Annotated in this window: 53 protein-coding genes (2 of these 53 cut by a window edge); 40 read left to right on the top strand and 13 right to left on the bottom strand. The window is 44.2% G+C overall.

Annotated elements, in window-relative coordinates:
* The 3 genes in view from filD to filF are tightly spaced (at most 21 nt apart) and all read left to right on the top strand, a layout consistent with a single transcriptional unit that may run on beyond the window.
* Positions 1–148, top strand: the end of a protein-coding gene (gene filD / locus AC4MBN_RS02670; protein ID WP_491880608.1) for a putative pilus system OmpP1/FadL family transporter FilD. The gene continues 1,517 nt to the left of window position 1, outside the view; only the last 148 of its 1,665 coding nucleotides appear in the window; the start codon falls outside the window, past its left edge; its stop codon occupies positions 146–148.
* Between the two features lie 7 nt (positions 149–155).
* Positions 156–1,277, top strand: coding sequence for a putative pilus assembly protein FilE (gene filE, locus AC4MBN_RS02675; protein ID WP_491880609.1), 1,122 nt, complete (start codon positions 156–158; stop codon positions 1,275–1,277).
* Between the two features lie 21 nt (positions 1,278–1,298).
* The gene (gene filF / locus AC4MBN_RS02680; RefSeq protein WP_491880610.1) at positions 1,299–3,224 is read left to right on the top strand and encodes a putative pilus system protein FilF; all 1,926 of its coding nucleotides are present in this window, start codon (positions 1,299–1,301) and stop codon (positions 3,222–3,224) included.
* 46 nt (positions 3,225–3,270) lie between these two features.
* On the opposite strand, the gene AC4MBN_RS02685 is transcribed toward filF, so the two are convergent.
* Complete coding sequence (locus tag AC4MBN_RS02685) at positions 3,271–3,819, bottom strand: NUDIX hydrolase (protein ID WP_180105221.1); 549 nt, start codon at positions 3,817–3,819, stop codon at positions 3,271–3,273.
* Between the two features lie 123 nt (positions 3,820–3,942).
* Here AC4MBN_RS02685 and AC4MBN_RS02690 point away from each other — a divergent pair, with 123 nt between their 5' ends.
* The 13 genes from AC4MBN_RS02690 (at position 3,943) to AC4MBN_RS02750 (ending at position 15,471) form a co-directional block, all read left to right on the top strand.
* Complete coding sequence (locus AC4MBN_RS02690) at positions 3,943–4,557, top strand: CoA pyrophosphatase (RefSeq protein WP_034705731.1); 615 nt, start codon at positions 3,943–3,945, stop codon at positions 4,555–4,557.
* Between the two features lie 14 nt (positions 4,558–4,571).
* The gene (locus tag AC4MBN_RS02695) at positions 4,572–5,102 is read left to right on the top strand and encodes a gamma carbonic anhydrase family protein (protein ID WP_491880611.1); all 531 of its coding nucleotides are present in this window, start codon (positions 4,572–4,574) and stop codon (positions 5,100–5,102) included.
* A 140-nt stretch (positions 5,103–5,242) separates the two neighbouring features.
* Positions 5,243–5,908 (top strand): tRNA (adenosine(37)-N6)-threonylcarbamoyltransferase complex dimerization subunit type 1 TsaB, encoded by a 666-nt coding sequence (gene tsaB, locus AC4MBN_RS02700; RefSeq protein ID WP_491880612.1) that lies wholly within the window; start codon positions 5,243–5,245, stop codon positions 5,906–5,908.
* A 16-nt stretch (positions 5,909–5,924) separates the two neighbouring features.
* A complete protein-coding gene (locus AC4MBN_RS02705) occupies positions 5,925–6,749 on the top strand; it encodes an undecaprenyl-diphosphate phosphatase (protein ID WP_005234173.1) in 825 nt (274 codons plus the stop codon).
* Complete coding sequence (locus tag AC4MBN_RS02710; protein ID WP_491880613.1) at positions 6,743–7,561, top strand: class I SAM-dependent methyltransferase; 819 nt, start codon at positions 6,743–6,745, stop codon at positions 7,559–7,561. The genes AC4MBN_RS02705 and AC4MBN_RS02710 overlap by 7 nt, the downstream gene beginning before the upstream one ends.
* Positions 7,562–7,685: 124 nt before the next feature.
* Positions 7,686–9,086 (top strand): C13 family peptidase, encoded by a 1,401-nt coding sequence (locus AC4MBN_RS02715; RefSeq protein WP_166136755.1) that lies wholly within the window; start codon positions 7,686–7,688, stop codon positions 9,084–9,086.
* 39 nt (positions 9,087–9,125) lie between these two features.
* Positions 9,126–9,962 (top strand): S-formylglutathione hydrolase, encoded by an 837-nt coding sequence (fghA, locus tag AC4MBN_RS02720; RefSeq protein WP_005234179.1) that lies wholly within the window; start codon positions 9,126–9,128, stop codon positions 9,960–9,962.
* 161 nt (positions 9,963–10,123) lie between these two features.
* A complete protein-coding gene (locus tag AC4MBN_RS02725) occupies positions 10,124–11,170 on the top strand; it encodes a YjgN family protein (protein ID WP_491880614.1) in 1,047 nt (348 codons plus the stop codon).
* A gap of 12 nt (positions 11,171–11,182) precedes the next feature.
* Positions 11,183–12,322, top strand: coding sequence for a M48 family metallopeptidase (locus AC4MBN_RS02730; RefSeq protein WP_491880615.1), 1,140 nt, complete (start codon positions 11,183–11,185; stop codon positions 12,320–12,322).
* Positions 12,323–12,579: 257 nt separating this feature from the next.
* Entirely contained in the window at positions 12,580–13,266 is a 687-nt protein-coding gene (gene rpe / locus AC4MBN_RS02735; protein WP_034170624.1) for a ribulose-phosphate 3-epimerase, read from the top strand.
* A gap of 627 nt (positions 13,267–13,893) precedes the next feature.
* Positions 13,894–14,211 carry a quaternary ammonium compound efflux SMR transporter SugE gene (gene sugE / locus AC4MBN_RS02740; protein WP_034170625.1) on the top strand — a complete coding sequence of 106 codons (318 nt, stop codon included), beginning with the start codon at positions 13,894–13,896 and terminating at the stop codon, positions 14,209–14,211.
* A 69-nt stretch (positions 14,212–14,280) separates the two neighbouring features.
* Positions 14,281–14,763, top strand: a complete 483-nt coding sequence (locus tag AC4MBN_RS02745; RefSeq protein WP_180159281.1) for a methylated-DNA--[protein]-cysteine S-methyltransferase — start codon at positions 14,281–14,283, stop codon at positions 14,761–14,763.
* Positions 14,764–14,796: 33 nt separating this feature from the next.
* A complete protein-coding gene (locus tag AC4MBN_RS02750; RefSeq protein ID WP_491880616.1) occupies positions 14,797–15,471 on the top strand; it encodes a nuclease-related domain-containing protein in 675 nt (224 codons plus the stop codon).
* Positions 15,472–15,490: 19 nt separating this feature from the next.
* On the opposite strand, the gene AC4MBN_RS02755 is transcribed toward AC4MBN_RS02750, so the two are convergent.
* From AC4MBN_RS02755 to paaZ, 3 genes are all read right to left on the bottom strand, one after another.
* Positions 15,491–16,426: a tRNA dihydrouridine synthase gene (locus tag AC4MBN_RS02755; protein ID WP_491880617.1), complete on the bottom strand. Its 936-nt coding sequence runs from the start codon at positions 16,424–16,426 to the stop codon at positions 15,491–15,493.
* Positions 16,427–16,624: 198 nt separating this feature from the next.
* Entirely contained in the window at positions 16,625–18,064 is a 1,440-nt protein-coding gene (locus tag AC4MBN_RS02760) for a spinster family MFS transporter (RefSeq protein ID WP_491880618.1), read from the bottom strand.
* Between the two features lie 205 nt (positions 18,065–18,269).
* Entirely contained in the window at positions 18,270–20,381 is a 2,112-nt protein-coding gene (gene paaZ, locus AC4MBN_RS02765) for a phenylacetic acid degradation bifunctional protein PaaZ (RefSeq protein ID WP_491880619.1), read from the bottom strand.
* A gap of 262 nt (positions 20,382–20,643) precedes the next feature.
* Here paaZ and paaA point away from each other — a divergent pair, with 262 nt between their 5' ends.
* The 11 genes from paaA to AC4MBN_RS02820 all read left to right on the top strand — a co-directional run bounded on the left by paaA (position 20,644) and on the right by AC4MBN_RS02820 (position 30,754).
* Entirely contained in the window at positions 20,644–21,588 is a 945-nt protein-coding gene (gene paaA, locus AC4MBN_RS02770; protein WP_419374974.1) for a 1,2-phenylacetyl-CoA epoxidase subunit PaaA, read from the top strand.
* A 28-nt stretch (positions 21,589–21,616) separates the two neighbouring features.
* A complete protein-coding gene (paaB, locus tag AC4MBN_RS02775; protein WP_004783374.1) occupies positions 21,617–21,904 on the top strand; it encodes a 1,2-phenylacetyl-CoA epoxidase subunit PaaB in 288 nt (95 codons plus the stop codon).
* A 16-nt stretch (positions 21,905–21,920) separates the two neighbouring features.
* Positions 21,921–22,676, top strand: coding sequence for a 1,2-phenylacetyl-CoA epoxidase subunit PaaC (gene paaC, locus AC4MBN_RS02780; RefSeq protein ID WP_419374975.1), 756 nt, complete (start codon positions 21,921–21,923; stop codon positions 22,674–22,676).
* A gap of 28 nt (positions 22,677–22,704) precedes the next feature.
* Positions 22,705–23,205 (top strand): 1,2-phenylacetyl-CoA epoxidase subunit PaaD, encoded by a 501-nt coding sequence (paaD, locus tag AC4MBN_RS02785; RefSeq protein WP_419365658.1) that lies wholly within the window; start codon positions 22,705–22,707, stop codon positions 23,203–23,205.
* Between the two features lie 65 nt (positions 23,206–23,270).
* Positions 23,271–24,329 (top strand): 1,2-phenylacetyl-CoA epoxidase subunit PaaE, encoded by a 1,059-nt coding sequence (gene paaE, locus AC4MBN_RS02790; protein WP_419374976.1) that lies wholly within the window; start codon positions 23,271–23,273, stop codon positions 24,327–24,329.
* A 64-nt stretch (positions 24,330–24,393) separates the two neighbouring features.
* Positions 24,394–25,185: a 2-(1,2-epoxy-1,2-dihydrophenyl)acetyl-CoA isomerase PaaG gene (gene paaG, locus AC4MBN_RS02795; RefSeq protein ID WP_004783368.1), complete on the top strand. Its 792-nt coding sequence runs from the start codon at positions 24,394–24,396 to the stop codon at positions 25,183–25,185.
* A 442-nt stretch (positions 25,186–25,627) separates the two neighbouring features.
* On the top strand, positions 25,628–26,839 hold the full coding sequence (gene pcaF, locus AC4MBN_RS02800; RefSeq protein ID WP_491880620.1) for a 3-oxoadipyl-CoA thiolase: 1,212 nt from the start codon (positions 25,628–25,630) through the stop codon (positions 26,837–26,839).
* A gap of 58 nt (positions 26,840–26,897) precedes the next feature.
* Complete coding sequence (paaK, locus tag AC4MBN_RS02805) at positions 26,898–28,190, top strand: phenylacetate--CoA ligase PaaK (RefSeq protein ID WP_491880621.1); 1,293 nt, start codon at positions 26,898–26,900, stop codon at positions 28,188–28,190.
* A 60-nt stretch (positions 28,191–28,250) separates the two neighbouring features.
* Positions 28,251–29,192: a phenylacetic acid degradation operon negative regulatory protein PaaX gene (paaX, locus tag AC4MBN_RS02810; protein ID WP_159123525.1), complete on the top strand. Its 942-nt coding sequence runs from the start codon at positions 28,251–28,253 to the stop codon at positions 29,190–29,192.
* 41 nt (positions 29,193–29,233) lie between these two features.
* A complete protein-coding gene (locus AC4MBN_RS02815) occupies positions 29,234–29,833 on the top strand; it encodes a gamma carbonic anhydrase family protein (RefSeq protein WP_180047935.1) in 600 nt (199 codons plus the stop codon).
* A gap of 141 nt (positions 29,834–29,974) precedes the next feature.
* The gene (locus AC4MBN_RS02820) at positions 29,975–30,754 is read left to right on the top strand and encodes a class I SAM-dependent methyltransferase (protein WP_491880622.1); all 780 of its coding nucleotides are present in this window, start codon (positions 29,975–29,977) and stop codon (positions 30,752–30,754) included.
* Positions 30,755–30,809: 55 nt separating this feature from the next.
* On the opposite strand, the gene AC4MBN_RS02825 is transcribed toward AC4MBN_RS02820, so the two are convergent.
* Positions 30,810–31,619, bottom strand: coding sequence for a cytochrome C assembly family protein (locus tag AC4MBN_RS02825; protein WP_004783358.1), 810 nt, complete (start codon positions 31,617–31,619; stop codon positions 30,810–30,812).
* A gap of 138 nt (positions 31,620–31,757) precedes the next feature.
* Here AC4MBN_RS02825 and ffh point away from each other — a divergent pair, with 138 nt between their 5' ends.
* The 3 genes from ffh to AC4MBN_RS02840 all read left to right on the top strand — a co-directional run bounded on the left by ffh (position 31,758) and on the right by AC4MBN_RS02840 (position 34,638).
* Positions 31,758–33,164: a signal recognition particle protein gene (gene ffh / locus AC4MBN_RS02830; RefSeq protein WP_419365651.1), complete on the top strand. Its 1,407-nt coding sequence runs from the start codon at positions 31,758–31,760 to the stop codon at positions 33,162–33,164.
* Between the two features lie 159 nt (positions 33,165–33,323).
* Positions 33,324–33,899: an RBBP9/YdeN family alpha/beta hydrolase gene (locus tag AC4MBN_RS02835; protein WP_491880623.1), complete on the top strand. Its 576-nt coding sequence runs from the start codon at positions 33,324–33,326 to the stop codon at positions 33,897–33,899.
* A 133-nt stretch (positions 33,900–34,032) separates the two neighbouring features.
* On the top strand, positions 34,033–34,638 hold the full coding sequence (locus AC4MBN_RS02840) for an RBBP9/YdeN family alpha/beta hydrolase (RefSeq protein WP_491880624.1): 606 nt from the start codon (positions 34,033–34,035) through the stop codon (positions 34,636–34,638).
* Here AC4MBN_RS02840 and AC4MBN_RS02845 read toward each other — a convergent pair.
* Complete coding sequence (locus AC4MBN_RS02845; protein WP_491880625.1) at positions 34,592–35,332, bottom strand: type III pantothenate kinase; 741 nt, start codon at positions 35,330–35,332, stop codon at positions 34,592–34,594. The two genes, AC4MBN_RS02840 and AC4MBN_RS02845, sit on opposite strands and share 47 nt — an antisense overlap.
* A gap of 14 nt (positions 35,333–35,346) precedes the next feature.
* Complete coding sequence (locus tag AC4MBN_RS02850; RefSeq protein WP_419365647.1) at positions 35,347–36,102, bottom strand: biotin--[acetyl-CoA-carboxylase] ligase; 756 nt, start codon at positions 36,100–36,102, stop codon at positions 35,347–35,349.
* Between the two features lie 27 nt (positions 36,103–36,129).
* Between AC4MBN_RS02850 and AC4MBN_RS02855 the strand changes: the two genes are divergently transcribed.
* The 6 genes from AC4MBN_RS02855 (at position 36,130) to rlmF (ending at position 45,631) form a co-directional block, all read left to right on the top strand.
* Positions 36,130–36,933: a sulfite exporter TauE/SafE family protein gene (locus AC4MBN_RS02855; protein WP_004783347.1), complete on the top strand. Its 804-nt coding sequence runs from the start codon at positions 36,130–36,132 to the stop codon at positions 36,931–36,933.
* A gap of 193 nt (positions 36,934–37,126) precedes the next feature.
* Positions 37,127–37,822: a GntR family transcriptional regulator gene (locus AC4MBN_RS02860; RefSeq protein ID WP_005234246.1), complete on the top strand. Its 696-nt coding sequence runs from the start codon at positions 37,127–37,129 to the stop codon at positions 37,820–37,822.
* Positions 37,823–37,833: 11 nt separating this feature from the next.
* Positions 37,834–41,286: a chromosome segregation protein SMC gene (smc, locus tag AC4MBN_RS02865; protein WP_419365676.1), complete on the top strand. Its 3,453-nt coding sequence runs from the start codon at positions 37,834–37,836 to the stop codon at positions 41,284–41,286.
* Position 41,287: 1 nt separating this feature from the next.
* On the top strand, positions 41,288–42,295 hold the full coding sequence (locus tag AC4MBN_RS02870) for a cell division protein ZipA C-terminal FtsZ-binding domain-containing protein (RefSeq protein ID WP_419365645.1): 1,008 nt from the start codon (positions 41,288–41,290) through the stop codon (positions 42,293–42,295).
* Between the two features lie 96 nt (positions 42,296–42,391).
* On the top strand, positions 42,392–44,431 hold the full coding sequence (ligA, locus tag AC4MBN_RS02875) for an NAD-dependent DNA ligase LigA (RefSeq protein ID WP_491880626.1): 2,040 nt from the start codon (positions 42,392–42,394) through the stop codon (positions 44,429–44,431).
* A gap of 225 nt (positions 44,432–44,656) precedes the next feature.
* Positions 44,657–45,631: a 23S rRNA (adenine(1618)-N(6))-methyltransferase RlmF gene (gene rlmF / locus AC4MBN_RS02880; RefSeq protein WP_491880627.1), complete on the top strand. Its 975-nt coding sequence runs from the start codon at positions 44,657–44,659 to the stop codon at positions 45,629–45,631.
* Positions 45,632–45,752: 121 nt separating this feature from the next.
* Here the strand turns inward: rlmF and AC4MBN_RS02885 are convergent, their stop codons facing one another.
* Positions 45,753–46,820 carry an SDR family oxidoreductase gene (locus AC4MBN_RS02885; RefSeq protein WP_491880628.1) on the bottom strand — a complete coding sequence of 356 codons (1,068 nt, stop codon included), beginning with the start codon at positions 46,818–46,820 and terminating at the stop codon, positions 45,753–45,755.
* Between the two features lie 338 nt (positions 46,821–47,158).
* Here AC4MBN_RS02885 and ftn point away from each other — a divergent pair, with 338 nt between their 5' ends.
* Positions 47,159–47,623 (top strand): heteropolymeric bacterioferritin subunit Ftn, encoded by a 465-nt coding sequence (gene ftn, locus AC4MBN_RS02890; protein WP_004783337.1) that lies wholly within the window; start codon positions 47,159–47,161, stop codon positions 47,621–47,623.
* Between the two features lie 53 nt (positions 47,624–47,676).
* Here ftn and AC4MBN_RS02895 read toward each other — a convergent pair whose 3' ends face one another.
* From AC4MBN_RS02895 to AC4MBN_RS02915, 5 genes are all read right to left on the bottom strand, one after another.
* Positions 47,677–48,096: an ExbD/TolR family protein gene (locus AC4MBN_RS02895; RefSeq protein ID WP_004783336.1), complete on the bottom strand. Its 420-nt coding sequence runs from the start codon at positions 48,094–48,096 to the stop codon at positions 47,677–47,679.
* 20 nt (positions 48,097–48,116) lie between these two features.
* Entirely contained in the window at positions 48,117–48,542 is a 426-nt protein-coding gene (locus AC4MBN_RS02900; protein WP_419365641.1) for an ExbD/TolR family protein, read from the bottom strand.
* A 15-nt stretch (positions 48,543–48,557) separates the two neighbouring features.
* Positions 48,558–49,445, bottom strand: coding sequence for a MotA/TolQ/ExbB proton channel family protein (locus AC4MBN_RS02905; RefSeq protein WP_419365640.1), 888 nt, complete (start codon positions 49,443–49,445; stop codon positions 48,558–48,560).
* A gap of 36 nt (positions 49,446–49,481) precedes the next feature.
* On the bottom strand, positions 49,482–50,186 hold the full coding sequence (locus AC4MBN_RS02910) for an energy transducer TonB (RefSeq protein ID WP_419374991.1): 705 nt from the start codon (positions 50,184–50,186) through the stop codon (positions 49,482–49,484).
* 137 nt (positions 50,187–50,323) lie between these two features.
* Positions 50,324–52,981 (bottom strand): TonB-dependent receptor, encoded by a 2,658-nt coding sequence (locus AC4MBN_RS02915; protein WP_419365638.1) that lies wholly within the window; start codon positions 52,979–52,981, stop codon positions 50,324–50,326.
* A gap of 725 nt (positions 52,982–53,706) precedes the next feature.
* On the opposite strand from AC4MBN_RS02915, the gene AC4MBN_RS02920 reads away from it, so the two are divergent.
* The 3 genes in view from AC4MBN_RS02920 to AC4MBN_RS02930 are tightly spaced (at most 22 nt apart) and all read left to right on the top strand, a layout consistent with a single transcriptional unit that may run on beyond the window.
* Positions 53,707–55,464, top strand: a complete 1,758-nt coding sequence (locus AC4MBN_RS02920) for an ABC transporter substrate-binding protein (RefSeq protein ID WP_491880937.1) — start codon at positions 53,707–53,709, stop codon at positions 55,462–55,464.
* 22 nt (positions 55,465–55,486) lie between these two features.
* Positions 55,487–57,289, top strand: coding sequence for an ABC transporter substrate-binding protein (locus AC4MBN_RS02925; RefSeq protein ID WP_491880629.1), 1,803 nt, complete (start codon positions 55,487–55,489; stop codon positions 57,287–57,289).
* A 19-nt stretch (positions 57,290–57,308) separates the two neighbouring features.
* Positions 57,309–57,671, top strand: the beginning of a protein-coding gene (locus tag AC4MBN_RS02930; RefSeq protein WP_004783325.1) for a M3 family metallopeptidase. It continues 1,641 nt past the right edge of the window; 363 of the gene's 2,004 nt are visible here — the first part of the coding sequence; its start codon is at positions 57,309–57,311; its stop codon lies off the right edge, out of view.

Genomic DNA, 57,671 nt, shown 5'->3' on the forward strand with positions numbered 1-57,671 from the left:
TAGTAAAGATAATATTCCAGCAAATACCAGTAGTTTGGCGAACCAGACCGGGGTGAATAACCTTTTACTGAATCCATATGCAGGCTTGAATGTCAAAACAGATACCAAGATCACAATTTTAGGCTTGAACTATCGCACGCGTTGGTAAGGAAGAAATGATCAGAACAGGGAACCTAGGGATAAAAATGGTACTGGCATTAAGTCTGGTACCATGGTCTTTTTATACAGATGCCAGAGAGTTTATTACGATCATTGGACCAGATGGGCGACCATTAGTCGTACCACGTCAAAATAATGAGCAGAAAGATACAACAAAAAACCAAGCGACCCCTACTCCGAAAAAATTAGCTACACCCGTTACATCTACTGCACAGGATCTGAAAAAATCCGAGCCAAAGGTGGTAGAAAAAAGTGTGAAAACAGTTCAGCAAAAAAATAATATGGTTGTACAACCAGTACAACCAGTACAACCAGCTAGGCACATTGAGTCTAGATTACAGCAACAATTACCATCAGTGACACAGCTTCAAACCTCTGAACCTGAAATTCAGGTAGTACCTAAAACTGTTCCAAAGCAGGGTTTTAGCCAGATTGAAGGGGTGGAATATGTGGATAGTGAATATCTGGAAAATAAAGAATTTAATCTGGAAGGTAAAAAACGTTTCTATAGCATGCCTGAAGGGATAGTTGATAAAAATATTGGATCAACACGTGTACAGACAATTGAGCGTGAAAAAGGAGTAGGGCAGTCGATTATAAAGTCCTTGTTTCAACAACCTGTCGTGGATTCTGGTCCAGTCGTACTGGCCCAAACCTACTACCGTATTTCTCAGCCTGAATCTGTAGAAAGCTTAGGTAAGCAGTGTTTCAAAGATAAAAAAGTTAAGAATGCAAAAGAGATTAGTGCAGGTAAATCCATTAATCTGTGGCCTCGGGCACCGCTGAAATCAGATGAGTTTGATTATGAAATTGTGAAGCTAAAATCTGAAATTAAAAATATTCAGATTCAATCTTATGCTTCGCGTCAGAACAATCCTGCCTATTACTGGCCATTTGTTGTATTTCTGGATGAACGAGGCTGTGTTTTAGAAGGGGCAGGCGGTTTCAAAAATCAGGAAGAACAAGCCAATATTATTCAACATGAGAAGATACAGGGAATTATTCAGATTCCTGCGCAAAGCCAATATGTATTAATGACCCCACTCGCTTCAGCCATAGATGTTGAAGACAAGATGCTGACAAATTATGGACAACTAAAACTAGTCGCCATTCGATAAGGACGATTTGAGTAGAATAAGATGAAAAATAAAATATTATATCCATTTGCTTTCACTGCTTTATTTGCTGCCCTCAGTGGATGCGGAGGTGAAAGTGCGAATGTCATACCAGAACAAAATGATGAAGCCACCACGAATGGTTCCTGCTCTGCTACTGCAACGAATTGTCTGGAATGGGGACTTGAATATCCAATTGATGGTCTTAACTTTAATTGTAGTGGTGATAAAGAAAATACCTTTATTACTTTATTTGACCAAAATGATGGGGTGGCGTCAGGTACTTGTCAAAAAGCAGATAGTATTGAATTTTATCTAAAAAGTTTTAGTGATACCAAAATCAAATTGGGTACTGTAAAGCTTTCAGAATATATGAACCTCAGTACATCGAGCCAATTACCCCGACTCAGTGTACTTGATATTGCCAAGGGGATTACTGGTCGTAACATTGCCAGAATCGAACAGACAGATCCAACCGTACAGGTGGCGATGAAACTGGTCAAAATCTGGCAGACCTTGGCACTGGAAAAAGGTCGTATCTATAATCCGACAGATGTACAGCCCTTGTATATCACAGAGGATATGCGAAAGAATCTGGGCAAAATTAATAAAGATATCAGCCTGACAGATGCAAATTTAGCAGAAACCCTTAAACCTTTTATTGATATTAGCCAGATTAGTGATGATCAGGCCTTTGAAGTCGTAAAAAAACTGGCCAATATTGCCAGTGCAGCAGTATATCAACCAGAATTTTCTCTGTTCTCAACCTCAGGCATTATTAGCAGTAACTTGACTGGTTCCGATGGTCTGGCGGGTTGTAATAAATCTGTATGTGACATTAAAGATAAAACGACTAAATATTTATTTGGACATTTTATCCTGATTACAGACCGCCAAGGTTATACCTTCGGTAGTGGACTACAGTGGCGTGATACTCAGCTAAAACTGGGCTTCAATAATCTGGGATCTTTGGGTGGCATTAATGCGGAATTGATCCGTAAGGTCAAACCACAGCAAATTACTGCAGTACCGCAAACCAGCTGGATTAGCCCTGCCACGAGAATGCTTTCATCAAATGCACCATATAAAATGAATGTGGCTAACAACAGCAATCCATTAGAAATTTACCAAGGCCGTTTGCTGAGCGATTATGTGATTGCTGGTAAAGAAGCATTTTATAAGATGGCCACAGGTAAAACTGAACTCAGCGATGCTGATCGTGCCAGTCTTGGCTTATGGCGTTTTAATGCCGATGATGACAACTATAGTGGCTCAATTGATCTTTATAAAATTTTCCCGATTAGCTATCTGGATCGTCAAGTCTTTAGAACAGCTGAAAATGTAGAGCCAGGTGAAGAATATATTTTCCCAATGTATGGCAACATGGAGTTTAAATTTAGCGAAAACTCAATTAGCCCTGTTACAGTGGGTGTTGTGATTGATAGTAATGGTGATGTGCGTACCAATATGCAGTCCGCGAGCAATCTTACAACTGATAGTATTAATGGTTGCCAGGGAGATATCTTACCGGCTGGACTTAAAGACAATAACGGCGTTCAACAATATCGTCTGGGTACATTAGGCCGTGCATTTATAGATGAAAAAACAGTATCTATGCGACTGGTCTTCGCTGATCCTGTATTTGGTTCATTAAATGGTGCCTTGGTAGGTATGAACTCCACTATTCAGGCTTCAACCAATACAGATGATAAGATTGTGATTGGTGGAGCATTACTCAATTTATCTAATGTACTGAATGGAACCAGTCGTGTGGGCTTTACCAACTCAGCTGGAGAAAGCGTAGGTTGGGCGAATACTTATGCCAGCTTCCAGAAAATCTATAACAACAATAATACTGATGAAACGACGGAGGAGACCAATCTGGCCAAGCTAAGTGGCGGAAGTGTTTCGTTTAAATTAGCGGATTGTTATAGCATCAAAACCAAATAATAAAAAAAAGCCCATCAAATGATGGGCTTTTTTATAAAAAGACATTTTAACCTGTGTGATCCAAACGGGTTCCCAAGGTCTCTAGGTGCATCGGGAAGTTATTGGTTTTACGGTCTTCAAAATAATGACGAAGCGTATGCTCTACACTCGGGAAAGCCAGTTCACTCCAGGGAATTTCATCTTCGTTAAATAAACGTGCTTCAATGGTTTCTTCACCTGCACCAAATTTTCCATCAATCAGTTGAGATTTGAACAGGACATAAATCTGGCCAATCCGCGGAATATTGTACAGGCAGTACAGCTGTTCAATATCCACTTCAGCTTCGGCTTCTTCACGGGTTTCACGTGCCGCGCCCTGTTCCATGGTTTCAAACAGTTCCATATAACCGGCAGGTAAAGTCCACAGTCCATAACGTGGTTCAATTGCACGGCGGCAGAGCAGGACTTTATCTTCCCAGAGCACCAATGCACCGCAAATCACTTTTGGATTAATGTAATGAATATATCCGCATGTAGTACAAACCTTGCGAACCTTCTGATCGCCTAAAGGAATTTTCTCTGTTGTTTTATGTCCACAGTTCACACAGAAGTTCATATTCATCATCAATGATAACAGTAAGGTCAGGATAACTGAAAAATCAAAATTTGGCATCATTTCTATCCCGCCAAATCAAAAATCAGCTATGATGAAATTATAGTCGCATAGGGAGCTGAATGAATGGATGAGCTGGGATTAATACAACGCTTGCAGAAACATTTACGATTTTCCAAACGGATTCAAACTGCACAGGCTGCTGTATTAATTGCGATCACAGATGAAGCTGATCCCAAAGTTTTGCTGACACGCCGTTCAGCTTATATGAATAATCATGCAGGAGAAGTCTCTTTTCCAGGTGGTAAACGCGATCCGCAAGATACCAGTAATATTGTAGTGGCTTTGAGAGAGGCGTATGAGGAAACGGCGCTTAATCCATTTGATGTGCATCTGATCGGGGATCTGCCGATGCAAAAGGCACGTAATGGAATGCTGGTCAAACCTGTGGTAGGTATAATTCCGCCTACCATTCAACTCATTCCTCAGCCGACGGAAATTGACCGGATTTTCTTTGCTTCCTTACAGCATTTGTTGGAAGCCCAGCCGATGCCTTATGAAGTACGGTTTGCCCAACAGTCTTTATATTTTCCAAGTATGCGGGTGGAAAATGAGATTGTCTGGGGACTGACCGCACGTATGCTGATCTCACTATTTCAGTACGGGCTTGACTATAAAAAAGACTGGCCATTTTTACTTAATTCACCTGCGTTTAAACGCTCAAAATTTTTTAACCGTTGAACAGGATTTCAGCCATGTTATATCAGTTTCAGGGACATACACCAAAAGCAACGCATCAGCCATGGGATGGGTGGGTGGCACCTACAGCGACGGTCATTGGACAGGTTGAATTAGGCAAGCAGGTGAGTGTCTGGTTTGGCGCCGTCGTTCGTGCAGATAACAGCAAAATCCGTTTAGGTGACTTCACCAATGTTCAGGAGAATTCCGTGCTACATACCGATGCTGGGATTGAAATGAATATCGGGAATTATGTGACTATTGGCCATCAGGCCATGCTGCATGGCTGTACTATTGGCGATAATAGCCTGATTGGGATTCAAGTGGTGATTTTGAATCATGCCGTGATTGGTAAGAATTGTATTATTGGTGCCAATGCCCTGATTCCAGAAGGGAAGGTGATTCCTGATAATTCGGTGGTGATGGGCTCACCAGGCAAAGTCGTGAAAACTTTAGATGAAGCCAGTATTCAAAAACTGAAAATGAGTGCCATGCACTATGCCGAACATTTCCAGAAATTTCAGGACCTGGAAGAAGTACAGCTTTAGGCTGTTATCTGAATAAAGTCCTCAGTTAAGCCTAGAATTTTCTAGGAATTTTTGTATCTGGCTTGGGAAAATCTCGCCTAGAAGATATGAGTGGAGTATTATATTCGACGTTTTTTATATTCTCTGAATTAAGGTTGTGCATGAAAGTGCTGGCATTGGAGACTGCCAATGAGCAGTGTTCCGTTTCTGTGATCGATGATACTCAAGAACTATTTTTTCAGCTTGATGCGCGCGCCAAGGCACAAACGCAAACCATTCTCCCAATGATTGAACAAGGTCTCAATGATCTGGGCTTGGCTGTATCTGATCTGACAGCGATTGCCTTTAGTCGTGGCCCGGGATCGTTTAGTGGTGTTCGTATCAATGCGGCTGTGACTCAAGCTTTGGCTTGGTCAAATGATCTGCCTGTAATCCCGGTATCCACTTTACAGGCTTTGGCGCAAGCGGCATATCGTTTGCATGGTCTAACTGCAGTAACTGCAGTACTGGATGCACGGATGAATGAAGTCTATGTCGCCAGTTATCAGTTAGATGCTCAAGGGATTATGCAGTCTGTTGATGAAGAACAGCTTTTGAGTTATGAACAAGGTGCTGAAGTAGTAAAATTTACTGTGGTGGGTTCAGGTGCCAATCTAGTTCAAGAAACAGCATCTGAATATAAAAATGTCAGTGCAACAGCGCAGGATATTGCCGTGATTGCGCGTGCAGCAGCAAAAACAGAAAATTGGGTCAGTGCAGAATTGGCACTTCCGGTATATTTACGTGATAACGCATGGAAAAAAATTCCAGAACAAGGCAAAGCATAATTAATCAGGATTAAGCATGGATCTTTTACTGCTGCTGAAAGCAGCAATTATGGGTATTGTTGAAGGTATTACCGAGTTTTTGCCTATTTCCAGTACTGGGCATCTGATTTTAGCTTCAGAATTAATGAATTTCTGGACCAAAGAAAAAAGCGATGTTTTCGTCGTCGCAATTCAGATGGGGGCAATTGCCGCGGTTATTTATGAATATTGGGCACGGCTTTGGGGTGCAGCAACCGGGATCGTAAGTGGTGAGCCGCAAGGACGCCGTTTAGGGATTGGCCTGATTCTGGCCTCTATTCCCATTGTGCTGATTGGCCTGACTCTAGGGCAAACCGTAAAGGAGCTGCTATTCAATAATATTGCAATTGCCATTGGCTTGATCGTTGGTGGTTTGATTATTATCTGGATTGAAAAGAATCCACCCAAGGTACGTGCCCAGGAAGTTGAAGATCTAACCGTAAAAGATGCGATCTGGATTGGTCTGATTCAGGTCTTATCCCTAATACCGGGAACTTCACGTTCAGGCGCGACCATTATCGGGGCAATGTTCCTTGGAGTATCACGTAAGGCTGCAACTGAATTTTCATTCTTCTTGGGGATTCCGGTCATTATCGGGGCAGGCCTGCTCGATCTGTATCAGAGTTATGATGTTTACAGTACCACAGAAGACTGGACGGTTCTGGCAGTCGGTATCATCGTATCGTTTATCTCGGCACTCTTATTAATCCGTGCCTTGGTAGCCTATGTGGCAAAACGTGATTTCATGGTTTTTGCCTGGTATCGCATCGCCTCAGGTTTACTGATTTTATTATTTGCCTTTACAGGTTGGAGATTATGGTAAGCACGATTCGCTTATATACCGAATCTGAGTATCAAGAGAAAGCACAGCACTTCGAGGCTGTGCTTTCTTCTCGTGGTGTAGAGGTTAGTATTGAGGTTATTGAAAAGCTGAATGCACGTTTCTTGCGTTTACATCCCGAACTGGCACTGTGTGTTGACGCTGATGGCCTATGGCTCTGTGCCAATGGCATGAAAATGCAACCAGATTGGCAAGCAGAAGTAGGGCGCTTAAAACGTGCCTCTTTAAAATCGGAAATGATTGCTCGTGCTTGTAACCTCGGAGAAAAGCCGACTCTTATCGATGCGACAGCTGGTCTAGGTCATGACAGTCTGTTGATGGCACATTTGGGTGCTCAGGTGACCTTGGTAGAACGACATCCTATTTTATTTACCTTGCTTGAAGACAGTCATCACCGAGCGCAAAAGGATGCTTTTCTAAGTTCGGTGGTTAACCGGATTCACCTGGTTTTTTCCGATTCTGCGGATTATCTAAAATTACAAGCTGAGCAGAATGCAGTCGTCGATGTAGTTTATCTGGACCCGATGTTTCCACAACGCGACCAGAATCAGCAGGCACCGAAAAAGCAGGCACAGGTGAAAAAACAAATGCAATTATTACATCTGCTTTTACCGGAAGATGGTGAAATGGATCTGGGAGATAATCTCTTAGAATTGGCACAAAAAATTGGCAAGCGGGTGGTAGTGAAACGTCCTCGTCTGGCTGTATTTTTAGCTGGAAAAGAACCAAATCATCAATGGTCTGGTGATGCTTGCCGTTTTGATGCCTATTTTCAGCATGAACTGGTTACTTAATATGAGAATTGCTTCAAAATAGATCAAGGATTTGTTATATATTTAAAAATTGGCATTGATAAAACTTATATCAAGCATAAACTTATTGGGCACATTAGCGAGCCACTCATCTCCCTGAAATCATATGATCGACTTTAAACCCTCCATCAATTTTTGGCACGATTTTAAAAGCAACCAAATTGCCGGGATGTGGTTATTTCTGGGATCTCGGCGTTCGCTGCAACTGGTGCGTCCCTCTATTCTGCAACTGGTATTCTGGGGCATTTTGGGCGGCTGTGCTAACAGTCTGTTTAGCTGGCTCAGTTCCGGCCGTATGGGAGATTTCAACTCTCAAGGCCTGATTAGTTATGCGCTTTGGCCCTTTATTGCCTTGATTGTCGGGATTTTCTTGTCCCAGCGGGTGAATAATCCTCGGCTAATGCTGGTGCCAGCACTGCTCTGGCTGGTACTGGATACGCATATCATGCTGTTCCAGAGCCTGATCCAGTATCTGGGTGATCTGGATTATTTACCCTATATTTTCTACGCCTATATTCCGACCCTGTTTGTCATGCTGTTTGTCTGGCAAAGTCTGGCTGTGGTCTGGGTGATTTCACGTGAATTAAAATGGCCGTGGTGGGAACGGGCACTGATTATGCTGGCCACCCTGTTTACCTTAGTGGTGTGGCAGATTTCAGTGAAAGATCAGCCCATCTGGAAAGTTGAAGAAATTCCACCAAGTTTTGCTGAAGATGCATTTTATGCTCAGCCGATCTTGCTGAACAAGGCACTAGATGCAATTGAATATGGTGAATTTGCACAGTCGCACTGGTACTTTATGGGTGTGGCTGGTGCGAGTTATCAGGATGTGTTCTATTCAGAAATCGAACGGATTAAGAAACAGTTTGATACCCGTTTTGGGACTTTTGGCCGTTCGATTATGCTAGTCAATCATCCGGCAACACGGACTGAAATTCCACTAGCTTCTAAAACCAGCATGGAATTGGCCTTGCGCCGTATTGGTCAGCAGATGAACCGGGAAAGTGATGTGCTGTTCCTGTACATGACCTCACATGGCTTGCCAAATGAATTTGAAATGGAAAATGCACCGCTAGACCTGGCATCAGTCGATCCAAAATGGTTACGTGATACTCTGGATGCCTCAGGTGTGCGTTGGCGAGTGATTGTTATTTCCGCCTGTTTTTCAGGAAGCTTTGCTTCGGCTCTGCAGAATGATAATACCTTGATCATTACTGCTTCTGCTGCTGACCGTCAGTCATTCGGTTGTTCGAACGAAGCTGACTATACTTATTTCGGCCGTGCTTTCTTTGATGAGGCCATGCGTGAAAATAACAGCCTGAAAGCCTCTTTTGAGCAGGCCAAGACTACAGTGGCTAAATGGGAAGCAGCTCAAGGATTTGAACCTTCAGAACCACAATGGGTAATTGGCAAAAACATGGAATTGATGTTGCCACAACTGGAACAGCGTCTTTTCCCTCCAGCGACGACCACTTCAGCATCTCCGTCTGTCGCTTTGACTCCATAAACCAATCTACAACTTTAGAAAATAGAAAAAGGAATGATGATGGAACTGGTACAGAATAATCGAAGCTTTGAGGGTGAACAGCGGATTTATAGCTTTGAGTCTAAAATATTAAAAAAGCCAACCAGATTTGGAATCTTCCTGCCACCACAAGCTCTGGAAGGGCAGAATTGTCCAGCTTTGTTCTATTTAGCTGGCCTGACCTGTACGGAAGAGACTTTTGCGATCAAGGCACATGCCCAGCGTCTGGCGGCCCAGCTTGGCCTGATTCTGATTACACCTGACACTTCACCACGTGGAGATGATGTTGCCAAAGGTGATCACTGGGATATCGGGCAAGGTGCCGGATTCTATATCAATGCCACTCAAGCACCGTGGGCTGAACATTATCAGATGGAAAGCTTTATCGTCGATGAGTTGTATGAACTGGTGTGTGAAGAGTTCGTAGTTCAGGCGGATAAGATCGGGATTTTCGGTCATTCCATGGGTGGACATGGCGCTTTAACTTTGGCTTTTAAATATCCGGAAAAGTTCTGTTCAGTTTCGGCATTCGCACCGATTTGTGCACCAAGCCAATGTCCATGGGGTGAAAAGGCATTCTCGAATTATCTGGGTGAAAACCGCGAAGAATGGTTGAAGCATGATGCAACTGCGCTGGTTCAGGAAAAAGGTGCACTGTTTAGCGATATCCTGATTGATCAGGGCTTTTCTGACCAGTTCTATAGCCAGCTGAATCCGGCTTTATTTCAGCAAGCTTGTGATGCCGTGAACCAGAAATTAACCTTACGTGAACATCAGGGTTATGATCATGGTTACTATTTTATTCAAAGCTTTGTAGATGACCACCTACAATTCCATGCCGTGCAATTAAATCCATAAGCCAAGCAGCAAAAGCGAAGCAAATTTAAAAGTATAATGAAACTTCAAAAATAGGTCATATTTTTGGAGTTTTTTTATATGAATATCAAATAAATATAATAAAAATGGCATATAAGTTGCTATTCAGAAATCAGGTAGAACCAGTTGCAGTTAAGAACACGATGCACAATAAGCCTGAACCAGAGATTGACCAGTCATCAACTTCACTAGAAAAACACAGCTTCCGATTTCATGGCAGTGCCACGGAATATTTTGGAATCTGGATGGTGAATCTGATGTTAACTATCATTACGCTTACTTTGTATAGCCCGTGGGCAAAGGCACGCCGTATCCGTTATTTCTACGGTAATACCCAATTGTTAAAACATCGCTTTGACTTCATCGCCATGCCAAGCCGAATTCTGCTAGGTCGTCTATTGGCATTAGAGCTGTATGTGGTGGCAGTGATCTTGAGCAATTATTCCATCTTGGCCACCAGTTCATTATTTCTGATTGCTGCGATCTGTCTACCCTGGTTAATTCGGATGACTCTGAAATTTAAGGCCCGGAATAGTAAATATGGTAATGTCCGGTTTCATTTTAGTGGAAGCAATCGGGAAGCCTATAGAATCTTATGGCTTGCGATATTGGTCAATATTTTTACCCTGTTTCTTTTCAGCCCAGTGGTGATTTGGCTATACAAACGTTACTGCTTTAATCATTTATCGATCGGACAACTTCAGTTCAGGCTGGGGATTCAGTGGCCTAAATTTATGTCGGCAGTCTATATCCCCTTATGTCTGTGTCTGCTGATTGGTATCGCATGGAGCGCAGCAATCGTTTACTGGGTCGATTTGATCGGTACAAACCTGTTTACCTTGGGTATTGTATTGAGCTATCTGTTTTGTCTGGCCTTGGTCTGGCCGATGATATCTGCACGCTTATATATGTATACCTGGAATCATGTAGAGCTTGGTCAAAGCTACTTTAAAACCCGGGTAACGACATGGCGTTATAGCTGGATTGTACTGAGTAACTGGATTGTGCGTGCACTCAGTTTGGGACTCATGACCCCTTGGGCGAGCATTCGTTTATATGAATATCAACTGGCTAACCTGGAGCTTTATCTGGCAGAGGACGAAACTAATCTAAAAAATATCTTGCAGCGTGATCCAAGTGCTATAGCCGATGAAGTACTGGATATCTTTGATTTCGATGCATCGTTATAGGGGGCAAGTAGGATGAAGCGACCTGTTGAAGTCAGATTTTATGACGGGATTTTGGCTGAAGCTCAGCGTGCATGGATTGTCCCTGATCAGCAACGCGGGATTGCCTTGAAACTCAGTGAAGAAACACCCAAGCAAGTGAGCGAGGCTGACTTTTATTTTACTTATCCCGATATGGCATATATTGGCGGGGTCGGGGGACGTAAACCGATTATCGAACTGCCTGAAGATCGCCGGATTGAATTTTTAACCAAAGCGCCGCATTGGCTGAAGATTAAATCCAAAGAAATCTATCATGCCATATGGAAATTTGAACGTTCTCCACTCCTGATTTTCTTCTCGATGATTATCGTGATATGTGCGGTAATTTTTATCCTTAAATGGGGAATTCCTTATACCGCCCAGCAGCTCGCTCAATTACTTCCCGAACAGACCTTGATCGAGGTAGGAAATCAAACTGAGCAGAAATTAATTGAGCAAACTGAGCCATCCAAGCTCTCCGCAAAGCATCAAGCACGTCTAAAAAAATTGTACGAACAAAAAATCGCGATAGGGCAACCTGCAAAGATTATTTTCCGTCAAGGCGGAGAAACCATGGGGCTTAATGCAGCTGCAATTCCGAACAATACCATTATCGTTACCGATGAACTGGTCAAGCTCAGCGGTGTAGATGAAGAAGTCCTTGCAGTACTGGCGCATGAACAAGGACATCTGGTACAAAAACATAGCATGCAAAAAGTGATTTCCAACCTGGGTGCAGCAGGACTATTTGCCTTGGTAACAGGAGATTTAAGTGATGTGGTGGCGGCATCTATAGCGGTACTCGCCGATGCGGGATATTCACAGACGCTTGAACTTGCTGCGGATGATTATGCCATGCAACATTTGCATCAACAGCAGATCTCCAGTATTCATTTGTCGAACTTTTTGCAGCGGGTTGAAAACGCTAGAATCCTGGCAGAGCAGAATAAAACGATAAAAATGAAAAACTTTACCCTGAATATTGATGGAAAAGAACGGCAAATCACAGAGTCTGAGCTGAAATGGTTGCGTTTAATTGGAAAATTCAAAAAATATCTCGAATCACATCCCAAACTGGGCGAAAGAATTAAACGTATTCATGCATTTGAAGAAAAAATGAGTCAACCTGTTTAGCCCTGATATTGAGTGCAACAACTCATATCTCTATATTCTGATGATCGAGGCGTGCTTAGCCTCGATTTTTTGTTGATGGAGATGCGAGTTTTCCTGAGTCCATCAATTATCTTCATTTTTATCCAGGCCAAGAAATATTGGGCACAGAAGCTGTCCAGCGTTACATAGCATTGTATTCACATAACATCCAAGTCACAGTAGCAGGACTGGATTTGATATAATGAGAAAAATCCAATTTCAGTTAGCCAGGTCCTTTCATGTCCAAGCCTTATTTAATTGCACCTTCTATTTTGTCTGCCGACTTTGCCCGTTTAGGTGAAGAAGTTGAAAATGTACTTCAGGCCGGTGCAGACGTTGTGCATTTCGATGTTATGGATAATCACTATGTACCCAATTTAACCTTTGGCGCAGGTGTATGTAAGGCATTGAAAAAATATGGTATTCAGGCACCTATTGATGTACATCTCATGGTGAAACCTGTAGATCGCATGATTGGTGACTTCCTGGAAGCAGGGGCTGACATTATTACGTTCCATCCGGAAGCATCTGATCATATTGACCGTTCTTTACAGTTGATCAAATCGGGTGGTGCTAAAGCCGGTCTGGTATTTAATCCAGCAACACCATTGCATTATCTGGATTATGTACTGGATAAGGTAGATCAGGTACTTCTAATGAGTGTGAACCCTGGCTTTGGCGGACAGAAATTCATTCCAATGACTTTGGATAAATTACGTCAGGCGCGCAAGATCATTGATGCTTCAGGTCGTGATATCCGTTTAGAAGTAGATGGCGGTGTGGGACCAGCAAATATTCGTGAAATTGCAGAAGCTGGTGCAGATATGTTTGTGGCCGGTTCAGCGATTTTTGGCAAGCCGGATTATAAAGCTGTGATTGATGAAATGCGTAGTGAGCTGGCTAAAGTCGGTCAAATCCAGCTTTAATCTCTAAAATGTTTAAGGTGCATAAATCTGTGGATAACTTTATGGATAAGTGTGTAGATATCTATGTTGATAACCATATGGATATGTTGCATATTTTGTAATCGTTTGTAGCCTGATTGATTGCATCTTAGACAAAATTTGTATAAAAAGAACTCAATTGGAGTTCTTTTTATATATGCCAGCCCTTGATTTTAGTGATCGTTTATTCATCAAAGGTTAATAATCAAGCCAAACAAAAAGTGATCAATAGGTCTTAGTTTTATGTTTCATTGTGTAAGATCTCCACGCTTTTTTTAAATTTAATTCATGTGCATAACTTAATAATATGGACTTATTCCTTGTTTGTTTTTCTTACTCAAGTCTCTGTAATGCCATAACACGATGTCCTGTGTTGGCGTTCCTTAAGATAGGCTGAAATCTTCAAGTTGTCCTGAGCATTTGAGTAAGACATGGTTAAGTTAATTCTCATTCAGTCAAATTTTGTAAACGGCAGTTTGGTTTTGTCGTCTGTTTTATAAGATATTTATTTTTTTAGGAGGAACGACCTCCCTTGTTGATTAAATTTATAATATTCAACAAGAAAAATCGTCAGGACGGCCTGACTCTGTTAATTAGGAGGAAGGCAATATGGCCTGGATTATACTTGTATTTGCTGGGCTATTTGAGATTGTCTGGGCCTATTCCATGAAGCTCTCAGAGGGTTTTACCAAACTCACGCCGAGTATTTTTACGATTGTTTTTATGGTGCTCAGTTTTGTATTGTTGGCCTATGCCATGCGTACTTTGCCTTTAGGGACTGCCTATACCATCTGGACGGGCATTGGCGCAGTTGGCTCATTTCTGGTCGGTGTTATAGTTTTAGGTGAACCTGCTTCTGCTATGCGTATGCTGGCTGCGGTGCTGATTATTTCCGGACTTGTTTTGATGAAATTATCCTCCTCCTAAGAGCTGTTGAGCAGTTCTGATTTCGAGTAAAATAAAAACTGGCAAGCTTGATTCTGTAGGAGTAGGGCCATGCAACTCAGTTATATTTATATGGACTCGCCTGTAGGACAGTTGCAATTGGTCGCCAATGAAACGGCACTGGTGGCTGTACTCTGGGATTGTGAGAAACCGAATCGGGTTAGATTGGCAACTCTGGTAGAAGATCCACAGCATCCCGTGTTGATAGAAGCTCAGCGTCAGCTTCAGGAATATTTTGCCGGTCAACGCAGTACTTTTGAGCTCCCTTTAGATTTTGCCGGTACTGATTTTCAGAAAAAAGTCTGGCAGGCCTTGCTGAATATTCCTTATGGAGAGACCCGAAGTTACCGGGAAATCGCTGAACAGGTCGGTAATGTTAAAGCAGTACGCGCCGTGGGTGCTGCTAATGGTAAAAACCCGATCTCGATTATTGCACCTTGTCACCGGGTGATTGGCAGTAGCGGTAAGCTGGTAGGCTTTGCAGGCGGTCTGGATAAAAAAGAAATTCTGTTAAATATTGAGCGAACCCATTAAGATCAAAATCATAAAATTAATGAAAATTAAAATATGGATCAGTTCGCAACACAAATCTTAGGCCAACTCTGGTCGAGTTTATGGTGGGTTCTTCTACTTTTTATTGGTTTGATCGTTTTTAAGTTATTTAAACCATTTTTAAAAGGAAAGCTGGGAGAATTCGCTGTTGCCACGCATGTCAAACTTTATCTGAAAGACCCTGAGTATCGATTATTAAACGATTTGACTCTTCCTGATGGAGAAGGGAGCACCACACAAATTGATCATCTCTTATTAAGTCCTTATGGCCTGTTTGTGATTGAAACCAAAAACTATAAAGGCTGGATCTTTGGTGGCGAGCGACAAAAGACCTGGACGCAAAAACTTTATAAAAATAGCTATAAATTTCAAAATCCGATTCATCAGAATTATAAGCACATCAAAGTTCTGGAGCAGTTACTGGCTGATATTATTGAGCCAGACCAGCTGCATTCTGTGATTGTATTTATGCCAGATGCGGAATTCAAAACCCCAATGCCGAATTATGTATTCCGAGGTGCAGGTTGGACAGATTATGTAAAAAGCTTTAATCAGCGAGTTATTTCTGACACCAAGATTAAACGTATCCAGATTCGCTTGGAGAAGGAAGTACTAGAAAAATCCTGGAAAACCAACCGTGAACATGTCGCAAATTTAAACAGGCGAGAATCCGAACAAAAAAGCCTTTGAATCATTCAAAGGCTTTTTCTTAATTTTTCGAGGCTTTTAGCTTTTCAGTAATTTCAACCAGCTGTTTAATCCGTTTGACCTCATCCCAAAGTGTTTTGGCCTCAGGATAATGCTTGGACATCATACCCAGCCATTGCTTATAACGGCCGACCATATTCATTTCCTTTTTATAGGAACCATTCAGGAAACGGATTTGCAGTTTCAGTAGTTCATTCCAGGTGATGAGCGGCTCATCAGAATTCTGGCGAATACATTGGGTCAGATCAGGTGTAGTGACAGCACCACGGCCAATCATCAGGTCTTCACAGCCCGATTCTAGCTGACATTGCTTGGCATCGGCATTGGTCCAGATTTCACCATTGGCAATGACATTGATCTTTAAGGCTTCACGAATTGGTTGCAGTTGGTCCCAGAAGGCTGGCGGAGTATAGCCATCGGCCTTGGTCCGTGCATGGACAGTGACCCAGGCCGCCCCAGCATCTTCAATGGCATGCGCATTTTCCATCATGAAGTTGCGATCCATATAACCCAGACGCATTTTCGCCGAAACTGGAATATGCGCGGGCACTGCATCACGAACAGCTTTGACCAGTTCATAGACGACTTCAGGTTCATCTAACAGCACTGAACCACCACGATGACGGTTTACGGTTTTGGCTGGACAACCAAAATTCATATCAATCGCAGGGGCGCCCATGTTAGCGACTTTCACTGCATTGGCTGCCAGCATTTCCGGGTTATTTCCCAGAAACTGTACATGCACCGGCGTACCGGCAGCAGTTTTGCCGCCATTTAACAGTTCAGGGCAATAGGTGTGATAGATATGATCCGGCAGCACCGAATCCGTGACACGAATAAACTCGGTTACACACCAGTCGAAGCTCCCGACGGATGTCAGTACATCACGCATAATCGGGTCTGTTAAGCCTTCCATGGGTGCAAGAACAAGTTTCAACGGTCAACACCTGTTAATTCGAAAAACGGTGTTATACGGCTTTTTGGCGGGAAAGTCCAGGCAGTTTAATTTTCATATGAATTGCATAAAAAGATTAATCCTGAATGAGTACTTATTGGTCTTTTGTGATCTAAATAAAAAAACCTTAAATCGGCTGATTTAAGGTTTGGATTTAAATCTTAAAAACCTAATATTGTCTTAATCGATCAGTTTTTCGACTTTCATACTTTCACGATAATACTGACAGCCTTTATACAGTAGGAATACACCGATTACACCAGCTACAGCATTGACGATAGAAATCGAGTTACCCACCATTAAGGTATTTTCATAATAACGGTCAGTAATCAGCGCCACCGCAGTTGTACCCACACCGAGTGCAATCAGGTTGGAAATTAAAAGGAATTTGGCTGATACTTGGGAGCGCAGCTGGTTTGGTGTCAGCATCTGGGTAGCAGCGGCTGATGCCGGAATCGGGAAGGTGGAAAAGAACATCGCGACAAAGATCAATGCGAATGAAAACTGCATATTGTCGACCTGAGTAAATAGCACACTTGGAATGATCAGGGCAGCACAGCCAATTGCACCGGCACGGATCGCTGCATCGCTATAGCCACGTTTAGAAAAGAAGTCGATGAGCCAGCCACAGAATAGGGCGCCTGAAGTATTTGCGACAAGAATAATACTTCCAAGGATATATCCGGTCTGGCTTGCATCCAGGCCAAAGTGACGCATGTAGTAGGCCGGTGCCCAGCCGAGCAGGGAATACAGCATCATGGTGTAGAAAGAGAAGCCAATAAAATGACAGAAGAAAGTTTTTTTATGGGTTTTGATAAAACCAATCGAATTCTTAAAAGATGCTTTCACTGCGACACCATTCGCATCCATTTTGAGACCTTTACGTTCTGGTTCACGTACGGTCAGAATCATCAGCAATGCCAGCAATACACCCGGTAAACCGACAATCATAAAGGTCAGCTGCCAGGTCTTGATCTCACCAATTACCGGTAAAGTAATGAAGCTGACATCCTTGAGCAGACCAATGACATAACCCCCAATCAGGAACGCCAGTCCCGAACCGATAAAGGCACCAATGGCATAAACACCCAGCGCACGGCCCAGTTTATGTTTCGGGAATAGATCCGCCACAATGGAATAAAAGGCAGGGGAAAGTGCTGCTTCACCTGCACCGACACTGAGGCGAGCCAGGAACATCTGGATAAAGTTTTTGCTGAGACCACAGGCTGCAGTTGCCAGACTCCAGAAGGCAATCCCGACTGAAATAATTTTCACACGGGATTTCTTGTCGGCCAGTGCGGCAATTGGTACGCCCATAAAGGCATAAAACAGGGAAAAGGCCAGACCCTGTAACAGGCTGAACTGGGTATCACTCAGCATTAGGTCGGCCTTAATCGGCTCAATCATCAAAGATAAAATCTGGCGGTCTACAAAAGACAGAATGTAAGCCACCATACAGATGATCACCACATACCATTGATAGCTGCTACGTTCTGGAGCTGCTGGTGGAATTTCTGTAGCTACCTGTTCGGGGATAGGCGTAGTAATTTTTAGATGAGAATCGAGTGGTTGGACGTCATTGTCAACCTTGTCTATGACCAATGTTTTTTCATTCATCATGCAACATCCTGTGCAAGTTATAGTGATTGGCTTATTTGATACAATTTTAATTATTTTTATTTTTAAATGTATCAATTAATCTAATCTAGGAGTAATTTGCACAGCCGTCAATATGTCTGGATTAAAAAGATACAATTATTTTTAAAAGAATAAAAAAGGGAATCAAATAGATTCCCTTCTTACTTTAAGTGTCTGAAAATATTTGTTAAGCAGCTTTTTCTACTAGCGTCAGGATGTCATAGGTCGCGACCAGTTCATTGCGCTGGTTTTTCACCTTGATGTCCCAAACCACGACACCATGCGGTTTTTGCTCATCACGCAGTGGCTTTGGTGTTTTCTGCTTGCAGGTCAGTTCTACCTGAATAGTATCACCAATTTTCACCGGTTCTACGAAGCGCAGGTTATCCATACCGTAGTTGGCAATAACCGGACCTGGAGCAGCATCAACAAACAGGCCAGCAGCGGCAGAAACAATGAAGTAGCCATGTGCGACGCGTTCACCGAACAGGGATTCTGCAGCCGCAATCTTGTCCATATGGGCATAGAAGTAATCACCACTTAAACCACCAAAGTTGACAATATCAGCTTCAGTAATGGTACGGCGTGCAGTCAGCAGGCGCTCACCGATACGCAATTCATCAAAAGATTTCTTGAATGGGTGTACGCGGTCTTCAAATACCTCAGCACCTGCGGTCCAGCTATGACCGACCTGAGTCAGCGCATTTGGTGAGCCTTGAATAGCAGTACGCTGCATATAGTGTTTCACTGCACGCAGGCCACCGAGTTCCTCACCACCGCCAGCACGCCCCGGACCACCATGCACTAACAATGGCAGTGGTGAACCATGACCGGTACTTTCCTTGGCGCTTTCACGGTCCAGAATATGCACACGACCATGCCAAGGCGCGATCTTGCTGAGTAGCTGTTCAATATTTTCATCATGGTTACGCACAATTGAAGCAACCAGACTGCCTTCACCACGAGCTACTAATGTTGCCAGTTGTGGCAGGTCACTATACGGCATCAGTGTAACCACTGGGCCAAAGGCTTCGATATTGTGAATCTGCTGGGCCTGAACTGGATCTTTACATAACAGCACTGTTGGCGGATAGAAAGCAGATTTTTCTGGGTGTGCGACCTGGATGCTAAAATCCTGGCGTAGGTGGCTACCCATGATGATTTCAGCTTCCTGTGCCAGTTGTTCTACCTTAGCAGCAACATCATGCTTCTGTTTGACGCTGGCCAGAGCTCCCATGGTCACACCATCCTGTGCGGGATCACCGATGACCACTTTCTGCAGTTTTTCAGTCAGGCGTTGCTGTACGGTATCGAGTAATTCTGCTGGCACAAAGGCACGACGAATTGCAGTACATTTTTGTCCGGCCTTGGTCGTCATTTCACGGAAGACTTCACGCACAAACAGGTCAATGGTTTCATCATTGGCTTGCTGGGTCAGGATGGCGCTGTTCACCGAGTCGGCTTCCATGCTGAATGGAATAGAGTGGGCATTTAGGTGTGGATGAGCACGCAGTTTCTGACCGGTAGCAGCCGAACCTGTGAAGGTTACCGTATCCTGTGCATTCAGGTGATCAAACAGGTCATAAGTCTGTCCGCAGATCAGCTGCAAAGTACCTTCTGGCAGTAAATTACTGGCTAAAATATCTTTAACGACTGCATGTGTCAGTTCTGCGCCTTCTGTTGCCGGCTTCACAATACACGGCACACCGGCTAGTAAAGTCGGTGCAATTTTTTCCAACATGCCCCAGATTGGGAAGTTAAATGCATTGATATGCACTGCTACACCGGCTTTCGGGCTCAGAATATGTTTGGCACCAAAGCTGCCCTGTTTGGACAGTGGAATCCAGGCATCTTCTACCAGCGCCGTTTCATCGCTAAGTTCACGGCGAACCAGACTTGAATAGGCAAACAGGGTGCCGATCCCACCTTCAATATCAATCCAGGCATCTTTGCGGGTACAGCCAGTTGCGGCTGCTAGGCGGTAATAATCTTCCTTACGTTCCAGTAAATATTGCGCCACCTGTTTCAGAGCATTAGCACGCTGGTGGAAAGTCCAGTGGGCAATGACAGCACCTTTCTGTTTGGCATATTGCACTACGTTATGCATGTCGATGCCGTGGCTGCTGACCTGATAAATTGCTTCACCGCTAATGGCGTGATAGACCGTACGCAAGTCATTTTGTGCGCTATGTTCACCACCTAAAACTAGTGAACTCAATACTTTAACTTTAGCTGAGTAATGCGCCTGTGTGTTGTCCTGAAGATCCGTGCTCTGGGTCGTGCTGTCCAGTTCCAACATTGTATAACTCCATTTATGATACGTTGTTGAGTTTGTTTTTACTTTTGATGTTTCATAAATTGCAATCAAAAAGCTTAAATGTCAATCATAATCCGCTAACAAAAAAGTAACTTTCATCTAATTAAAAAATTAAAAATAATAAAAACAATAACTTAATAAAAAATACTTTTAAAAAATATATGATACTTAAAAAATAGTATTGATTTTATATTTGTATCGTTTTAATTTGAGTGTATCAGCACTTGGGATAAGTGAGACAAATATGAATAAGCAACAACAAACATTCGATCAGAAGATAGAGCAGGATATTTCTATTGAAGCGAAGGACTGGATGCCGGATGCCTATAGAAAGACCCTGATCCGCCAGATTGGCCAGCATGGACATTCAGAAGTCATTGGTATGCTGCCAGAAGGTAACTGGATTACCCGCGCACCAACTTTAAAACGTAAAGCGGTATTGCTGGCTAAAGTACAAGATGAAGCAGGACATGGCCTATACCTGTACAGTGCAGCAGAAACGCTTGGTGCAGACCGTGATGACATGATGGAAAAGCTGATTGCTGGCCGCATGAAATACTCATCCATTTTTAACTATCCAACCCTAACCTGGGCAGATGTAGCGGCGATTGGCTGGCTGGTAGATGGGGCGGCAATCGTCAACCAGGTGGCGTTGTGTCGTACATCCTATGGTCCTTATGCACGTGCCATGGTGCGTATCTGTAAAGAAGAAAGTTTCCATCAGCGTCAAGGTTTTGAAGCCATGATGCAACTGGCACAAGGTACACCAGAACAGAAACAGATGGCACAAGATGCAGTGAACCGTTTCTGGTGGCCGGCACTGATGATGTTTGGTCCAAGTGATGACAATTCTCCAAACAGTGCACAAAGCATGCAGTGGAAAATCAAATTATTCAGTAATGATGCATTGCGTCAGAAATTCGTCGACAACACCGTACCGCAAGTATTGCAGCTTGGCCTGACTGTGCCGGACCCAGATCTGAAGTTTAATGAAGAAACAGGCCACTATGAATTTGGCGAAGTGAACTGGGATGAGTTCTTTGACGTGCTGGCAGGTAAAGGCCCATGCAACCACGAGCGTATTGAAGCACGTCGTAAGGCTTGGGAAGACGGCAAATGGGTACGTGAATCAGCAGCAGTTTATGCCAGCAAGCAACAGCAGCAGTCAGACAATAGAAAAATCGCTTAAGGCAACGGAATAGCACAAGGATATGCAAATGAACAAGAATAACTGGTCTTTATACGAAGTATTTATTCGCAGCAAACAGGGTCTGAGCCACCGCCATGTCGGCAGCCTGCGCGCCCCTGATGATGAAATTGCCCTGCAAAATGCCCGTGATGTCTATACCCGCCGCAATGAAGGTGTAAGTATCTGGGTTGTGAAATCTGAACTGATTACCTCATCTCAACCAGATGAAAAATCAGAGTTTTTTGATCCCTCATTGAACAAGGTCTACCGTCATCCGACTTTCTATCACATTCCAGATGGCATCGAGCACATGTAAGGTAGAGGAAAGAATAATGACAAATCAGGTATTGGCACAATTTTTACTGCATGTTGGCGACAGCCAGCTCATCCTTTCACACCGTCTGGCAGAGTGGTGCGGTCATGCACCGGAGCTAGAGCTGGATATTGCATTGGCAAATATCGGTTTGGACCTGTTAGGTCAGGCACGTACCGCATTGAGCCTAGCCGGTGAAATTGAAGGGCAAGGTCGTGATGAAGATAAACTGGCCTATTTCCGTACCGAGCGTGAATACCGTAACTTACTGCTATGCGAACAGCCAAATAATGACTTCGGTCAAACTATCGTACGTCAGTGGTTGATGGATCATTACCATGCTTTGCTGTTTGCAGCACTGAGCAATAGCAGGAATGAAGAGATTTCCTCATTCGCCATCAAATCACTGAAAGAAGTGAAATACCATTTGCGTTTTTCAACCTCATGGATGGAACGCCTGAGCTTAGGTACAGCAGAAGCTCATGAAAAAATCCAGAATGGTCTGAATCAGCTATGGCGTTTTACCGAAGAGTTGTTCAGCCTGAGTGCAGATGAACGTCAGCTGGTTGATGCTCACCTGATTCCGGATCTGGAACTGCTGAAACCGAAATGGTTGGAAACCATATCTGCTGAGTTGCAACGTTTTGAACTGAGCTTGCCAGAAAGTGGTGCTTACCGTAGTGGCGCCAAGCAGGGACTACATACCGAACATCTGGGTTATGTACTGGCGGAACTGCAATATATGCAGCGCAGCTATCCAGGCATGAACTGGTAAATCCAGCACATCACAGGGAGTGAGTGGCATGAACTTGATTAGACATGTAGAAGATCAATGCTGGGAGGTCCTGGCCCAGGTTTCCGATCCGGAAATCCCGGTCTTGTCAGTCCTCGACCTGGGCATGATTCGCGGGGTCGAGATCAACCCGCAGGATGAAATCATCGTCCGATTGACCCCTACCTATAGTGGCTGTCCGGCAACTGATCTGCTCAAGGCCGAGATCACCCAGGCATTTGAAGCGCACGAGCTGACGCCAGTCAAAGTGGTGGTCGATCTGTCAGAAGCCTGGACCACTGACTGGATGAGTGAGCAAGGCAAACAGAAGCTGCAGCAATATGGTATTGCTCCACCTAAAGGTGAATCGAATAGCTGCGGCACTCATGTTGCACTCAGTGATGGTATCCAGTGTCCACATTGCCATAGCCATCACACCCGACTACTCAGTGAATTCAGTTCAACCGCTTGCAAGGCGCTGTACAAATGTCAGGAATGCCTGGAGCCGTTTGACTATTTTAAATGTATTTAAGGGCTTAAGCGCACAAGCCATAACAATAAAGCGTGAGATCGCCACAGCTTAAGAAGGATTTTGAAATGAGCCAGTTTATTCCGTTAACCATTAAATCTATTCAGCCTCAGACTGAACAGGCAATTTGCATTGCTTTTGAACTGAGTCCAGAACATGCCGAGAGCTTTCAGTATCAGCCGGGCCAACACCTAACAATCCGTCATCTAACAGAACAGGAAGAATTGCGCCGTTGCTATTCGATCTGTAGCGATAGTGATGAAGACATGAGTATTGCGATCAAGAAAATTAATCAGGGTCAGTTCTCGACCTGGGCTAATCAAAACCTGAAAGTGGGTGATGTACTGGAAGTAATGCCACCACAAGGTGTGTTTTTCCAGAAAGCGGCCAAGGTTGGTGGTAAACACTATCTGGGTTTTGCTGCAGGTAGTGGCATTACGCCAATTCTGTCTATTGTCAAATCAGTTTTGAACCGTCAGCAAGATGCCACTTTTACTCTAGTTTATGGCAACCGTTCCTGGAAACAGACCATGTTCTCTGAACAGATCATGGACCTGAAAGACCGTTTTAAGGAACGCCTACAACTGATCAATATTTTCTCGCGTGAACTGAATGACAGCGAGATTTTCAATGGTCGTATTGATGCAGAAAAACTACAGCAGCTATTCCAGGCGGGCCTGATTCCAGCAGAAACTGATCACTGCTTCGCCTGCGGTCCTGAAGAAATGATGAATGCGGTAGAAACCGTATTGCCAACCGTCGGGATTGAACGTAACAAGATTCACACCGAACGCTTCAATACCGGTACTGCACCTAAAGCCTCTGCACAGCAGATCGAAAGCCGTACTGAGGAAAAGGTTAACATCGTTCTGGATGGTCGTGAGCTGATCATTGAGGTGTCCAAACAGGATGACAGCATTCTGGATGCGGCTTTACGCGCTGGTGCGGATCTGCCGTATGCCTGCAAGGGCGGGGTATGTGCAACCTGTAAATGCAAGGTGTTACAGGGTGAAGTGGAAATGGCAATCAACTATAGCCTGGAAGAAGAAGAAATCCAGAAAGGTTATGTGCTGAGCTGTCAGGCGCGTCCAACCACTCAAAATGTTCGTCTCAGTTTCGATGAGTAAAGATTTTAAATTAAGCACCATGCAGATAAATGCATGAACGCAATAGAAACTTAAAAGGTGTGTAATGGATTACCAAACAATTATTGTCGAAGAAAAAAATGCAGTGGGCTACCTGACTTTTAACCGTCCCAAACAGCTCAACAGTTTTAATGAAACCATGCATCAGGAAGTATCTTCTGTCGTAAAACGCTGGGCGCAAGATTCAGCAATTCGCGCTGTAGTGATTTCTGCAGAAGGTCGTGGTTTCTGTGCCGGTCAGGACCTGAACGATCGTGTGGTTGATCCAAATGCTGATGCGCCAGATTTAGGTCTATCCATTGAAAAATACTACAACCCGCTGATTAAACTGATTACTGAAATGCCAAAACCGGTGATCTGTGCCGTAAATGGTGTAGCAGCGGGTGCAGGTGCCAATATTGCTCTGGCTTGTGACATCGTGGTAGCAGCGAAATCTGCTTCATTTATTCAGGCCTTCTGCCGTCTCGGTCTGGTGCCAGATTCAGGGGGTACCTGGTTCCTGCCGCGTCTGGTTGGCCGTGCCCAAGCGATGGGTCTGGCGATGCTGGGTGACAAAATCTCGGCTGAACGTGCACTGCAACTCGGCATGATCTGGCAGGTAGTTGAAGATGACCAGTTAAAAGCAGAAGCTGAAAAAATGGCTGAACATCTGGCGACTCAGCCGACTTATGGTCTATCCCTGATCAAGAAAGCGATTCATGCCGCCGCAGACAATAATCTGGATGAGCAACTGATTCTGGAGCGGGATCTGCAACGTCTGGCAGGCCGTTCCAGTGATTATCGTGAGGGCGTTCAGGCCTTTATGCAAAAACGAACACCACAATATAAGGGCTGCTAAATCTGCCGGAGATGGATTTGACTCGGCTCAAAGTTGTGACGATCTTTCCTTACAGTTATCGTTTAGCAACTTGGTCGAGTTGAATTATTCCTGACAGGTATGAATATGATACCTATTTGGTCTGATGGTTAGCTAGGTCCTATGTTATATGTAGTATTACCCTGATAGTAAATGAGATATTAAAAAATAGATTTATGCACTATTTTTATAATCAAGTTATTGATTTTTAACTTGTATTTTATTTTATTTATTCAGAAAAATGATTTGGATGAGTAAATGGAATTTAATATGACAGAAATTTACAAATCTTAAAAAATATGTATCGTATTCTTGGTGAAGAGTGATACAACCTGGTATATATTGAACTAAGCAGACAGCGCTAGGACAGGCGCAACAAGTATCGCCAACAGACAAACGTGTGGCGGGCTAAGGAACAAGAACGATGGAACATGTTTATATTTTTGACGGTATTCGTACCCCAATTGGTCGTTACGCAGGTGGTTTGAGCAGTATTCGTGCCGATGATCTAGCCGCTTTACCGATCCAGTATTTAAAACAGCAGCATCCTAATCTGCCGTGGGCAGACGTAGATGAGGTAATTTTAGGCTGTGCCAATCAGGCCGGTGAAGATAATCGTAATGTCGCGCGTATGGCAGCACTTTTAGCGGGCCTGCCGGAAAGCGTACCCGCGATTACTGTAAATCGTCTCTGTGCTTCCGGTCTGGATGCAGTCGGCCTGGCAGCACGTGCAATTAAATCGGGTGAAGCGCAATTTGTAGTGGCCGGTGGTGTAGAGTCTATGAGCCGTGCGCCCTTTGTGCAATCCAAGCCCACCACAGCATTTAGCCGTACTCCTGAAATTTATGACACCACCATTGGCTGGCGTTTTATCAATCCAAAATTCAAGGTAGGTTTTGGCGTAGATAGTATGCCGGAAACGGCAGAAAACGTAGCTGAAAAATATCAGATTAATCGTGAAGATCAGGATCTGTTTGCTTATCGCAGTCAGCAAAAAACTGAACAGGCACAGCAGAATGGTATTTTTCAGGCAGAAATCCTGCCAGTAGAAATCAAAGGTGCTAAAGGTTCTACTCAGGTGATTGCTGAAGATGAGCATCCACGTGCCGATACTACTTTAGAAAAGTTATCTTCTTTAAAAGCACCATTTCGCAAGGAAGGTGGTTCGGTAACTGCGGGTAATGCGTCTGGTGTCAATGACGGTGCAGCTTGTGTGCTACTGGGTAATAAATATTTCGCAGAACAATATGGGCTGAAACCGCTAGCACGGGTGGTAGGAATCGCCAGTGCAGGAGTAGAACCACGTTATATGGGTATCGGTCCAGTGCCCGCAGTGCAGAAAGTATTAAAACAGACAAACTTAAGTCTAGAACAGATGGATGTGATCGAACTAAATGAAGCCTTTGCCGCACAGGCGCTTGCAGTGCTACGTGAGCTGGGCCTTCAGGATGATGATCCACGAGTCAATCCAAACGGTGGTGCTATTGCCCTTGGCCATCCACTCGGAATGAGCGGTACGCGACTAGTGATTACCGCCATGAAAGAATTACAACGTAAGCAAGGAAAATATGCCCTTTGTACCATGTGTGTCGGTGTTGGACAGGGTGTCGCACTGATTCTGGAAAATGTGGCTTAAGGACTGAATCAAAAGAGAAATCATCAGCAGTCAGGATGACTGCAGCAGGAGCAAGAATATGAATAACAATGCAATGGAACAAATTGAAACCGCTTCAGTAGATGAATTACGTGGCCTGCAATTGGAACGTATGAAAAAAACACTACAGCATGCTTATCAGAACAGTACGGTTTACAAGAAAAAGTTTGATGAAGCCGGTGTCCATCCGGATGATCTGAAATCACTGGACGATCTGGCAAAATTCCCGTTTACCACCAAGCAGGATCTGCGCGAAAACTATCCATTTGGCATGTTTGCTGTGCCTCAGGAGCAGATTGTCCGTGTACATGCTTCTTCAGGTACTACAGGTCAGCCGACTGTAGTTGGTTATACCCAGAATGACATTAATACCTGGTCAGATGTGGTGGCACGCTCGTTACGTGCAGCCGGACTCAGCAGTAAAGATACGATTCAGGTATCTTATGGTTACGGCCTGTTTACTGGCGGGCTGGGTGCACATTATGGGGTAGAACGTCTGGGTGCCACCGTAATCCCAATGTCAGGTGGTCAAACTGATAAGCAAGCCCAGCTGATTCATGATTTCAAGCCAACGGCTTTAATGGTCACTCCATCTTATTGTCTGAATATTATTGAGTGTCTGGAGAAAAAATTCGGAACTGCTAAGGATTGTTCAATCAAGACTGGCATCTTTGGTGCAGAGCCATGGACCAATGAAATGCGCCGTGAAATTGAAGAACGTCTAGGCATTGATGCGCTGGATATTTACGGCCTGTCCGAAGTCATGGGACCGGGTGTGGCGATGGAATGTCTGGAATCCAAAGATGGTCCAACGATTTGGGAAGATCACTTCTATCCTGAAATTATCCATCCGGAAACCGGCGAAGTATTACCAGATGGTGAGTTGGGTGAACTGGTATTTACCACCATCACCAAAGAAGGTATGCCGGTGATTCGTTATCGTACCCGTGATCTGACACGCTTATTGCCAGGTACTGCACGTAGCATGCGTCGTATGGACAAGATTGTCGGTCGCAGTGATGACATGATGATTATTCGTGGCGTGAATGTGTTTCCATCACAAATTGAAGAGCAAATCCTGCATATTCCGCAGCTTATTCCAAATTATCAGATTCAGATTTGTAAACAGGGTCACCTGGATACATTGCATATTCGTACCGAAATGCGTAAAGATAATGCTATAAATATGACACACCAATTGGCAAATCAGCTGAAAGTACAAATCAAGACCATGGTCGGGATTAGTGTCAGTGTGGAAGTTTTACCGGAAGGTAGCTTGCCACGTTCTGAAGGTAAGGCTCAGCGGGTGTTTGATATCCGAAAGTCCGCTTAAATACGTCTGGATGACAGGCTCAGGTCTGTCATCCGGCTTTGACAAGGTAAATTGAACGTAATGAATCCGAAATTAAAACAAGTAATTGATGATTTCATTCAGAATGAGACCCTCAGTGGAACCTCATTGGTAATGACGATTTTTGGTGACAGCATTTATCACCGTGGGGGAGTCATTAGTCTTGCCAGCCTGATTCAGCTGATGGATGTATTTGGCTTCAATGAGCGTTCTGTGCGTACCGCCGTATTCCGTCTGGTACAAAATGGCTGGCTGAGTTCAGAAAAGATTGGCCGCACCAGTTATTACCGTATTACCGAAAGCAGCCGTCAGCGTTTTATTACCGCAGACCAGAAAATTTATAGCTTCCAGCATAATGAATGGGATCAGAAATGGGATCTGGTTCTGCTCAGTTCAGTTGAACTGGAAAATAAACAGACACTGAAAAAAGAACTGGAATGGTTAGGCTTTGCCAATATCGCGACCAATGTCATGGCCTATCCGGGGTGTGATCAGCAGAAACTGCAAAACTTGTTACTGAATAACAAGATGACTGATCAGGTGGTAGTATTCCGTGCAGAAACCTTGCAGCTTTGGCAGGAATCTTATCCAACCATTAAACGGATGGTTGAAACCAATTGGCCAATCCCGGAACTGCATCAGCGTTATGAAAAATTTATTAGTGATTTCCGCGAGTTTTTCTATCTGGTGGAAAATGAAGAGGAACTGGATCCAGTACAAGCCTTTCAGATTCGTATCCTGCTGATCCATCAATATCGCCGTATTTTACTGAAAGACCCGAATCTGCCATTTGAACTGTTGCCAACAGACTGGTTGTCACTGATTGCGCGCAACCTGAGTACCAATCTATATCAGGCAGTATTTGCAGCAGGAGATGAGTTTTTCCTGGAGACTGCCCGGACAGCGGAAGGCCTTATGCCACCTGCACATCCACAATTTTATAAACGTTTTGGTGGCTTAAAGCAGCCGGAATTGACCTTTTAATATTAAAAAAATCATGAATGTAATAGCTCAAGGAGGAGTCTATGCCATGTTATGCGATTGATGGGGTTATTCCTGTCGTCAGCCCTGAAGCTTATGTCCATCCTACGGCTGTGCTGATCGGTGATGTGATCATTGAAGCCGGAGTTTATATTGGTCCGTTCGCTTCGTTGCGTGCCGATTTTGGCCGGATTCATATCCAGAAAAATGCCAATGTACAGGATTCCTGTACCATTCATGGATTTCCGGACAGTGTGACCTTGGTTGAAGAATATGGCCATGTTGGTCATGGTGCCATTTTGCATGGCTGCGTGGTACGAAAAAATGCCCTGATCGGTATGAACAGTGTAATTCTGGATGAGGCCGAAATCGGGGAGAATGTCATTGTTGGGGCCAACAGTACAGTTAAGGCTAAATTCAAAGTGCCAGCAAATAATCTGGTACTTGGCAGTCCGGCAAAAGTCATCCGTCCTTTAGAAGAAAAAGAAATTGCCTGGAAAAGCCATGGCACCGAGCAATATATCCAGCTCACTACACGTTGCCTGAATACCATGCAGGAAGTAAAAGCTTTAACCGAAAATTCCGCAGAGCGACGTAGTTATCAGAACTTTAAAGCGGATTATCAAATCAAGCAAAATAGTTAAACTAGCTGATTTTTAAAAATTTTAGATAATTAAAATACGCTAATTTTTTAGTTTTAAAAATTATTGGAAATGAAACCAAATTCCTATTGTCGCCTTTCCGGATCGAGTTAAGCTGTTAGAAAACAGGTCAGGAAAGTGCAGATGGAAAGGCGGGAATTTAAAGACCATTTCTCCCAGCAGTCCCAAGATTATGCCTTGTTTCGCCCGCATTATCCGGACACTTTGGGGAAGATACTGGCAGAGCTAGCACCGAGTACGAAAGTAGCTTTAGATGTTGGCTGTGGCTCAGGACAGTTTTCAGAGGTTTTGGCGCATTATTTTGATCAGGTGATTGCTATTGATGCGAGTAAAGAACAAATCGCACAGGCCAAACCTCATCCGAAAATTCAATACCTTCATGCCCTAGCTGAAAATATACCCTTAGCTGATCAAAGCACTGACCTGATTTCAGTCGCACAAGCTGCCCACTGGCTGGATCTGGACAAATTCTATGCGGAAGTTCACCGTATTGCAAAACCCAATGCCATTCTGGCTCTTATTAGTTATGGGGTATTCAGCATTGATGAAGAACATCTGAATCATTATTTCAGACATTTTTATGAAGTGACTATTGCGCCCTATTGGGCAGCAGAACGCCGCCATGTCGATGAAGGATACAAAAATCTGCCATTTCCATTTCAGGAAATTTCTGTACAGCCGCCGGTATTACAAGTCGAGTGGAACTTTTACCAACTGATAGGCTATATGAGTACCTGGTCAGCCGTAAAAGCAGCCACCACGGCACTCGGACATAATCCGCTGAATGTACTGGCAGATGCCTTATTGCCAGAATGGGAAGACCCAGAATTGCCCCGGGTGGTGAGCTGGCCCCTATCTGTACGGGTAGGGAAAGTGAATCCAGATAAAGAAAAGGATAATTAAATAAAAAGCCCAGTCTTAGCTGAGCTTTTGTAATATCGATCGAGGATCAATCACTTTATTTGTTTAATAGCATTTCCAGCACAAACTTGGAACCGATAAAACCAAGCGCCAGCAGGCCAAACCCAAGCAAGGTAAAACGAACTGCTTTCTGGCCACGCCAGCCAAATTTCCAGTGTCCAATCAGTAATGCACCATAAACCAGCCAGGACACAATACTAAAGGCAGTCTTATGGGCCAGATGCTGGGCAAAGAAATTATCGATGGTAAAGAAGCCGAAACCCAATGCCAGTGTCAGTAAAATGAAACCGGTCATCAGCATATCGAACAATAAAGATTCCATATCTTGATAGGATGGCAACAGATTCACCCAAACCCGACGTTTCTGTTTCTTCTTCAGTTCACGGTCCTGAAACCGCAAAATCACGGCCTGAATCGTCGCCATCAATAACACAGCGTAAGCAGATAGGGACAAGATAATATGAATATCCAGACCCAGGGAATTCTGTGCAATGACTTTCGCTGGCTGGGTGAAACTGAAACCGAGAATTAGGCCGGTTGCAGCGACGGGAATACCAATCAGGTTTAAAGCAATAATCGGCCGATAGGTACTGTAAATGATACTTAGCAGCAGCATTAGCCCTGACGTAAAGGAAAGTAAGGCAAATACATCATAATTCATCCCCATCGGGGTATACATGTCACCTGATAAAACCAAAGCATGCAGTACCAGTCCAACTAAAGCTGTTAAGCCGACAAACCATTGATTTGGAGTACGTTTAGTCATTAAATGAATGAACAGATACCAAAAAGAGGAGGTATAAGCGATTAATGCTAAGATCGTGTAAACCAAGGGTAGGCTAAGCATGTCAAACCTTTTTAAGGGTGATGAATATTCATTTATATAAATTCAGTGCGAACTACAGTATCCTATAGCATTCTATGCATAAATTTTCTATTTTAAGAAACAATTTTTTGCTACTGGCTATTTTAAGCGGATTTTGCAATGTTTGATACCTTAACAGAACGACTCACGCAGAGTTTAAGAAATGTTACTGGCTCAGGGCAGCTAACCGAAGACAATATTAAAGATACGTTACGTGAAGTACGTATGGCACTTCTTGAAGCCGACGTTGCGTTACCTGTAACTCGTGAATTTATCGCGAAAGTTAAGGAAGAAGCATTAGGCCAGGAAGTGATGACTCAGTTATCACCAGGGCAAGCTTTCGTCAAAATCGTCTATGACGAATTGACCAAAATGATGGGCGAGGCCAATGAGAGCCTCGACCTTGCAGCAAAACCACCGGTGGTGGTACTGCTTGCCGGTTTGCAGGGTGCGGGTAAAACCACGACTGCAGCCAAACTTGCACGCTTCCTGCAAGAACGTCAAAAGAAAAAAGTAGCCATGGTGTCTGCCGACATTTATCGTCCGGCTGCGATCAAGCAGCTACAGACGGTGGCTGGCGAAGTTGGCGCGATTTTCCTTGAATCGAGTGCTACTGAAAAGCCAATCAGCATCGTCAATCGTGCAATTGAACAGGCAAAAATCCAGTTTGCCGATGTGTTGATTGTCGATACTGCAGGTCGTCTGCATATCGATGACAATATGATGGAAGAGATTAAAGAGCTGCATGCAGCGATTAATCCGACTGAAACCCTGTTTGTAGTCGATGCCATGACCGGTCAGGATGCGGCAAATACAGCCAAAGCATTTAACGATGCGCTTCCTTTGACGGGTGTGATCCTGACTAAAACTGATGGTGATGCGCGTGGTGGTGCAGCACTGTCTGTTCGTGCGATTACTGGCAAGCCAATCAAGTTCCTCGGTATGGGCGAAAAACTGGATGCCCTTGAGCCATTCCATCCGGAACGTGTGGCACAGCGTATTCTGGGCATGGGTGACGTGCTTTCTTTGGTCGAAGAAGTTGAACGCAAAATCGACAAAGAAAAAGCCGAGAAAATGGCGAAGAAATTGCAGAAAGGCGGTAGCTTCAACTTTGAAGATATGCTGATGCAATTCGAGCAGATGAACAAGATGGGCGGCATGATGGGCTTCCTGGACAAACTTCCAGGCATGAGCAATTCTGGTATTCAAGATGCGATTGCGCAGGCGAATCCTGAAAAGCAAGTGAAGAAAATGGAAGCGATTATCCAGTCGATGACCATTAAGGAACGTCGTAATCCTGACCTGATGAATCCAAGCCGTAAAAAGCGTATTGCAGCAGGTTGTGGTATGGAAGTGTCAGAAGTCAACAAGCTGATCAAGCAGCATGCGCAAATGGCGAAGATGATGAAGAAATTTGCCAATCCGTCGGGTATGGCAAAAATGATGAAATCACTGAGCGGTCTGCAAAAACAGTTTGGTGGTGGCGGTGGTATGGGTCCACTGTTCGGCGGTAACGACAAAAAATAAATGTTTTAAATAAAAAAGGCGCATATAGCGCCTTTTTTATTGTCTGTATTTTCTTTTATATCTGGTTTAAACAAAACAACATTTGCTTACCCAAATTTCCAGAAAAATCAGGCAGACTCGAAAACATTCGAAATAAAATAATACAGAAGGATGTATCTAATGACTCAAGTGATTGTGGTGCATGGCTATACCGCAAGTCCTGAAGAAAACTGGTTTCCATGGATTCAGGAAAAAGCCCAACAGGAACATGTCAGCTTGAAAGTACTCAGACTTGACCCGTCAACTACGCCAAAATTAGAAGTCTGGGAACAGCAAATGCGTGAACAGATTGAGGGGATTGACGAAAATAGCATTTTTATTGCGCATAGTCTGGGTTGTCTGGCTGCATTACATTATTTAAGTCGCGAATTAAAAAATCAGAGAATCAAACAACTGGTATTAGTGGCCGGTTTCAATGGCAGACTGGGACGTCTGGAAGAAGTTAATCCGTTCATTGATGCGGCTGAAGTAGATTTTGATTTACTGAAACGTCAGATTGATGAACGTGTAGTGATTTATTCGGAAGGTGATGATCGGGTTCAGCCTGACTTTAGCTTGGCGCAGGCGGAAAGTCTGGATGCAATCGTAGTCTGTGCCGAGCACCAAGGGCATTTTATTAATTCGCAGGGCTGTACTGAACTGCCGGAAGTCTGGCGAGTGATTCAGCCTTATCTGATCCAATCTTCCACTGAATAGGGAGGATGATGAACAGATTGGTTCAATGATGACAGGATGAAATTAAATAGGGAATATTGAATTTCATCCGCTAATAATTAAAAACTTAACTTTTGTCGGAGCATTTTGCTCTAAATATAATAAGTACAATGCTATGAAAAATATAACGAAGAAAGTCTATATCGTGCCTGATTATCAGGCGACCTCAAATGACCACTGGTATCCATGGTTGAGCCGGAAGATCAAAGACACCGGGTTCGAGGCCAAACGGATCATGCTGACCAATCCTTTTCAACCTGATCTGGAAGAATGGCAGCACAACCTGAAACTGCAGATTCCGCATCTGGATGAGCATAGTTTCATTGTTGCGCACGGCTTGGGTGGCTTAAGTGCTCTAAAGTTTCTTGAAGAACATTATAGCCGTACGCAATTGAAAATTGGCGGACTCATGTTAGTCGCAGCTTTTGATACACCACTGGTGGCCTGGTCGGAACTGAACAAAATGGTGCAGGCAGTAAAGTTAGATATGAACAATCTATCACATGCTGCCAAACGCTTTGTAATGCTGCTTTCCAGCAATGATCCTTATGTTCCTGCACCGATTTCGTTGCGTTTGGGCCATAGCCTGAATGCACAGATTTTTGAAATCAAAAATGCAGGGCATTTTCACAAGCTAGATGGCTATGCAGATTTTTCAAAGTTGCTCGAACTACTTAAACTGTGTCTGGCAAATGATCTGCAAAATGCTGCAGGCCTTTAAGCAATAAATCTGGCTCAATCACGGGCTGAAACCGTTCGAGATGCTGTGCAAACAGCGCAGCATCTCCACCAGTCAGGATCAACTGTGCCGGAAAATCTTGCAGTACTTTTTCAATGGTGCTGAGCAGACCGAATAAAATGCCATGATGCACGGCATCAATGGTATTGCGTCCAGGACTGAGTTCCTCGAAAGCCGCATCCGGGATTTTAATGCCTTTGGTGTTCTGGATCAGGGAATCGCGCTGTAAATACAGATTCGGCAGGATATAACCGCCGAGATGTTTTTGACCTTGGGCTAGATCAATGGTCAGGGCAGTCCCACAGCTGATGACACAGTAATTTTGGTCGGCTGACTTGGCAACGGCCAGCACTTGCAACCAGCGGTCAATCCCAAGCTGGGAAGGATCATCATAGCCACAGATCAGACCGGCATAGCGTGCCTGTACCGTGGCAAAAACTATAGGAATGTTCAGGCAGGTCAGAATCGATTGAATACGGACATTATTTGCTTTGTCCAGCACTGAAGAAATTCCGACCTGATGCAGGCCCAAACTCTTAAAGTGCTGAATCAAGCCAAGAAGTAAGTCGGCAGGGGATTGCAAATGCATTTCCGCAGCATGTTCAATGATCTGGTTCTGCTCCGTAATCCAGTACTTGAGTCGTGTATTGCCGATATCCAACCATAGTTTTTTCATTGAATGATGCCTGTTCAGCCGCCGTTTTTGAGACGGAGTTGCCCCTGATAAAATGTCTGCGTACCTGCATCCGTTTCGATAATGACCGCACCATCGTCCTGAATGCCGAGGAAAGTTCCGGAATATTGGCCTTGAATATCGGTAAATTCAACTGTTTGCTGGAAAAATGCAGCATATTGGTTAAACCGTGCCGGCAGATTCTGACTGCCATAATTAAACCATTCACCCGCTTGTTGAATAGCCAGATACAACTCGGCAATCAGATCTACACGTGAAGCATGCTGTAGTCCCAATTCAGTCAGAGAAGTTACCTGCTGGTCTGGAATGCTTTCCGTGAGTGGGCTGACATTGATCCCGACACCGACTACGACCTGTTGAGTCGAAATCGGTTCAATCAGAATGCCGCCCCATTTCCCTTGCAGGCTGTACAGGTCATTGGGCCATTTTACCTGCAAGTCCAGGCCTTTTAGACTTGGCATTTGCAGGATATTTAATGCAATTTCCAGCGCCAGACGACCATCGATTGCTTTTTGTGTATGCAGCAATGTGCTTAAATAGATGTTCCCCTCAGGAGAAATCCACTGACGTTGACGCTGTCCACGTCCCTGGGTTTGCACGCGGCTACACACCAGTACCTGTTGTACCCCTTTGGTTGCCAGTTCCCGGACATCGTCATTGGTCGATGTGGTAATGGGCTTGATCAGCAACACTTCAGGAAGCTGGCCTGCTTGACTTAAACGTTGCTGCAGTTCGCGAGTTTCTACATCCATTTGAATCTAAACGTGGTAAATGTCGTTATGGAGTTAATCATATATTTATTAATTGGTGCAATTGCAGGATTTGCCGCAGGCCTGTTTGGCGTGGGTGGTGGCCTGATTATCGTGCCAATCCTGTACATTGTTTTTACCCAGCTCCAGTACGATCCAAGCGTGATTATGCATATGGCAGTCGGAACTTCTCTAGCTACGATTATTGTGACCTCAATCAGTTCGGTGATGGCACATCATCAAAGAGGAGCAGTGTTATGGGATGTAGTGCGTAATCTGGCACCTGGCCTGGTCATTGGCTCATTCTTAGGAGCTGGAATTGCAGATTATTTATCGGGTCAGGGCCTGCAATTGCTGATTGGCTTCTTTGCAGTCTGGATTGCATTCAGAATGTTTAGAGGTGCACATTATCAGGTTGATCCGAACCAGAAATTGCCTTCAGCCGCATTACAGCTGGCAGCGGGTGGTGGCATTGGCGTGGCATCGGCCATATTCGGGATTGGTGGCGGTAGTTTGACTGTGCCTTTCCTGAATCGTTGTGGTGTCGTAATCCAGAAAGCAGTAGCCACTTCTGCTGCCTGCGGTTTGCCGATTGCAGTGGCCGGTGCCTTAGGTTTCATCTGGTTTGGTCAGAAAGCTGAAGTCGAAGTGCCAAATACGATTGGTTATATTCATATTTATGCGTTTATTGGTATTAGTGTGATGAGTTTTATCACTGCAAAATTTGGTGCAAAAGTGGCGCATTTATTATCACCAGTTCTATTAAAAAAATGTTTTGCAGCCTTATTGACTACAGTTGGTCTGTATTTTATCTATCAAGGCTTTACTGCCTGAACTACTCATTTTTTATCAGCTAAATTTTTGAGGAGAATAGGTCACTATTCTCCTTTTTCTTTGACTGGGTTGGCTGTATAGACACAAGATTGTCTGACAATGTCAAAGTATTTTCTGCAAAAAAGCCGTTTAATAACTGAAAAGTCATCCAGAATGACTGCACTTGCATCAATAAAAATAAGACAGGAACAGTATGCAACAACAAGAAGCACACAGTTTGTCTGAACAGATTGCCAAGCATATCAGTGAACAGATTATCCGGGGTGAGCTGGTTGAAGGCGAACGCATCCAGGAACTCAGAATTGCATCGGAGCTTGACGTCAGTCGGGGATCAGTCCGAGAAGCCTTGCTCTTGCTTGAACGTACCCAGTTGATTGAAATCTTCCCGCGTCGCGGTGCTATTGTCTCGGAAATGTCGGCCATGCAGGTTCGTGCCCTGTTTGACCTGACCTCTTTATTGCTGGGGCAGATGGTACATCGCATGGCAGAGACCTGGCGCAGTCATGAGGCAGAGCGCATTCAGCTATTATTAGAACAATTGGAAGCCGAAACCCGCCAAGGCCATACCGAAAAGTTTTATGATTTGATCTTTCAGGGAATGGCCCAGCAACAGGAGATGGTCGGTAATCTTTACCTGATGCGTTATTATCAGGAACTATTGCCATCTTTACGCCGTAGCTATTTTCTGACCCTGAATATTTCAAGACGTGAGCTACAGGAATCTTTTGAATTATTTAAACTGGTGACGGAAGCGATTTTAATTCGTAAATCCCATCAGGCGACGTTATTTATGGAAGATTTTTGTCGACACTTGCGCAACCTTGTGTTGGAATCTCTGACACGGATGAAACAAATTGAACTCGCGTGGGCCAGACGCTCACGACGTTAAATCAGGACACTATGCGTTTAAGCAGTTTAAAACTTTCAGGCTTCAAATCTTTTGCTGACAGTACCACCTTACACTTCAAGGATAACCGGACTGCAGTGGTGGGACCCAATGGTTGTGGTAAATCAAATGTGATTGATGCCATACGCTGGGTGATGGGTGAGTCCAGTGCGCGCCAACTACGTGGTGGCAGCATGCAGGATGTGATTTTTACCGGAACAGCCAAGCGCAAACCGGTGGGCATCGCCAGTGTAGAACTGCGCTTTGATAATACCTATGGCAAGCTGGGCGGTGCGTATAATGCCTATAATGAGCTGGCAGTACGCCGTCAGGTTAACCGTGATGGCAAGTCTGAATATTTCCTGAATGGCACCAAATGCCGACGTCGTGATATTACCGATATTTTCTTGGGAACGGGGCTGGGGCCGCGTTCTTATGCGATCATTGAACAGGGCATGATCAACCGTCTGGTGGATGCCAAGCCGGAAGAAATGCGGGTTTTTATTGAAGAAGCTGCCGGTGTTTCCCGTTATCAGGCACGTCGCCGCGAGACCATGCTGCATCTGGATCACACTACGCAGAACCTGTCGCGACTGGAAGATATTGCCTCTGAACTCAAGTCTCAGCTTAAAACCTTAAAACGCCAGTCAGAAACTGCCATTCAATATAAGGAGCTGGAAGGCCAGATCCGTACCATCAAGATTGAAATCCTGTCGTTCCAGTGTGAACAGAGCCAGCGTCTGCAAGAAGAATATACCGTACAGATGAATACGCTGGGCGAGAATTTTAAGCTGGTACGTTCTGAATTGACCACCGTTGAACATGATCTGGGAGCCACCAGTGAACTGTTCCAGCGCCTGATTCAACAGTCCACGCCATTACAAACTGAATGGCAACAGGCTGAGAAAAAGCTCAGCGAACTGGAAATGACTTTGCAGCAAAAGCAGTCCTTATTGCAGCAGAACTCGACCAGTCTGGTGAAGCTCGAAGAACAGAAAGCGCAGACCAAAGAACGTTTACAGCTGATTGAATTACAGTTGGACACCCTGCATCAGCAACTCGAAGATCAGACTGCACAATTGCAGCAGCAGGAAGGTCAAAGTCAGGAACAAAACCAGGATCTGACTGATCTGAAATCCCAGCAAGGCACAATTGCTGCCCAGTTTGCTCAAATTAAAACCCAGGTTGAGCAACAGCAACAACGTAAACAGCAAATGCTGGCGCAAAGTGAACAGCTGGTTAAAAATATTGTCCGGATTGAACAGCAAAAAGAAACCTTGCAACAACAGGCAGCACAAATTCAGCAGCAGGCGCAGCAAGAAGAGCTGGAACAGTATCAGGCTGATAAAGCTGAAACTGAACAGCAAATCAGTGGCTTTGAGACTCAACTCAAAACACTGAAAACTGAGCTTGAGCAGCTACAAGCAGAACAGGCAAGTCAGCAGCAATTGCTGATGCAGCTGAAATCGGAAATTCAGGTGCTGCAATCAGAACGCAAAAACCTGAGCCAGTTATTGACCAAAGCCAATCCAAATGCTAAAGCGGATGCGGTGCAGTTAATGCAGGTGTTGAAGCTGAATCCACAGGCCAAAGCTCATGCCAGCTTGATTGAAAAGTTCCTGGCGAAATGGCTTTCTGCACAAGTATTAGAAGAAACTGAGCATTTTTTAGAGAATAGTGCACGCCAACTCAAAGCTCAGATGTCACAAGATAATATTCAGATCGCTGAACTCCCTTGTTTAGCAGACTGGATTGAAGCGCCTCAATACTCACTCTGGCAACAGGTGGCCGTAGCTGAGAACTTTAAACAAGCACTTGGTTTACAAACTCAGCTGAGAGCAGGCCAGTCGATCTTAAGTCTGGATGGCTATCATGTCGGACCCGACTGGATGATTGCACTGGACTATGATGAAGCCAGTCAGGCGGGACAAGGGGCACTGAGTCATCGTATTCGTCTGGATGAAATTGAGCAGCAACTGACTCAGCTTGAACCGAAATTTGCTGATCTAGAGCAACAGCTTCCTGAACTCACTGCTCAAGTAAAAGCTTTGCAAAGCCAGATTCAAAGCATCAATGAGCAGCAGAAGCAGGCACAAAAGCAGTTGCAACAGCTTGATCTGAACATTGCCAAAGTTCAGAGCGCGACGCAGGCCTTTGCGGTACAGAAACAGCAATTGCAAAACCAGTTACAGCAACTGGATGAGCAGCTGGAAGAAGATGCGATGCAGAAAGACGATCTGGAAATTGATCTGCATGCACTGAATTTGAAACTGGAACAGGCACTGCCGAATTACAAGACCTTGCAATTCCAGCTGGAAGAACTTAATGCCCAGCTGGAAGACTCACAGCAAGTCACTCAACAGGCACAGCAGGAATTAGAATTACTACGCAGGCAAACGGTACAAAGTCAGCAACAGGCTGAACTGCTGGAAAAAGATCAGCTGTTTTTAAAAGAGCAATATCAACAGATTATTGCGCAAATAGAACAGGCCAAAAAGTTTGTCGATCCGGTACAACTGGAATTACCTGCTTTACAGAGCCAGTTTAATGAACAGGCACTGATCACGGAAAAACTGCAAAAAACCTGGGCAGACTGGCAGATCGAGCTGAATCAGATCCAGAGCAAGCAGCAGCACCTGACTGAGCAGCGCCATACTTTCCAGCAGCAGGATGAACAACTGCGTACTGAACTTGAAGCCAAACGTCTGGCTTGGCAGGCAGCCAAATCTGATTTACAGCATTATTCAGAACAGCTGAAAGAATTGAATAGTGAAGTAATTTCAGGGCTGAATATTGATGTAAAAGCACATCAGACCAAACTGGAAAAAGCACAAGCTCAATTCGATAAACTGGGTGCAGTGAATCTGGCAGCTTCTGAAGAGTATGAAGAAGTTTCGAAACGCTATGACGAACTCAACCATCAGATTCAGGACCTGGAAAATACCGTTGAACAGCTGCAGGCAGCAATGAAAAGTATTGATCAGGAAACCCGTAAGCTGTTTATGAATACCTTCGATCAGGTCAATGCCGAGCTGCAAAACCTGTTCCCGAAAGTATTTGAGGGCGGTGAAGCGAGTTTAAGTCTTGAAGATGGATGGCAATCGGGTGTAAAACTGATGGCTCGCCCACCGGGCAAGCGCAACAGCTCACTGGCATTGCTTTCTGGTGGTGAAAAGGCTTTAACCGCATTAGCACTGGTCTTTGCAATTTTCCGCCTAAATCCGGCGCCATTCTGTGTATTGGACGAAGTGGATGCGCCGCTGGATGATGCCAATGTGGGACGTTTTTGTAATTTAGTCAAAGAGCTTTCTGAACAAGTGCAATTTATTTATATTACCCATAACAAACTTGCAATGATGATGGCGACTGATCTTTTAGGTGTAACCATGCCTGAACCGGGAACCTCAAAATTAGTGACAGTAAATTTGGAACAGGCAAAAGAATACGGCTTAGCTGCGGAGGTATAACATGGAAATCACCACAATTATCGGGATTGTTATTGCAATTGTGATTATGCTATTCGGCATAAGACTGATCTTGAAAAAACCTGCGGAGGCTGTACCGTCACTGGATGCGGATCTGCATATTGATCCTGACAGCCAGACTCCGGTTATTCCAAGGCATGTACGATCTCAACTGTCTAAAACCGAAAGTCCGGCAGCTGCACGCGTTGAACCAAGTCTGAATGAAGAAGCGGTAGACAACATTGCACCTGCGGAAGAACAACAAGAAGCAGCCAAAGTAGAGCCAACTTTGGCTGAAACCGCCCAGCCAGAAAGCAAAGCAGCAAGTCCACTCGATACACCGGTGGTTGCAGAGGAAGCAGAACCGGAAGTAACCAAAGCTGAAGAAACCGCAACATCTGCTGAACAAGAAAACAAGCCTGAAATAGTAGACGTAGCAGAAGCAGAAAAAGAACCTAAAGCAGCTGAATTTAGCCTGAATAGCAATATCGAGAAAGCTGAAATTTCTGACTTCAATGATGAAAGTAGTATTCTGGATGCACATCTACATGAGCAAAAAATTGTGGATGAAGAATGTTCGCTGGCTAATGCTGAAACGATTATTTCATTGCATGTTTATCCACAGGGCCGTGCTCTTTCAGGCGAAAAAACTCTAAAAGTTTTACTGAAATATGGCCTGCGTTATGGTGAGCTGGCATGTTTCCATCGTTATAGTGAAGATGGCTCGAAATTGCTATTTTCGGTATTGCGTATGGCAGATACCGGTATGGAAGGTTTTGACTTAGAAACTCTGTCGACTGAAGAAGTCAAAGGTTTGGCGTTCTTCCTGGCTTTACCGCATAGCGATGTACAGAATGCCTTCGATACTATGGACAGCATTTCACGTCTGATTGCGCGTGAAGTGGATGGTCTGGTCTATGATCAGAACCAGCAGGAAATGACCCCACAATTACGTGAATTCTGGCGTCATCAGGCGATTGATTATCGTGCTGGACAGACTGCAGAAGTTTAATATTCCAATATTGAATCTGCAGAATCCGATTTTTATAATAGCGAAAAGCTGAATATTGTATAGGGCGGATTTTCCGCCCTTTTTTATGGTGAAATTATGACCCAAGATGCCACTGTCATTGCGCAAATGCGTCAATTGATTCAACTGCTTGCCAAGCATAATCATGCTTATTATGTGATGGATCAACCTACGATTGAAGACAGTGAATATGATCAGCTCTTTCATCAGCTCAAAGCTTTAGAAGAACAATATCCACATTTACAACAGCCAGACACACCGACAGTTAAAGTAGGCGGTCAGGCACTTTCCAAATTTCTGACCGTAACGCATGCGGTGCCAATGCTGTCTTTGGGCAACGTGTTTAATCAGGACGATCTGTTTGCTTTCGCACGCCGTATTGAAGAGCGCTTACCCAATCAAAAGATTGAATACGATGTTGAGCTGAAATTTGATGGTCTGGCAATTTCCCTCTGGTATGAACATGGTGTACTGGTTCGCGGTGTCACCCGTGGTGATGGGGAAACTGGAGAAGATATTACCCAGAATGTCAAAACCATCCGTAACCTGCCGAAATTCCTGTCTCCAGTGAATGGCGTGATTCCAGAATTACTGGAAGTGCGTGGCGAAGTGCTGATGCCGAAATCCGGCTTTGAACGCCTGAATGCGGCCAATGCAGCAAAAGGCGAAAAAACCTTTGCTAATCCGCGTAATGCCGCGGCCGGCAGTTTACGCCAGCTTGATCCAAATATTGCAGCTTCTCGACCTTTGGCTTTCTATGCCTATGGGATTGCCCAGTGTGTACCGCATCATGGTCAAACCACGATGTCAGCCAGTCTGGAATGGCTACAGCAGTTTGGCTTTGCTGTAGGTGAGCGGCATTTTATCTGCAGTAGCATCCAGGAAGTGCAAAAGGTTTACGAGCAGATCATTGAAGAACGTTCAAAGCTTAGTGTCGAAATTGATGGTATGGTCATTAAGGTCAATGACCTGAAACAACAGCAGAAACTGGGTTTCTTGAGCCGTGAACCACGCTGGGCAACGGCTTATAAATTCCCTGCAGTGGCTGCATTGACCACCGTTGAAAATATTGACTGGCAAGTAGGTCGTACCGGGACTCTAACGCCTGTAGCACGGTTGAATCCGGTTGCCGTGGGTGGTGTAACCGTTTCCAATGTAACGCTGCATAATATTGGTGAAATTCACCGACTGGATGTAAGAATCGGGGATACCGTCAGTGTCTATCGTAGTGGTGACGTAATTCCTAAGGTTGAAAAAGTCTGGCCAGAATTTCGTCCTGCCAATGCGGTAGAAGTGCATTTACCTGAGAACTGTCCAGTCTGTGATTCACCCGTGGTGATGCCGGAGGGTGAGGCATTGGCACGCTGTTCAGGTGAGCTGTATTGTGCGGCGCAGCGCATCGAAACCATCCGCCACTTTGTATCACGTAAGGCCATGGACATTGAAGGTCTTGGCGATCGCTGGGTGGAGTCACTGTTACATCTCAATCTTTTAAAAGATGTCTCGGATATTTATCACTTGCATGAGCATCGTGAGCAATTACTGCAAATCGAAAAAATGGGTGAAAAGTCCGTTCAGAATCTCATTGATTCGATTGAGAACAGTAAGAAAACCACACTGGCTGCTTTCATCTATGCACTAGGTATTCGTGGTGTCGGTGAAACGACAGCCCGTATGCTGGCCAATACTTTCCAAACTCTCGATGCTTTACGCAGTGCTGATGTAGACGCTTTAAAGAAAACACCAGACGTCGGTGATATTACCGCAGAGTGGATTGTTGATTTCTTCCAGGCACCGCATAATCTGGAAGTGTTGGATCACTTGTTGGCTGCCGGTATTTACTGGGATGCGCCAATTGCACCAACACGCCAACCACTGAATGGTGAAAGCTGGGTAGTGACTGGAACTTTAAGCTCTATGGGACGTGATGAAGCAACACAACTGTTGCAAGCCTTAGGTGCACGGGTCAGTGGCAGTGTATCGAGTAAAACCAAATGTGTGGTGGCGGGTGAAAAAGCGGGTTCTAAGCTCGATAAAGCAGAAAAACTCGGTGTGCCTGTGATCAATGAAGAACAGTTTATTGCTTTGATGAAAGAGCATGGGCAAATCGAAGAATAATCAGTTCTAAACAATGATTCAAATAAAAATGACACCCAGGATGATGAATCTTGAGGTGTCTTTTTTATTGCTAGTTCAAAACTATAGGTGAATGAGAGGGGGAGGATAGACAAATACAAGGACGGGTTCGGCAATGTAAGTTGAATTCACGTACAATATTGATTCATTTGCAGGCATAGATCCTGCCTTATTGATTCTGTTCTCCTGTTGATGATTGGCATACACATGGCGCAAGCAAAGAAATCTTTTCCGCAACAAAAATCGCAATTACATGCACGAAATCTGCATCGCAGTCGTTACGATTTTCCTCAGCTAATCAAGAGTTGTCCGGAACTAGCACCTTTTGTCAGCCCGAATCAATACAACGATCTTTCAGTCAACTTTTCTGATCCTCAAGCTGTGAAAATGCTCAATAAAGCATTGCTCAAGCATTTTTATGGTATTCAATATTGGGATATTCCTCAAGATTATCTTTGCCCACCGATTCCGGGTAGAGCGGACTATATTCACTATTTGGCTGACCTGTTAAGTCTCAATAATAACGGTCAAATTCCAACAGGACGCACAGTTCAAGTGTTGGATATTGGGGTTGGTGCGAACTGTATTTATCCGATTATTGGTCATCGTAGTTATGGTTGGAAATTTGTCGGCTCAGACATTCATTCGGCATCGGTTAAAAGTGCTCAATTTATCGTGGAGGCAAATCCAAATCTCAGGAAGGGGATTCAGATTCGATTGCAAAAGACACCGAGCAATATTTTCAAAGGTGTGATTAAACCTTCAGATCGTTTTGATTTGACCCTGTGTAACCCACCATTTCATGCTTCGCAAGATGAAGCAAATGCCACAGCAACGCAAAAATTATGCAAACTTGGCAAGCCGGTTGATCGGTCTAAAGTGGTGTTAAACTTTGGCGGACAAAAGAATGAGCTGTGGTGTGACGGTGGAGAAGAACGCTTTGTTTGCCAGATGGTACAAGAGAGCACACAGTTTGCTGAGCAATGTCTGTGGTTTAGTACACTGGTTTCTAAGAAAACCACATTGCCTATGCTGTTAAATACCTTGCGTAAGTGCGGTGCAGTGGATGTAAAAACTATTAAAATGACGCAGGGACAAAAAGAAAGTCGTTTTGTGGCTTGGACTTTTCTAGATGCAAAGCAACAGCAAGCGTGGAAAAATGCGCGTTGGACTTCTGCTTAAGTAGATTTTTAAGCAGTCGTCATAAGCTTGCCGATAAATGACTTGATGCATAAGCTCAAACTTAATCTGACAGATACAATAAAAAATCGGTCACTGTCAGATCAGGTTTGAGCGAGTACGATTAAGGAATATATTTTTTTACCAGACCATCATCCAGTAATTGCTGGAAATGTTCGACCAGACTTTCTTTCACCGGACGATATTCCAGACCGAGTTCATCCTTACTTTTTTGTGCATTAAAGAAAATTGGATAACCCATATTGAGTTCAACAAATTTACGGCTAAAGCCTGCCAGAGGACCAAAAATCTTGAAAGCCGTTTTAGGTAACTGGTTGCGTGGAAACGGGAATTTTGGACCAAACGCTTCGCGCAGGATTTTTCCCATTTCCAGTAAACTCAAAGTCTCACTGCAGATAATATAGCGACCATGCGCTTCCGGGTTAAATGCAGCACGGATATGTGCTTCAGCAACATCCTGAACATCGACCACACCATTCCACATCGGTGGAACACCCAGCAAGGTCATGCCATTGGCAAACTGTTGCAGAACTTCCACACTGCCTGATTGAGTATTCGGTGTTAAGGATTCCCCAAAGACCAGTGCCGGATTGATACAGATCAGGTCCCAGCGATCCTGTGCTTCCGCCATTTCCCAAGCTTTGCGTTCTGCCATGACTTTGGAATACGGATAAGGCTGATGGGTTTCTGAACTGGTGGTATTCCAGTGAGATTCATCAAAACTGGTGTGCTCGGTTTGCAAAATATCAATCGCATCGCCATATGTTGAGGCAATACTTGAGGTGACAATCACACGTTTGACAGATTCTGTTTTATTGACACTATTCAGCACATTTTGCGTACCCAGAATTGCAGGTTCAATAATGTCTTTGAGCGCATCTTTATAATTGGTGACTACAAAAGGCGAGGCCATATGAAAGACAATTTCACAGCCTTGCATGGCCGCATCAAAAGAACCGGGCTTGAGCAGGTTGGCTTCAAACAGCTTTAAGGTCCCCGGGCTGCTGTCTGCAATTTGTTCAAGGTGCGTATAACTCTGGGTTTTATTCAGGTCACGTACAGTGGCATGTACGGTATAACCTTGTTTCAAAAGTTTCTGGATGACCCAGCTGGCGATATAGCCAGATGCGCCGGTGACCAGAACAGGTGCTGTGCTATGTTGTAATGTCATATTTAAACCGTTGTTGTTTTGACTTCTTTCATCGTAGGCACAATTATGCATGAACCAGGCCAAACAGGTGAGTCCAAGATAAAAATAAGCAACAAGATAAGTGCTTATTAATATTTACAAAAATTAACGTTTGAATATTCCAGCTTGCTGGATTGAATAAAAACGGAATGAAAAATGCAAGATATTGTTTTATAAATGGGATTTGGTCGAACAGAGAGCGTAAATGCAAGTGCTTCTCATTTTAATTATATAAAAATCAGACATTTACCATAATTTTGTTTTTGCAAAACAAACATCTTTTCTCCATAATAAGATGATAAAAGCAGGGAGTAATTCAAATGCGCGGTAATCCAGAAGTCGTAGATTATTTAAATATGCTGATCGGTGGCGAACTGGCTGCTCGTGATCAATACCTGATTCACTCTCGTATGTATGAAGATTGGGGTCTGACGAAAATCTTTGAACGCATCGACCATGAAATGCAGGAAGAAGCACAGCATGCAGATGCCCTGATTCGTCGTGTCCTGTTCCTTGAAGGTACGCCAAATATGCAGCGTGATGACATCGAAGTTGGTGAAGATGTGGTGACCTGCCTGAAAGCTGACCTGAAGCTTGAGTATCATGTCCGTGAAAAGCTGGCTCAAGGGGTAAAACTTTGTGAAGAGAAGGGCGATTATGTGACCCGTGACATGCTGCGCCAGCAAATGTCAGATACGGAAGAAGATCATACTTACTGGTTAGAAAAACAGTTACGTTTAATCGAGCTGATTGGCCTGCAAAACTATATCCAGTCGCAAATGTAAGATATTGAATAATAAAAAACCCAGCACATGCTGGGTTTTTTGATTCTGTAGATTCAAGAATTGTTGTTGCTGACAATCCCGATTTTTTTCACTTCCAGACGCTGAGCCGCAGCCATCACCATGGCGATATGCTTATATTCAGTTGCGCGATCAGCCTTGATTTTAATCTGATCCTGATCCGCTTTTTGCGCCACGGTCTTGAATAAGGCTTCTAGCGCTTGGGCATTCGCCACCGGCTGATCATTCCAGAAGATCTGGCCTTGAGCATCGAGACGCAAATTCACAATCTCTGGCGGTTTTTCCTCAGTCGGTGGAGGTGTACCATTCGGCAGGTTGATATTAATCGAATTATTCGGCAATGGAATAGTGATAATAAACATAATCAGCAAGACCAGCATGACATCAATCAATGGTGTCATGTTGACGTCCAGCATTACATCATCATCCTGATTTGAGCCAACATTCATTCCCATAACTGGATTCTCTCTCAATCTTAAGGTGAAGCGGGCGGGGTCGTGACAAATGCAATCTTGCCAATACCTGCTTGCTGGGTAGTACTGATGACCTGATCAATCGCTTCAAAAGCTGTTCTTTGATCACCACGAATATGCACTTCAGGCTGAGGACGTTTCTGGGCTTCTGCCTGTAAACGGGTCAATAAAATTGCCTTGTCCGGAATATAGGATTCATTCCAGAAAATATCGCCATTTTTATTGACTGCCAGCTGGATATTTTCCGGCTTGGTTTCATACGGGACATTACGTTCTTCAGGCAGATTGACCGGTACGGTATGAATTGCAACCGGTACTGTAATCAGAAAAATAATCAGCAGTACCAGCATCACATCAACCAGAGGCGTGGTATTAATGGTACCAATGACCTCATCATCGCTGTCGTTTGAATTGACCATCATTCCCATGGTTGACCCCCATTTTTATTTTGTGTCGCGGTGAACAGGATTATTTGAGCTGATTTCGCCGCTCAGCAGTACAGCATGCAGGTCAGAACCGAAGGTACGGACTTCTTCCATCACCGCTTTATTACGGCGAGTTAACCAGTTGTAGCCAAGTACTGCAGGAACTGCCACTGCCAGACCGATTGCAGTCATGATCAGTGCTTCACCGACCGGACCAGCAACTTTATCGATTGATGCCTGACCGGAAATACCAATTGCAGTCAAGGCATGGTAAATGCCCCAAACGGTACCAAACAGACCTACGAAAGGTGCAGTAGAACCTACGGTTGCAAGGAATGCCAGACCACCACTCAGATGGCTTTGAATCTTGTCGACTGCGCGTGAAATAGAAATCGTGACCCAGGTATTAAAGTCGATACGCTCAAGTAAAGTACCGCCATGATTTTTGGTTGACTTGATGCCTTTTTCAGCGATAAAACGATATACGCTGGCTTCATCCAGATTTTGCGCTGCATTATCCAGTGAAGAAGATTCCCAGAACTGATGTTCTGCTTCTTTGGCCTGTTTGCGAATCTTGCCTTGTTGCAAGCACTTAGTGATCATGATGTACCATGTACCGATCGACATGATCACCAGAATGAACAGGGTCACTTTAGACACCATGTCGCCTTCTTTCCACATGGCTTCCAGACCATAAGGATTACTGGCAGGTTTTTCAGCTGCAGCAGGTGCTGGCGGTGTAGGTTCTGCGACAGTCGCTGGTGTGGTTTCTGCAGTTTCAGTCACTGTCGTGGCAGGTGTAGGGGATTCTTCAGCAAATACGGTTTGCAAAGGGAGTAAAATACTTGCCGCAATGACACTTGCAGCAGTCATATTTTTTAAAGGTTTTAGTGATTTTTTCATCATAGATCTCCTGATTTTTTTCTTTATCTGTTGTATCTGTTAGTCAAGGACAAATTCATATGGAATGTCATACCAAGATTCTTGCGGTTCGCCATTTTTCATTGCCGGCTTGAAGGTACATAAACTGAAGGCTTTCGATGCGGCACGATCCAATGCACGGCTTCCGCTCGACTTTTTCACCTTTGCATCCTGGACCTTGCCAGCAGTATTTACATATACAGAGATCAGCACTTCACCTTGCTCTTCATTCATTAGTGCATCACGTGGATATTCTGGACTCTTACAGCCAGCTTCGCCTTGAGATACGCCGCGTGTAACGCCAGTTGGTTGCGGTGGAGCAGCAGGTGCTGCTGCAACAACTGGGGCTGGTGCAGCCACCGGACTTGGGGATGGTGTTGCTGCAGCTACAGGTGTTGGTTCTGCAACCGGTTGAGTGACTGTTGGTGTAGGCTGTGTTTTCTGTACCGGAACCACTTTTTCTACCGGTTTAACCTCAGGAACCTGTGCCACTTTTTCTACCATTTTTGGCGGCTCAGGTGGGGTTTCCTTAGGTGGCTCTGGTTCTGGTGGTTTAATATCCTGAATAATCATCAATTCAACCGGTTCTTCTGACGGTTTGATGATGTCTTTTGCCATACCTGCCATTAGCACCAGGCCCACCAGGATATGCAAGAAAATCACGACACCAATTCCAGTCAACTTTTTGGCGGAGCTTTTTTCTATGTCTTCAAACGTTGTGCTCATCATGACTCCTGGAATTTAAGACAAACAAGAAATAACGGTTTATTTCAAAGGTGAGGTAGCTGCATTATTTTTTGTTTGGCTAAAATGATATGAATACTGCAAATACAGCATGACGCTGTATTTGCAGAAAGCTTGTCTTAGAATTTGTAAGTACCACGGATGTAGTAAGTACGACCTGTAGGATCTGAGTAACGAGGGTCATAACCGTATTGGAAGTTATCCAGAACATCAGATGCAGCGGGCTCTTCATCAAAGATGTTGAGGATACCGCCAGTCAACTCTAGGTTTTTGAAGCCTTTATAAGTTGTTGCGAAGTTATAAAGTGTGTAGTCACCCACATCACGTTCGCCAGAGTAGTCTTCATAACCACGAGTGAACTGTTGTTCAAAGATCATTTTCCAGTCTTCATAAGACCAGTTCAGGTTGGCAACATGTTTCCAGCGAACTACTGCCGGGTCTTCATATTTGCCTACCAGACCAGACCATTCACCGCCTGGTTCACTTTGGTAGTCCAGATTGATCACGTAAGTACCATCAATACCGAAACCGAAACGACCAGTAGAAGTTTTAGGTGTCAGGTAGTTCAGGCTCAGGTCTACACCTGAAGTTTTTAAACCGCCAGAGTTCATCAGGGTAGTACGGATGTGCTGGATACGGCCTTCGCTATCACGTACGAAACGGTCAGCATAAAGGTCTGGATCACCAAAGATTGATGATTCACCCACTGTACCTACCAGACCATCGATCTCGATATTGAAGTAGTCAGCAGTGAAGACCAGGTTTTTGATTGGTTCAAATACTAAACCAGCAGTGAACGATGTAGATTCTTCTGGTTGCAGATCAGGTGAACCACCTTGGGTACGCTTGAACTGGGTATTACATTCAACCTGGTATTTAGGTTCAACTGGCGTGCCACCTGGACATAACACAGGGTCATTGTATTTCGCACCTGTCCAGGTTTCACTGATAGGCGCGTTGATTTCGTACAAGCTTGGTGCACGGAAACCGGTGCTATAAGATGCACGGAACATGATTTCCTTCATTGGTTCCCAACGAAGACCAACTTTCGGGTTGAAGGTATCACCGAAGTCGCTGTAGTCATCATAACGGGCAGCAATTTGAGCTTCCAGACTTGGCAAGATTGGGATCTGGAATTCAGTAAAGAATGCTGTGATGTCACGGTCACCCTTACTGATTGGTTTGCTCGGATCAATACCAGAACCTGGTACTTGAGCCACAATTTCAGAGTTTACTTTTGCTTCCCAGTCCTGAGTCGTGAAGCTACCACCGAAGGCAAAGCCAACATCACCTGCAGGTAATTCAAAAATTGGACGGCTAATCGTAAAGTCTGCAGTTGTAGATTCTAAAGAGGCGATGTTAGTTTCGCCATTAATTACAAATGATTCCCAAGGGGTATCGCCTGGACGTGCTGGACCGAATGGGTTAATACGACCTTCATTCAATGCAGTTTGCAGGTTGCTACGGTGTAAGTAACCACCTGTAAATTCATCAGTTGCTTCGCTTTTCGCGTATGACACGCCTGCGTTGATATCCCAGCCTAATGCCTCACCTTCAATACCGGCAAAGAAGCGGTGTGAATCATTGGTTGACATACTTTGACGGTTACCTGCCTGAGAACGGAGGTAAAGTTCAAGTGGGTCACCGCTCAAATCTCCATCTGTAATAGCCGGAGTAATTCCATTACCTGGATAGTATTGGCTGCTTGAAGGTAAAGTCACAGTACGGCCATAAACGTCTGGTGCAATTGAAGTGGATACTTCAGAACGTGTAAACACGTATTCACCAATCGCATTTAATGAATCATTAAGTTTGAATGTCCCTTTACCTAATGCAGACAGGGTTTCAACCTGTGGTTTGATGGCAATCAAAGCCTGCGTATTCAGATAACAGAAGCCGTCATCTGGAGAAGACCAAGGAATATTGTTACAGTCATCTGGATATGGGTTACCTAAATAACCACTTGTTGGATCATAGATGTTTGCCGGGAAACCACTTGCAGAGCCTGCATCAATGCCTAATTCAGGAATTACACCACCACGGCGGCTGACTTTACGCTGTTGAGCATGGATCTGGTTAGATTTACGGTAGTCCAAGACACCCATGACGTTAAAGCCATTTTCATCCAGGTCACCAAAACCCCCGAAGATCGCAGCCTGTTGTTTCTCACCACCTGAATGTTCAGTTTCATGCAAGGCTCCGGTAACGCCTAAGCCATTGTATTCAGATTTGGTGATGAAGTTGATTACCCCCGCAATCGCATCTGCACCATAAACTGCAGAAGCACCATCACGTAAAATCTCAATACGGTCAATCATCGCCATAGGGATAATGTTTAAGTTGGTACTATCTGTACTGAATGCACTATAGGCAAGACGGCGGCCATTTAAAAGCACAAGCGTTTTGTCTGAGCCTAGACCACGTAAGTTGGCTGTCGAACCTGAAGTATTACTTGCACCTACGTTTTGAGCAGTAGAGAAACCAGCCTGGTTCGCGCTGACTTTTACTAAAGCTTCTTCAACAGTAGTTACACCCTGGTTCGCAAGATCTTCACCTTTAATGACGGTGATTGGTGAAGAACTTTGTGCAGCAACCCCCTTGATTGATGAACCCGTCACTGTCACTTTCTGAACTTTAGTTGGCTGTTCAGCAGATGCAGCTTCTTCGGCATGGGCCAGCGGCAGACACATCATACTTAAGCTGAGTGCGCTTAACTTGAGTAGTCTTTTGCTGACGGTTGGAGCCCCCATAGATCCGACCAATTTATTTTTTTTCATCGTAAATTTCACCCTTTTGTTATGTGAAGTAGTGCTGGGTTGATCTAAGCAAGGCGGATGCCAACTTATAAAATTTTATATTTTTATATTTTTAACTTATTGAAAAATATTGATTTAATTGAATGAGGTTTAAATTTATCGAGCGATACTGAAGAAAAATTAAGAAGTCTGTGTATCGAATCTGAAGAAAGAAGGAAGTGAGACCCCTGTCAAAGCAATAAATAAATATTTAATGAATAAGAAAGTAGTCCAAAAATGAGAGGGAAATTGAATAAAGTTTAATCATGGTGCATAATTTTTACATAAAATATACAATATTTTTTTAAAATAAATTATTTATAATACAATTACTTGTGTTTATTTATTGTTTACCTAAAGGTATACAATAGTGCAATAAGATGAAACAGGGTTGAGTTATTTTTGTGCGAAATGAACTTCAGTAAGAATTTTGAGGATAAAAATTTAATTAATGATTCATGGAAAATATTATGTTATTCATAATGTTTTAAATAATTAATAAAAATAAACTTTTTTCAGTTAAAAACAGGAAGAAATCCCTATTTTTTGCAAGGATGGCATGAAATTCGCTTTGTTCAGTTTATTCCATCTGTCCAGCTTTGACCCATCCATTGAAGCAAATATGGGATGATGTATTTAAAACTTCCTATAGCAATAAAACTTCAAGATAAAGAATAGGTACAAATTTGAAATCAGCACTTTTTAGCATGACGATTTTGGCCTTGGCTATGAGCTCGGGGCAAACTGCCTGGGCAAAATCATCTGCACATCCGGATAAAGTCTTAAACCTGGCTTTCGAAGCACCTGATGATGGTTTTGATATGGTCAAAACCTATAATTTTTATAGTGGTAGCGTTGCTGAGGCCATTTTCGAGCCTTTGTTGCGTTATGACTATCTGGCCCGGCCTGCAATTTTGGCTCCGAATACCGCCGAGTCTTTACCCGTGGTTGAACAGGATGGCAAAATTTATACCTTTAAAATCAAGCCAGGAATTTATTTCAGTCCGGATCCAGCCTTTCAGGGCAAGAAGCGTGAACTGGTTGCCCGGGATTATATTTATTCCATGCAAAGGGTGATGGATCCGAAAAACCATTCGCCTTCTTTTTCCTTTATCGAAGGCAAAATTCTTGGCGCAGATCAAGTCATTCAGCAGGCCAAAAAAACGGGCAAATTTAACTATGATGCTCCGATTGCCGGTTTAAAAGCCCTAGATAAATATACCTTACAAATTACCCTGACCCGTTCAGACCTGAACTTTCCTTACATTCTGGCCTATGTCGCTTTTGCTGGTACTGCACGTGAAGTCATCGAACATTATGGCGATCGTGTTGGTCAGCATCCAGTTGGAACAGGGGCATACCAGTTGCACAAATATGTGCCGCGTAGTCGCATTGAGTTAACTGCCAATCCAAATTATCGCGGTTTTGTCTGGAACTTTAAGGGAGATGGTTCAGAGTGGGATCAACGGATTGTCAAAGCCATGCAAGGCAAGCAGATGCCACAAATTGGTAAGGTTAAAATCAGCATCATTGAAGAAGAACAGTCGCGCTGGCTGGCTTTAAAATCTGGACAATTAGACTATGACAAACTGACTGCAAGCGGTTCTGAACAGGCACTGGAAAATAAGCAGCTGAAAAGTGAATACAAGAAAAAAGGCATCCTGCATTATCCGAATAAAGAACCGGAAATCACCTATACCATCATGAATATGCGTGATCCGGTGATTGGTGGGGACTCCCTGGAAAAAATTGCACTACGCCGTGCTATTGCTTTGTCCTATAACCAGAAAGAAGCCATCCAGCAATTATACAAGGGGCATGCCGTTAAAGCTGAAATGATTCTTCCTGAAGGCGTGGGCGGATATAACCCGAATTATAGAAGTAGCATTGCCTACAACCCTTTGCTTGCCAATAAACTGCTCGATCGCTTTGGCTACAAGAAAGGCGCCGACGGTTACCGCACTTTGCCTGATGGCAAACCATTGGTTTTGAAAATGAACTCGACTAGCTCAAGTTCTTCCGTCATTTCTGCGGAGCTATGGAAAAAGAACCTGGATGCAATCGGGGTAAAAGTTGAATTTAAAGTCAGTAATTTTGCCGACAATTTAAAAGAAGCCACCCAGTGCAAACACATGATGTGGGGTGGTGCCTGGATTGCGGATTATCCGGAAGGGGAAAACTTTGCCCAGTTGCTGTATGGCCCAAATGCCCAGCAAGGTAACCTGAGCTGCTATACCTCTAAAGCTTATGACGCACTGTATCAAACCGCAATGAAGCTGCCACCTCAGCAACGTACTCCATATTATGAGCAGATGAACCGCCAGATGGAGGCCGATAATCCGTGGATTCTACACAATACCCGGGTACGTAACTGGCTGATTCACCCACAGGTACAGGGCTTTAAGGCACATCCGGTGACTAGAGCAGTTTGGCAATATCTGGATATTGAACCTGTTAAAAAATAACTTGAGAAGATTAAGAACCAGTATGAATGTGAATACAAACGCTTTAAAAAAGCTGGCCAGTGGGGTTTTAATAGCCAGTTTAATGATGGCAGGTGCTGCACCCACATGGGCTGCCAATCCCGCCAATCCGAATAAAGTCTTAAAAACGGTCTTTCCCGCGGCTGAAACCGGTTTTGATCCCGGTTATATCCATGACCGTTATTCTGCCAAGATTAACTCGGCGATTTTCGAAACCTTATATACCTATGATTATCTGGCCTCCCCAGCGAAACTGGTGCCATTGACTGCGGTAGATATGCCTCAAGTCAGTGCAGACGGTTTGACTTATACCATTAAAGTTAAAAAGGGCATTTACTTTGCAGATGATCCGGTCTTTGGCGGTAAAAAACGTGAACTGACCGCCTATGACTATGCCTATTCTCTAAAGCGTCTCTTAGATCCAAAGCTTAATTCACCAAATAGCTGGCTGCTGGATGGTCGGATCAAAGGGCTGGAAGCATGGACAGCCATGGCCAAAAAGAATGGCAAAGTCTATGAAAATCCATTTGAAGGCATTCAGACTCCAGATCGCTATACCTTGGTACTCAAGCTGAATAATCCGGATCAGAATTTTCCGATGTTGCTGGCCCACGGTCCAGCTGCCGCAGTCGCACGCGAAGTCATTGAAAAGTATAAAGACAAAGCTGGCTGGGTGATGAGTAAGCCGGTCGGTACAGGGCCTTATGTACTTAGTCGCTGGACACCGGGATCACGCATTATCTTAAAGCCAAATCCGGCTTACCGTGGTTTTGTATGGAATTATAAAGCCAATAGTGCAGGAGACCAGGCGATTGTCAGTGCGATGCAGGGCAAAAAAATGCCTCAAATCGGCACCATTGATGTGCGTGTCATTGAAGAAGCCCAATCACGGATGTTGTCATTTAAGAAAAATGAACTGGATCTGGTGGAAATCGACGGCGATCTGGTCGTGCAGGCATTGGATGGTGACAAGTTAAAACCTGAGCTGGTCAAGCAAGGCATCAAGCTGTCGCGCATGTTGGAGCCATCGATTAACTACCATTACTGGAATATGCAAGACCCGGTGGTGGGTGGTTTTACACCAGAAAAAATAGCCTTACGTCGTGCGATGGCAATGGCTTTTTCTGTTGAAAACATGATTAGCGTATTACTAAAAGGAGATGGCGCAAAACTGCACATGCCTATTCCGCCAGGAGTTGCAGGCTATTCACCCGCTTATAAAACCAGTACGCCATATTCGGTCAAGGCAGCCAACATGTTGCTGGATCGCTATAACTACAAGATCGGTGCGGATGGCTGGCGGAGAACTCCTGAAGGCAAACCTCTGGTGATTGAACTGATTACGGCCAATACCAGTCGTGGTCAGCAACAGGGCGAATTCTGGAAAAAGACCCTAGATAATATTCATATCAAACTGACCAGTAAGGCCATGCCATTTGCTGAAGGCATTAAGCTGGAAAAGCAATGTAAAACCATGTTTAAAAGCTCTGCATGGATTGCCGATTATCCGGATGCTGACAACTTCATGCAGCTGTTCTATGGCAAAAACGTCAATGTCACCAATAATGCCTGTTTCAAGCATGCGGAATATGACCGTTTATATGAACAGAGTCAGAGCATGCCACCGGGTCCTGAACGGGATCTGGTTTATCGCAAAATGACCCGTATTCTAGAGGTCAATATGCCAACCATGATGCTGTATAGCACCTACCGTAATGCATTAGCGCAACCTCATGTTGTTGGACACAAGTCCCATCCGATTCTGTCTACAGAATGGATGTATATCGATATTGATACAAAAAAGTAAGAAAAAGCTGGAGATGATGATGACATTAAAACACTTGAAATTTACCACACTCTGTCTGGCGATGATCGGGGGATCTCAAACCGTCATGGCAGAGACCCAAACCCAGCTTTTGCCTTTATTCAAGGCTGCAGAAATTCCGGCATTGTGCGATGCCAATCTGGATAAAATGCAAAAAGATATCCAGAAATTTGAAAGCCAGAAAATTAAAAACAAGGCTGAAGCCCGTCCTTATCTGGCAGCTTGGGATACATTGCAGGCATCGATCGGTGATTTTGTTTCGCCAATCGGTTTATATAGTAATGTCGATCCTGATCCGGCCTTGCGTCAGGCGGCAGATGACTGTGAACTGAAAATCAGTAAATACCTGACTTCCATGTATCAG

The sequence above is a fragment of the Acinetobacter sp. CAU_H_60 genome, assembly GCF_058599385.1.

Coding starts and splice junctions, on each gene's coding strand:
- AC4MBN_RS02730 (WP_491880615.1), top strand. CDS start 11,183: ATGAAGCGACCTGTTGAAGTCAGATTTTATGACGGGATTTTGGCTGAA.
- tsaB (WP_491880612.1), top strand. CDS start 5,243: ATGAAAGTGCTGGCATTGGAGACTGCCAATGAGCAGTGTTCCGTTTCT.
- AC4MBN_RS02850 (WP_419365647.1), bottom strand. CDS start 36,102: ATGGATGTAGAAACTCGCGAACTGCAGCAACGTTTAAGTCAAGCAGGC.
- AC4MBN_RS02855 (WP_004783347.1), top strand. CDS start 36,130: ATGGAGTTAATCATATATTTATTAATTGGTGCAATTGCAGGATTTGCC.
- ligA (WP_491880626.1), top strand. CDS start 42,392: ATGACCCAAGATGCCACTGTCATTGCGCAAATGCGTCAATTGATTCAA.
- AC4MBN_RS02905 (WP_419365640.1), bottom strand. CDS start 49,445: ATGATGAAAAAATCACTAAAACCTTTAAAAAATATGACTGCTGCAAGT.
- AC4MBN_RS02715 (WP_166136755.1), top strand. CDS start 7,686: ATGATCGACTTTAAACCCTCCATCAATTTTTGGCACGATTTTAAAAGC.
- fghA (WP_005234179.1), top strand. CDS start 9,126: ATGGAACTGGTACAGAATAATCGAAGCTTTGAGGGTGAACAGCGGATT.
- AC4MBN_RS02705 (WP_005234173.1), top strand. CDS start 5,925: ATGGATCTTTTACTGCTGCTGAAAGCAGCAATTATGGGTATTGTTGAA.
- paaC (WP_419374975.1), top strand. CDS start 21,921: ATGACAAATCAGGTATTGGCACAATTTTTACTGCATGTTGGCGACAGC.
- paaB (WP_004783374.1), top strand. CDS start 21,617: ATGAACAAGAATAACTGGTCTTTATACGAAGTATTTATTCGCAGCAAA.
- paaG (WP_004783368.1), top strand. CDS start 24,394: ATGGATTACCAAACAATTATTGTCGAAGAAAAAAATGCAGTGGGCTAC.
- AC4MBN_RS02710 (WP_491880613.1), top strand. CDS start 6,743: ATGGTAAGCACGATTCGCTTATATACCGAATCTGAGTATCAAGAGAAA.
- rlmF (WP_491880627.1), top strand. CDS start 44,657: ATGGCGCAAGCAAAGAAATCTTTTCCGCAACAAAAATCGCAATTACAT.
- sugE (WP_034170625.1), top strand. CDS start 13,894: ATGGCCTGGATTATACTTGTATTTGCTGGGCTATTTGAGATTGTCTGG.
- AC4MBN_RS02685 (WP_180105221.1), bottom strand. CDS start 3,819: ATGAACTTCTGTGTGAACTGTGGACATAAAACAACAGAGAAAATTCCT.
- pcaF (WP_491880620.1), top strand. CDS start 25,628: ATGGAACATGTTTATATTTTTGACGGTATTCGTACCCCAATTGGTCGT.
- ftn (WP_004783337.1), top strand. CDS start 47,159: ATGCGCGGTAATCCAGAAGTCGTAGATTATTTAAATATGCTGATCGGT.
- filE (WP_491880609.1), top strand. CDS start 156: ATGATCAGAACAGGGAACCTAGGGATAAAAATGGTACTGGCATTAAGT.
- AC4MBN_RS02825 (WP_004783358.1), bottom strand. CDS start 31,619: ATGCTTAGCCTACCCTTGGTTTACACGATCTTAGCATTAATCGCTTAT.
- AC4MBN_RS02835 (WP_491880623.1), top strand. CDS start 33,324: ATGACTCAAGTGATTGTGGTGCATGGCTATACCGCAAGTCCTGAAGAA.
- AC4MBN_RS02815 (WP_180047935.1), top strand. CDS start 29,234: ATGCCATGTTATGCGATTGATGGGGTTATTCCTGTCGTCAGCCCTGAA.
- AC4MBN_RS02845 (WP_491880625.1), bottom strand. CDS start 35,332: ATGAAAAAACTATGGTTGGATATCGGCAATACACGACTCAAGTACTGG.
- paaX (WP_159123525.1), top strand. CDS start 28,251: ATGAATCCGAAATTAAAACAAGTAATTGATGATTTCATTCAGAATGAG.
- AC4MBN_RS02925 (WP_491880629.1), top strand. CDS start 55,487: ATGAATGTGAATACAAACGCTTTAAAAAAGCTGGCCAGTGGGGTTTTA.
- paaE (WP_419374976.1), top strand. CDS start 23,271: ATGAGCCAGTTTATTCCGTTAACCATTAAATCTATTCAGCCTCAGACT.
- paaD (WP_419365658.1), top strand. CDS start 22,705: ATGAACTTGATTAGACATGTAGAAGATCAATGCTGGGAGGTCCTGGCC.
- paaZ (WP_491880619.1), bottom strand. CDS start 20,381: ATGTTGGAACTGGACAGCACGACCCAGAGCACGGATCTTCAGGACAAC.
- paaK (WP_491880621.1), top strand. CDS start 26,898: ATGAATAACAATGCAATGGAACAAATTGAAACCGCTTCAGTAGATGAA.
- AC4MBN_RS02900 (WP_419365641.1), bottom strand. CDS start 48,542: ATGGGAATGATGGTCAATTCAAACGACAGCGATGATGAGGTCATTGGT.
- AC4MBN_RS02860 (WP_005234246.1), top strand. CDS start 37,127: ATGCAACAACAAGAAGCACACAGTTTGTCTGAACAGATTGCCAAGCAT.
- AC4MBN_RS02910 (WP_419374991.1), bottom strand. CDS start 50,186: ATGAGCACAACGTTTGAAGACATAGAAAAAAGCTCCGCCAAAAAGTTG.
- paaA (WP_419374974.1), top strand. CDS start 20,644: ATGAATAAGCAACAACAAACATTCGATCAGAAGATAGAGCAGGATATT.
- AC4MBN_RS02725 (WP_491880614.1), top strand. CDS start 10,124: ATGCACAATAAGCCTGAACCAGAGATTGACCAGTCATCAACTTCACTA.
- AC4MBN_RS02915 (WP_419365638.1), bottom strand. CDS start 52,981: ATGAAAAAAAATAAATTGGTCGGATCTATGGGGGCTCCAACCGTCAGC.
- AC4MBN_RS02750 (WP_491880616.1), top strand. CDS start 14,797: ATGGATCAGTTCGCAACACAAATCTTAGGCCAACTCTGGTCGAGTTTA.
- rpe (WP_034170624.1), top strand. CDS start 12,580: ATGTCCAAGCCTTATTTAATTGCACCTTCTATTTTGTCTGCCGACTTT.
- AC4MBN_RS02695 (WP_491880611.1), top strand. CDS start 4,572: ATGTTATATCAGTTTCAGGGACATACACCAAAAGCAACGCATCAGCCA.
- AC4MBN_RS02840 (WP_491880624.1), top strand. CDS start 34,033: ATGAAAAATATAACGAAGAAAGTCTATATCGTGCCTGATTATCAGGCG.
- filF (WP_491880610.1), top strand. CDS start 1,299: ATGAAAAATAAAATATTATATCCATTTGCTTTCACTGCTTTATTTGCT.
- AC4MBN_RS02690 (WP_034705731.1), top strand. CDS start 3,943: ATGGATGAGCTGGGATTAATACAACGCTTGCAGAAACATTTACGATTT.
- AC4MBN_RS02895 (WP_004783336.1), bottom strand. CDS start 48,096: ATGGGAATGAATGTTGGCTCAAATCAGGATGATGATGTAATGCTGGAC.
- AC4MBN_RS02820 (WP_491880622.1), top strand. CDS start 29,975: ATGGAAAGGCGGGAATTTAAAGACCATTTCTCCCAGCAGTCCCAAGAT.
- ffh (WP_419365651.1), top strand. CDS start 31,758: ATGTTTGATACCTTAACAGAACGACTCACGCAGAGTTTAAGAAATGTT.
- AC4MBN_RS02745 (WP_180159281.1), top strand. CDS start 14,281: ATGCAACTCAGTTATATTTATATGGACTCGCCTGTAGGACAGTTGCAA.
- AC4MBN_RS02760 (WP_491880618.1), bottom strand. CDS start 18,064: ATGATGAATGAAAAAACATTGGTCATAGACAAGGTTGACAATGACGTC.
- AC4MBN_RS02870 (WP_419365645.1), top strand. CDS start 41,288: ATGGAAATCACCACAATTATCGGGATTGTTATTGCAATTGTGATTATG.
- AC4MBN_RS02920 (WP_491880937.1), top strand. CDS start 53,707: ATGACGATTTTGGCCTTGGCTATGAGCTCGGGGCAAACTGCCTGGGCA.
- smc (WP_419365676.1), top strand. CDS start 37,834: ATGCGTTTAAGCAGTTTAAAACTTTCAGGCTTCAAATCTTTTGCTGAC.
- AC4MBN_RS02885 (WP_491880628.1), bottom strand. CDS start 46,820: ATGACATTACAACATAGCACAGCACCTGTTCTGGTCACCGGCGCATCT.